Consider the following 56,372-nt stretch of genomic DNA (forward strand, 5'->3'; position numbering starts at 1 on the left):
CAGATGTGTCTGATGCACCCGGTGGCGAGGGGATTTATCCCCGCTGGGCTGCGCAGCAGCCCCCGACACTCGTTCTGATACACCGCGGCGTTAGATTTAGGGGCGCTGCGCACCCCAACGGGGATAAATCCCCTCGCCACGAAAGCGGTCGCCAACACCGCCGGGATCAAACCCTGGAAGCAAACAACGCCTGGTGCTCACGGCACTGCTCGGCGCTGAGCATGAACACACCGTGGCCGCCGCGCTCGAACTCCAGCCAGGCGAAGTCGACTTCCGGGTACAGCGCTTCGACGTGCACTTGGCTGTTGCCCACTTCAACGATCAACAATCCCTTGTCGGTCAGATGATTGGCCGCCTCGGCCAGCATTCGCCGAACCAGGTTCAAGCCGTCATCGCCACAGGCCAGGCCTAGCTCCGGCTCATGCTGATACTCCTTGGGCATGTCGGCGAAATCTTCCGCATCGACGTAGGGCGGGTTCGACACGATCAGGTCGAAACGTTGCCCCGGCAGCCCATCGAAACCATCCCCCTGGACCGTAAATACACGCTCATCGACACCGTGGCGCTCGATGTTCTGATTGGCGACTTCCAGCGCTTCGAATGACAAGTCCGCCAGCACCACCTCGGCTTCGGGGAATTCATAGGCGCAAGCGATCCCGATGCAACCGGAGCCGGTGCACAGGTCAAGGATTCGTGCAGGCTCCTGGCCCAACCAAGGCTCGAAACGTTTTTCAATCAACTCGCCGATGGGCGAACGCGGAATGAGCACGCGCTCGTCGACGATGAAGGACATTCCGCAGAACCAGGCCTCACCCAACAAGTACGCGGTCGGAATGCGTTCCGCGATGCGCCGGCGCAGCAGACGTTGCACATGCACCAACTCCTCGTCTTCGAGGCGGCAATCCAGGTAGCTGTCGGCAATTTCCCATGGCAGGTGCAGCGCGCCCAACACTAACTGGCGTGCCTCGTCCCAGGCGTTGTCGGTGCCATGGCCAAAGAACAGATCCTCCCCATGGAAACGGCTGACGGCCCAACGGATATGGTCGCGCAGGGTGCGAAGGCGGGAAGTGATCACGGCGGCAAACTCCAGAAAAATCGACGGGCGAGTCTATCAGCCAAACACGCAGTCACCCAAACGTGCCTGAAGTCAGGACGAAATATGCGGGACAAACTGTAGGATTCTTCCGTTTTATGCGCGGCCCATTGAACAAAGCGCAGATCTTGACAAGGCTGTAGGCCAGCAATGACGGCCCTTGCGATGGAAGCGATTCACAGAACCGCTCAGCCAGAGGAGAATGTCGCAAAAGCCCCACTCGAAGGAGCCCCAGAATGTCCGTTCCAAAAACGATGTTTCAACTCAGTGGTCGTGGTTATGCGGCGGCCAACCTGAGTCAAGCGACCCTGATCATCATCGACGCCCAGAAAGAATACCTCGCCGGCCCCCTGGCCCTGAGCGGCATGGATGCGGCGGTCGCGAACATCAAGCAACTGCTCGGTGCAGCCCGCGCCGCCGGACGGCCGATCGTGCACGTGCGCCACCTGGGCACCCATGGCGGGCTGTTCGATCCACAGGGTGAACGCGGGGAATTCATTCCAGGCCTTGAACCACAAGGCGACGAAACCGTGATCGAAAAGCTGCTGCCCAGCGCTTTCCACGGCACCGACCTGAAGAAGCGGCTGGAAGAGCTGGGTCCACTGGACCTGATCGTCTGCGGCTTCATGAGCCATTCCAGCGTCAGCACCACCGTGCGCGCCGCCAAGAACCTGGGTTTCCGTTGCACCCTGGTGGAAGATGCCTGCGCCACGCGCGACCTGCCGCACAAGGGCGGCGTCCTCAGCGCCGAACACGTGCACCAGACCGAAATGGCAATCATGGCGGACAACTTCGCCACGCTGGCCATGACCCGCGACTTCGCCTGATCCCGCCCTGGATGGGCGGTCGCTGTGCCGCTCATCCGCAAAAGCCTCTCATTTGCCGCAATAGGCTTGGCTTCAGGAACAACCCGAACATCTTCCGGTCGAAGGGCCGATACCCATTGAGGAAGGTCGGAATGAAGATATCCGATGGTTTTGACGCACGTCGCTTGCGGCCCAAAGGCCCGAGCAACTGGCGATTTCGTATCGGCGCGGGCATCGCGGCGCTGCTGGCAACACTGGGTGTGCTGCTGGCAATGGCCGGTGCCGCCAGCCTGCTTGGTCGTCCGCCCGCACTGGGCGAGTTGAATGCCACCCCGCTGGGTTCGACGGTCATCCTGGCAATCGGTCTGTTGGTACTGCTGCTGGGCGTCTGGCTCTGGCGCCGTTGCCGCCGACGCGCCCGCCAATCCCTGGAGCTGGCCATGGCTCCGCACCTGATGAAAAAGCACGACTGATCCGCCATCCGACGTTTTGTCGCGCCCTATCCTACCGGAGTTGGGTAAACTGGCCGGCCTTCGCGGAGGCTGACATGCAAGACGACGACTTTTCCCTGTTCAAAAGTGCGATCCAGGGCGTAAAACCAATCAAACACGATCGCGCCGAAACGGGCAAACCCAAGGCCGATCGCGCACAGATCGCCAAGCTGCGCCAGGCCGCCACCGTACGCACCGACGCCACCACCGTGGACGGGTTGTCCGATCAGTTCGTCATTGACGTCGGTCCCGAAGACGAATTGATGTGGGCGCGCGACGGCGTCCAGGAAAGCCAGATGCGCAAGCTGAAGGTTGGCCAGATTCCCTTCGAAGGCAGCCTCGACCTGCACGGCATGACCGTCGAAAAGGCCCGCGAGACCCTGTGGGCGTTTCTCGCCGAAGCCACCAAGTTCGAAATCCGCTGCGTGCGCGTCACCCACGGCAAGGCCGTGCGGCTGGACGGCAAGCGGCCGATGATCAAGAGCCACGTCAACACCTGGCTGCGCCAACACCCACAAGTGCTCGGCTTCACCTCCTGCCAGGCGAAGCACGGCGGCGCCGGGGCGGTCTACGTGATGCTCAAGCGCACCATGATGGAAGGCCGCGACGAGTAGCCCCTGATTGCCGAGCTTGCAGCGCCGTGTCCGCCACCGTACCCTTGCCCTTTGCGTAAATCCCCACAGGTAGTTTCATGTCTCTGGAACAGAATTACACCGCGATTCTCGGCCAACTGGGCGAGGACGTTTCCCGCGAGGGCCTGCTCGACACGCCCAAGCGCGCTGCCAAGGCCATGCAGTACCTTTGCCGCGGTTATGAACAGACCCTGGAAGAGGTCACCAACGGTGCCTTGTTCAGCTCCGACAACAGCGAGATGGTGCTGGTCAAGGACATCGAGTTGTACTCTCTGTGCGAGCACCATTTGCTGCCTTTCATCGGCAAGGCCCACGTGGCCTACATCCCGAGCGGCAAGGTGTTGGGCCTGTCGAAGGTCGCGCGCATCGTTGACATGTATGCCCGTCGCCTGCAGATCCAGGAAAACCTCAGCCGCCAGATCGCCGACGCGGTCCAGCAAGTAACCGGCGCCCTGGGCGTGGCGGTGGTGATCGAGGCCAAGCACATGTGCATGATGATGCGCGGCGTGGAAAAGCAGAATTCCTCGATGATCACTTCGGTGATGCTCGGTGAGTTCCGGGAAAATGCGGCAACCCGCATGGAATTCCTCAGCCTGATCAAGTAAAGCGTCTCGCGAAGAAAACCGGCATTGATCGCCGGTTTTTTTTCGCCCGCGAAAAATCAGGTAAGCTGCGCGCCCTCTTCTTTCCGCCGTGAGGCTATAACGTGATCGTCAAAGCGCTTCGAGTTGGCCTGGGCCAGCTCATCATCTTCATCGACTTCATCACCCGCCCCGGCAAGAAAAAGCGTCCGGCCGACGCCCAGGCGCAAGTCGAACAGGCAGCTCGCGGCCTGACGTTGTATCAATTCCATGCCTGCCCGTTCTGCGTGAAGACGCGCCGGACCCTGCGTCGCCTCAACGTACCGGTAGCCCTGCGCGATGCAAAAAATAACCAACAGGATCGCCAGACGCTGCTGGAACAGGGTGGCCGGATCAAGGTGCCGTGCCTGCGCATTGAAGAGAATGGCGAGACCACCTGGATGTATGAGTCCAAGGTGATCATTGATTATCTGGATAAGCGGTTTTCTGCCGTCTGAGGATTTGATGGTGGGCTGAGGGCCTCATCGCGAGCAAGCTCGCTCCCACAGGAGGCCAATGCTGATTATAAATCTGCAATCACGCACGGTTCCCTGTGGGAGCGAGCTTGCTCGCGATGGGATCGGCCCAGCCGCCGGATATTTCAAGCCGCCTTGGCCGCCAAAGCGCCCCGCACCACCCCGGCCAATCGCTTCAGGCCCTCGTCCAGTCGCGCCGGATCGATATGGCTGAAGTTCAAGCGCAAGTGCCCCAGGTGCTTGTCCGGCTCTGGAAAGAACGGCTCACCCGGCATGAACGCCACGTCAACCGCCAACGCCTCGGCAAGCAAAGTCCGGGTGTCCAGCGGTTGCTTGAGCGTCAGCCAGAAAAACAACCCGCCCTGTGGCATGTTCCAATCCGCGATATCGGAAAAATGCCGCTGTAGCGCAGCCTGGAACCGATCGCGCCGATCCCGGTAGAAATCCCGCAGCGCTTGCAGGTGGCTGCGGTACTGCTCGGTGCCAATCCACTGCAGCGCCTGCCATTGGCCGATGCGATTGGTATGCAGGTCCGCCGATTGCTTGAGCCGCAGCAGGTGTGGGAACAAGTCCGGGCTGGCGATCAGATAACCCACCCGCAGGCCCGGCAACAGGGTTTTCGACACAGTGCCGGTGTAGATCCAACTGGCCTTCTTCAAGCGACTGGCAATAGGCGTGGCGCTGCCGCCGTCGAAGGTCAGCTCGCGGTAAGGTTCGTCTTCGATCAGCGTCACGCCGAACTCATCCAGCAGCGCCGCCACCGCATCGCGCTTGGCCTCGCTGTAGCGCACCGCCGAAGGGTTCTGGAACGTTGGAATCAGGTAGATGAAGGCCGGTCGATGCCGCTCCAGCCGGGCCCGCATGTGCTCCAGGTCCGGGCCGTCCGCCTCAAGGGGGACGGTGATGCAGTCGGCGCCGAACAGCTGAAAGATTTGAAGGGCCGCGAGATACGTCGGCGCTTCGAGCATGACTTCGGTGCCGACGTCGATGTGCAGTTTGGCCGCCAGGTCGAGGGTTTGCTGGGAACCGCTGACCACCAGCACCTGGCTCGCCTCGCAAGCCAGGCCCAACGACCGCGCCTGGGCGGCCAATGCTTCGCGCAGGGCCGGCTCGCCCTCGCTCATGCCGTATTGGCCCATGGACAGCGGCATCGCGCCCCACTCCACCTTGGGCAGCATGGCTTCGGCCGGCAGGCCACCGGCGAACGACATCACTTCCGGGCGCTGCGCCGCAGCGAGGATTTCTCGAATCAAAGAACTTTTGAGGCGCGAGACACGTTCGGAAAAAGCCATGGGGGTCACCTGTAGCGAGGCCTTGGAAAAATGAGTCAAACTGTTTGACCGAAATTACCTCGCCGCCCTTGGAAACGTCAATATGCTTGACCTTAAAAACCCGTCCTCCCAACAAATGGCCATGGAAGCATTCTTCTTCGGTTACCAGGCGTTCACCGCCAAGGCCGATGAAATGCTCGAGCGTCGCGGGCTGAGCCGGGTGCACCAGCGCATCGTTTTTTTCATCGCCCGCTACCCCTCCTTGAGCGTGAAGGAACTGCTGGCATTGCTGGGCGTGACCAAGCAGGCATTGAACATGCCCTTGCGGCAATTGATGGAGATGCACCTGGTCAGCAGCGTCGCGTCCGAAACCGACAAGCGTAAGCGGCTGCTGGAATTGACGGCGGAGGGCCAGCGATTCGAACAGGCGCTGCGCCGTGAACAGGTGAAATTGCTGGAACGGGTGTTTGCCGAAGCCGGGGAAGCGGCGGTGGATGGGTGGTTGGCGGTGAACCTGGCACTGGGGAAATCCAGTGATTGAAGGCGTCTGATCAGACGCTATCGCGAGCAAGCTCGCTCCCACAGGGGTTCAGTGGTGAAGACAAATCTTGCATTCATCACAGTCCGCTGTGGGAGCGAGCCTGCTCGCGAAGGCATCCGCATGGCCGATATATCCCCATCTCCATAAATTTCGTCGACAAAACAGAAAACATTATTTGCATTATTTGTATACAAAAGCATAATTCGCTTCGTGCGAGTTCCTGACCATCAGGTCAACTACTACGCCAGCCTTACCTGCCTCAAAGCTTCGCCGTCACCCTCAGGGGGCGTGCGGGGCTGGAAATAACAATAAAACTCTTGAGGAGTACTCGCTGTGGAAAGCCGCAAACCCGAAGCCCAGACCCTGGACCTCTCGCCGCCACTACGCAGTGGCTGGCTGGAGCGCCTCTTCAAACTCAGCTTGCATGGCACCACGGTGAAGACCGAGCTGATCGCCGGTCTGACGACCTTCATCACCATGGCCTACATCATTTTCGTCAACCCCAACATCATGGCCGACGCGGGCATCGATCATGGTGCAGCGTTCGTCGCCACCTGCATCGCCGCCGCCCTGGGTTGCCTGTTGATGGGGCTCTATGCGAACTGGCCGGTGGGCCTGGCACCGGGCATGGGCCTGAACGCCTTCTTCACCTACACCGTGGTCGGCACCATGGGCTACAACTGGGAAACCGCGCTGGGCGCGGTGTTTATATCCGGTGTGCTGTTCATGATCCTGACCTTGTCGCGGGTGCGTGAATGGCTGCTCAACAGCATTCCCGTGAGCCTGCGGTTCGCCATGGGCGCGGGGGTCGGGCTGTTTCTCGGGCTGATCGGCCTGAAGACCGCCGGCATCATCGTCGACAGCCCCGCCACCCTGATCAAGCTCGGCTCGTTGCGTGAGCCCGGTCCGTTGTTGGCCGCGGTGTGCTTCCTGATGATCGCCGTGCTCAGTTATCACCGCGTGTTCGGCGCGATCCTGATCAGCATCATCGCCGTGACGTTGGCCGGCTGGGGCCTGGGATTGGTGCAGTACAACGGCGTCATGTCGACACCGCCAAGCCTGGCCCCGACCTGGATGGCGATGGACGTGGCCGGTGTGTTCAACATCAGCATGATCAGCGTGGTGCTGGCCTTCCTGTTCGTGCACATGTTCGACACCGCCGGCACCCTGATGGGCGTCGCCCAGCGCGCCGGCCTGGTGAAGGCCGATGGCAAGATCGAGAACCTGTCCCGCGCCCTGAAAGCCGACAGCGCCTCCAGCGTATTCGGCGCCATGGTCGGGGTGCCGCCGGTGACGAGCTACGTGGAAAGCGCCGCCGGGGTCGCCGCCGGTGGCCGCACGGGGCTTACCGCCGTGACTGTCGGTGTGCTATTTATTGCCGCCATGTTCTTCGCACCGCTGGCCGGGATGATCCCGGCCTATGCCACGGCCGGCGCCTTGATCTACGTCGCCATGCTGATGATGGGCGGCATGGCCCATATCGAATGGGACGAACCCACCGACAGCATCCCGGCCATCGTCACGGCCATCATGATGCCCCTGACCTTCTCGGTCGCCGATGGCATCGCGCTGGGTTTCATCACCTACGTGGTGCTCAAGGCCGGTACCGGTAAACACAAGGAAATTTCCGTTAGCCTGTGGGTGCTCTGCGCGATCTTCATCGCCAAGTTCATCTTCTTGTAAGCGCTGCCGTATCCACCCGCCTCACCCCTTGGGTGAGGCTTTTGTACATCAGGAGCAAAGCAATGAATCTGGAAACCTGGTTATTGTTCAGTGGCGCCGCCTTGGTGGTGATCCTCATCCCCGGCCCGTTGTCATTGCTGATGATCGGCAATAGCCTGAACTATGGCCTGCGCCGCTCGTATCCGGCGTTCCTGGGTGGCGTGATCGCGTCGATCTGCCTGTTGAGCGCTTCGGCGCTGGGGCTTGGTGCGTTGTTGATGGCGTCGGAGCAATTGTTCAGTGCCCTGAAGATCGTCGGTGCGTTATACCTGTTCTACCTTGCCTGGCAGAGCTGGCAGCAATCGCGCCAGCCTTCCCAGGGCGCCGAGGTACCACAAGCGGCCGCCACTCCGCGCTTTCGCGCCTTGTTCGGCCGGGCGTTCGTCCTGGGTGCCAGCAATCCAAAGGACATCTTGTTCTTCGCCGCGTTCCTGCCGCAATTCTTGAACGCCGGACAGCCATTCCTGCCGCAGTTGCTGGTCATGATTGCGACCTGGACCGTGCTGGACCTGCTATGCAAGCTGGCTTATGGGCTGGGTGCCCATGGCGCTGCCCGGTATCTGCGCACCGGTAAGGGCCAGAGCTGGTTCAACCGGGTCAGCGCCGGTTTGTTTGGTGGCGCGGGGGCCGCATCCTTGTTGAGCCGCTAAAAAAGCAAAAGCTTCGCGAGCAAGCCCGCTCCCACAGGTTTTTGTGAACGACAAAAATCCAGTGTGGGAGCGGGCTTGCTCGTGAAGGCACCCTCCCAGACACCGTATTCTCATGGGCGAAAAAAAGCCCGCAGTGTTGGCGGGCTAAAAACCAAAGAAGCTCTATGCGCAGTCGCTTCCAGGGCAAGGCAGCTGCTTGGGGAATCAACTGCCTCGATAGGTTGAATAGGCGTAGGGCGAAATCAGCAACGGCACGTGGTAATGCTCCTGCTCTTGCGAGATACCGAAGCGCAGCACCACCACATCGAGAAACGCCGGCTCGGCCAGTTGAACGCCACGGGCGCGGTAGTAGTCACCGGCGTGGAACTGGATCTGGTAGACCCCGCTGCGGTAATCATCCCCCTGCAGCAGCGGCGCATCGCAACGGCCGTCGCTGTTGGTCAAAGCACTGGCAACCAACCGCAATTGCGGACCCTCGACACGGTACAGCTCGATCTTGATCGAGCTTCCAGGGCAGCCGTGCGCTGCATCCAAAACGTGAGTAGTCAAACGTCCCATTGATTGTGCGCGCCTCGCTGCAGGACAGTCCGGCCCGGCGCCTCCTGAATCAGTTGAAAGACAGGCCGCACCGTTTCGGAGCACGAAACGCTACGGCGATGAGCGAATTAAGACACTTTAAACGCAAATTGTACACAATAAAAAATACTTATTTTTCCGCCAGGTCACGCGACGGCAGCTCAACGTCGTGTTCAAGCCAAACCAACGGATACGTGACCCTCCAGGCGATAAATTGACCAAATGGGCAGGTTTCTTGCAGTGTAGACATTGTGGGGGACACGGTGAAAAATGCAAAAAATCAGGCTTACAAATCGCGCATAAAGTTGTATACAATCACTCCATCGTCGTGACGCCAGCCTGAGACTCATCGCCAGGGCGCCACCCACATGGTTCGAACAAGAAGGAAAACTGCAGTGAGCGCTGACTACCCACGCGACCTGATCGGTTACGGCAATAACCCTCCGCACCCACACTGGCCGGGCAATGCCCGCATCGCCCTGTCCTTCGTGCTCAATTACGAAGAAGGCGGCGAGCGCAACGTCCTTCATGGCGACAAGGAATCCGAAGCGTTCCTTTCCGAGATGGTCGCGGCGCAACCGCTGCAGGGCGAGCGCAACATGAGCATGGAATCGCTGTACGAGTATGGCAGCCGTGCCGGCGTCTGGCGGGTCCTCAAGTTGTTCAAGGAGTTTGACATTCCGCTGACTATCTTCGCGGTGGCGATGGCCGCCCAGCGCCACCCGGACGTGATCCGCGCCATGGTCGCCGCCGGTCACGAAATCTGCAGCCACGGCTATCGCTGGATCGACTATCAATACATGGATGAGGCCCAGGAGCGCGAGCACATGCTCGAAGCGATCCGCATCCTCACCGAAATCACTGGCGAGCGTCCGCTGGGCTGGTACACCGGCCGTACCGGCCCGAACACCCGGCGCCTGGTGATGGAAGAAGGCGGTTTCCTCTACGACAGCGACACCTACGACGACGACCTGCCCTACTGGGAGCCGAACAACCCCACCGGCAAGCCGCACCTGGTGATCCCCTACACCCTCGACACCAACGACATGCGCTTCACCCAGGTGCAGGGTTTCAACAAGGGCGACGACTTCTTCCAATACCTCAAAGACGCTTTCGACGTGTTGTACGCCGAAGGCGCCGAAGCCCCAAAGATGCTTTCCATCGGCCTCCATTGCCGCTTGATCGGCCGCCCTGCACGCCTGGCCTCCCTCAAGCGTTTCCTCGAATACGCCAAGGGCCATGAACAGGTCTGGTTCAGTCGTCGCGTCGACATCGCCCGTCATTGGCAGCAGACCCATCCGTATCAGGGAGCGTCCAAATGACCGCTTTCCAGACACTCAAGCCTTCCACCTTGAGCCGCGAAGCGTTCGTCCGGGCCTTTGCCGACATCTACGAACATTCGCCATGGGTGGCCGAAAAGGCCTTCGACCTGGGCCAGGATCCCTCCATCGATGAGATCGAGACCCTGCACCAGCGCATGAGCGACATCCTGTTGAGCGCCGATCCTGCCAGCCAACTGGCCCTGATCAACGCTCACCCGGACCTGGCCGGCAAAGCCGCCGTCCAGGGCCAACTGACCGAAGCCAGCACCAACGAACAGGCTGGCGCCGGTATCCACCAATGCACGGCCGAAGAGTTCCAGCGCTTCACCGAGCTGAACGAGGCCTATAAAGCCAAGTTCAAGTTTCCCTTCATCATGGCGGTAAAAGGCAGCAACCGGCACCAGATCCTCGCCGCGTTCGAAACGCGCATCCACCACTCGGCAGACGCCGAATTCAAGTGCGCATTGGCGGAGATCAACAAGATCGCGTTGTTCCGATTACTGACCCTTTAGCGAGCGGCCCCTGACACCAGGTCCTGCAAGCATCCCCAGCCAACTTATCAAAGGCAGACAAGAAGAATGAAAGCTTACGCCGTACCGTTCGAAAAGTTCGTCAACCTGGCCGACGCGCGCCTGGGCACCAAGATCATCTCGGTGACCGATGACTGGTTCGCCGACGCCAACCGCCTGTTCCAGCCGACCCCGGCCGTGTGGAAGGAGGGCGTGTTCGACGACAACGGCAAGTGGATGGACGGCTGGGAGTCGCGCCGCAAGCGCTTCGAAGGCTACGACAGCGCGGTCATCCGCCTGGGCGTACCGGGTTCGATCAAGGGCGTGGACATCGACACTTCATTCTTCACCGGCAACTACCCACCGTCGGCTTCCCTGGAAGCGTGTTTCCTGGCGGACGGCGAGCCGGACGAAAACACCCAGTGGACTGAAGTGCTGTCGGCCGTCGAGCTGCAGGGCAACAGCCACCACTACCACGAGATCAGCAACGACCAGGCCTTCAGCCACCTGCGCTTCAACATTTACCCAGACGGCGGCGTGGCTCGCCTGCGGGTCTATGGCATTCCGTACCGAGACTGGTCGGCCGTGGGCGACAACGAACAGATCGACCTGGCCGCCGCCCTCAATGGCGGACGCGCCCTCGCCTGCTCCGACGAACACTTCGGCCGCATGAGCAACATCCTCAACCCAGGCCGTGGCGTGAACATGGGCGATGGCTGGGAAACCGCCCGTCGTCGCACCCCGGGCAATGACTGGGTGATCGTCGCCCTGGGCCATGCCGGCATCGTTGAAAAAGTCGTCGTCGACACGCTGCACTTCAAAGGCAACTACCCCGACAGTTGCTCGATCCAGGGCGCGTTCGTCAAGGGCGGCACCGACAGCCAGATCGAAACCCAGTCGCTGTTCTGGCGCGAGTTGCTGCCGAGCCAGAAGCTGGAGATGCATGCCGAACATACCTTCGCCGAGCAGATCAAGGCGCTGGGACCGATCACCCATATTCGCCTGAACGTGTTCCCGGACGGTGGCGTGAGTCGCCTGCGAGTGCTCGGCAAGGTATCGAAATAAGGGTGAACCCAAATCGCGAGCAAGCTCGCTCCCACATTTGAAATGCATTCCCCTGTGGGAGCGAGCTTGCTCGCGATGGCGGCAGAATAAACAACACAGAATCCAAGGTAAGAAGACCAGCATGCGCACACTCAAGATCGAACCGTTGACCAAAGAAGCCTTCGCCCCGTTCGGTGACGTGATCGAAACCGACGGCAGCGATCACTTCATGATCAACAACGGTTCGACCATGCGTTTCCATCGCCTGGCGACGGTCGAGACCGCGACGCCGGATGACAAGGCGATCATCAGCATTTTCCGCGCCGACGCGCTGGACATGCCGCTGACCGTGCGCATGCTGGAGCGCCATCCGCTGGGCAGCCAGGCCTTCATTCCGCTGCTCGGCAACCCCTTTCTGATCGTGGTCGCGCCACTTGGCGATGCACCTGTATCAGGTTTGGTCCGCGCCTTCGTCACCAACGGCAGGCAGGGCATCAATTACCATCGCGGCGTCTGGCACCACCCGGTGCTGACGATCGAAAAGCGGGATGACTTCCTGGTGGTTGATCGCAGTGGCACAGGCAATAACTGCGATGAGCATTTTTTCCAAGAGGATGAGTTTCTGATCCTCGCCCCCCACCAATAAGAGAAGGTCCGATCACGCGAAAACAAGCGTGACGGGCGAGAGGTAAAGACTGTGGAAGCACATTTGCTGGAATGGCTGAACCTGAGCATTCGCTGGGTTCACATGATCACTGGCGTTGCCTGGATCGGCGCGTCGTTCTACTTCGTCTGGCTGGAAAACAACCTCAATCGCGTCAACCCCAGGAGCGGCCTGGCCGGCGACCTCTGGGCCATCCACGGTGGCGGCATCTACCACCTGGAAAAATACAAGCTCGCACCACCGTCCATGCCGGACAACCTGCACTGGTTCAAGTGGGAAGCCTATTTCACCTGGATGTCGGGCATCGCGCTGTTGTGCGTGGTGTTCTATTGGAACCCGACCGTCTACCTGCTGGCGCCCGGCAGCAGCCTGAGCGGCCTTGAAGGCGTCGCCCTGGGCATCGGCTCGTTGTTCGTCGGCTGGTTTGTCTATTCATCGCTCTGCGATTCAGCCCTGGGCAAGCGCCCCGCCCTGCTCGGCCTGATCCTTTTCGTGCTGTTGATCGCCGCGGCCTACGGGTTCAGCAAGGTGTTCAGCGGTCGCGGTGCCTACCTGCACGTCGGCGCCGTCATCGGCACGATCATGGTCGGCAACGTGTTCCGCATCATCATGCCGGCCCAGCGCGCGCTCGTAGCAGCCATCGCCGAAAACCGCACGCCCGACCCGGCGCTACCAGCCAAGGGTCTGTTGCGTTCGCGCCACAACAACTATTTCACCCTGCCAGTGCTGTTCATCATGATCAGCAACCATTTCCCGAGCACCTACGGCAGCCAATACAACTGGCTGATCCTGGCCGGGATCGCCGTGGCGGCGGTATTGGTGCGGCACTATTTCAACACGCGCCATGACAGCAACCGGTTCGCCTGGACGCTGCCGGTCGGCGCCCTGGCGATGATCTGCCTGGCGTATGTCACCGGGCCCAAGCCGATGCCCACCGCGCCGGAAGTCGCCAAGGTCCCGGGTGCGATCGAATATCAACCACTGCCCGAGACTGCCGTGGGCGGCGCCAAACCGGCGGCACCGGCGCAGGCACCCGCGCCAGCACAGGCGTCCAATGCCCAGGGGCCGTCATTCGAAAAAGTCCACAGCGTGATCCAGGAACGCTGCTCGGTCTGCCACTCGGCCAAGCCCACCAGCCCCCTGTTCAGCGCGGCGCCGGGCGGAGTGATGTTCGACACCCCGCAGCAGATCCAGCAACAGGCCGCGCGCATCCAGGCCCAGGCCGTGACCAGCCAGATCATGCCACTGGGCAACATCACCCAGATGACCCAGCAAGAACGCGATCTGATCGGCGCTTGGATCAACCAGGGCGCGCAAACCAACTGAGCCACTTTTTTCGACAAATGTCATACCGCTGACAGGCCGACCGGCAACTACCGGTCGCCCGTCAGCGACTGTCTGCGCCTCAACAATAAAAACAAGAGGAAAGCATCAGATGATCCAGCCCCGCCATCACGCCCAGGATTCGCCGCGCATGCGCCGTTGCAGGGCACTTGAGCCCTTCAAGGCAAGTCCGTATCCTGCGCGGCCGTTCGACGCGGGCCGACAACAAAATCCCTTCCGATCCTGACCGGACCGCCAGCTTATTGCGGCGCTGGCGGACCTGAACGCGCCCCTGAACACAACGTTCCGACTGTTCCATTACTGCAGGGCAAGCCATTTCCAGTTTTTGCCGAACTTGGCTCAGCGCTTGCTATCAGCATTCGCCACGCTCAAAAAGCTGACCGAACGGATGTTTTTCATCCATGGAAAAAGGCGCCACACCAGAGCGCTGACCTGAAAAAAGAAACGCGGTACCACTTACCTTTGGGAGCAAACCGAATGAAACGTACGTGCACCAGCCTGATCGTTGCGGGATCTTTGTTGGCCGGGGGGCAGGCCCTGGCAGGCGATCTGCTCCAATGGCAGAACAACAGCCTGAGCTACCTCTATGGCAAGGATTTCCAGATCAATCCACGCATCCAGCAAACCGTGACGTTCGAGCACGCCGATGCGTGGAAATACGGCGACAACTTTTTCTTCCTCGACCGCATCTTCTATAACGGCCAGGACGACAGCCAGTCCGGCCCGAACACGTACTACGGCGAGTTCAGCCCACGCTTGTCGTTCGGCAAGATTTTTGATCAGAAGCTGGAAATGGGCCCGGTCAAGGACGTGCTGCTGGCAATGACCTACGAGTTCGGCGAAGGCGACAACGAGTCGTACCTGATCGGCCCGGGCTTCGACCTGGCGATTCCCGGTTTCGATTATTTCCAGCTGAATTTCTATAACCGCCAGACCCAGGGGGCTCGCGCCGGCGACAACGTCTGGCAGATCACCCCGGTCTGGGCCTATACCGTGCCGGTGGGCTCGTCCGACATTCTCATCGACGGCTTCATCGACTGGGTGGTGGACAACGACGCCAACTCGAAGGGCACCTACCACGCCAACCTGCACATCGTCCCGCAGATCAAATATGACTTGGGCAAGGCCTTGAAGCTGGGCGCCAAGCAGCTGTATGTCGGCGTGGAATACGACTACTGGAAGAACAAATACGCGATTGAAGACAGCGATGGGTTCAAGACCAACCAGAGCAATACCAGCTTCTTGCTGAAGTACCATTTCTAACCCCGGGTTCCAAATCCGCAGCAATACCCTGTGGGAGCGAGCTTGCTCGCGATGGCGGTGGGTCAGCCTGCCCAGATGCTGGATGTGCCGCCGTCATCGCGAGCAAGCTCGCTCCCACATTGGCTTCGTGGAGGCCACAGAATTTAGCGTCCACCGCAAACTCCTTGTGGGAGCGAGCCTGCTCGCGATAGCGGTAACACCTGCGTGCATCACGCCTCAGGACAATCCCAAGAACCGACTCAACGCCTCACGCTGCGCCAGCGCATCCTGACGCCCAAGCTCGATCAATTCACCGCAGTATCCCGCCTCGAACAGCAGATAGCTCAACACGCCGGCACCGCTGGTCTTGGTCGCGCCCGGCCCACGCAAAAACACCCGCAACGCGCGCGGCAGTTCCTGGCGATGACGGGCGGCGATTTCATCGATCGGCTGGCTCGGTGAGATCACCAACACTTCCACCGCAGCCGCACCAAGCGCATGGGCCGGTACATCGTCGGGCAGCAGGTGACTGAACTGGTTAAGACGCTCGAGCAACTCGATGTCGCTTTCCAGGCTGTCGATGAACGTGCTGTTGAGCATGTGGCCGCCGATCTGCGCAAGCGTCGGTTGCAAACCGGTGTAGCTGCGCTCCTGGGGCGTTTGCCCACCCGCACCGCGGGGGTTGCCACTGACACCGATGACCAGCACACGATTGGCCCCCAGGTGCAAGGCTGGGCTGATCGGCGCCGATTGGCGCACCGCGCCGTCGCCGAAGTATTGGGGACCGATCTTGACCGGCGCGAATAACAAGGGGATCGCCGAGCTGGCCAGCAGGTGTTCGACTGACAACTGCGCGGGCACACCGATGCGCCGATGTCGCAACCAGGCATCAATGGTGCCGCGCCCTTGATAGAACGTTACCGCCTGTCCGGACTCGTAGCCGAACGCGGTGACTGCCACCGCCCGCAATTGGTGCTCGGCAATCGCCTGCTCGATACCCGACGCGTGGAATTGCGCCTGGAGCAACTCGCGCAATGGCGAACTGTCGATCAGCGCCACCGGCAACTTGGCCCCCAGGCCCAGCAGGCTGTGGATGATGAAACGCGTCGCCTGGGCAAGCACGCCGCGCCAGTCGCTGCGCATCACCTGATGGCTGCGCACCGCCTGCCAGAAAGCCGTCAGCCGCTCGATGGCGGTCTTGAAATCGGTCGCCCCACTCGCCAGGCTGACCGCGTTGATGGCGCCAGCCGACGTGCCGACGATCACCGGAAACGGGTTTCGCGCCCCGTCCGGCAACAGCTCGGCGATGGCCGCCAATACGCCCACCTGATACGCCGCCCGAGCCCCGCCGCCGGAAAGAATCAATCCTGTCACCGGTTCAGCTGGGGTCATCGCGATGCTCCGTGCTCAGTCAATTGGACTACATACTCAACCGCGTTTTTCGTACAACTTCGGCTCACCCGGTGGACGGGTCTTGAAACGCCGATGGGCCCAGAGATATTGCTCGGGACAGGCGCTCACCGAGCGCTCGACCCATTGATTGATCCGAATGCAGTCGCCTTCATCGGTCTCGCCGGGAAAGTTTTCCAACGGCGCCTGGATCACCAGGCGATAGCCGCTGCCATCGGCCAGCCGTTCCTGGACGAACGGCACGACCAGCGCCTTGCCCAGGCGGGCGAACTTGCTGGTTGCGGTAACCGTTGCGGCCTGAATGCCAAACAATGGCACGAACACGCTCTGCTTGGCACCGTAGTCTTGGTCCGGCGCGTACCAGATCGCCCGACCGGTGCGCAGCAACTTGAGCATGCCACGCACGTCATCACGTTCCACCGCCAGGGAATCGAGGTTGTGCCGCTCGCGTCCACGGCGCTGGATATAGTCGAACAGCGGATTATTGTGCTCGCGGTACATGCCGTCGATGGTGTGCTGCTGGCCGAGCAGCGCCGCGCCGATTTCCAGCGTGGTGAAATGCAGTGCCATGAGGATCACGCCCCTGCCGTCGCGCTGGGCCTGCTTGAGGTGCTCCAGCCCTTCGACATGGGCCAGCTTCGCCAAGCGCGGACGCGACCACCACCAGCTCATGGCCATTTCGAAGAAAGCGATACCGGTGGAGGCAAAGTTTTCCTTGAGCAGACGCTTGCGCTCGGCGGCGGACTTCTCGGGGAAGCACAGCTGCAGATTCCGACTGGCGATGCGCCGCCGGTCGCCGGCCAACCGGTACATCAGCACGCCCAGCGCACGGCCGATCCGCAGCAGCAGCGGATAGGGCAACTGAACGATCAGCCACAATAGCCCCAGGCCGCACCACAGCAGCCAGAAACGCGGATGAAAAAATGCAGCTCGAAAACGCGGGCGATCCATTACAGCTTCCATTAAGACATGGGCCGCGCATTCTACATTGTTCGACCCGGGTTGCGGCTGACGGGCGATCTCGTTATAAGTCTCGGCACTTTTAGTGACAAGTCGTTGTACGCCGACCATGAGCCAAACCGAACCGCTAGACCAAGATCCCGTGTTCCAGCTGAAGGGCAGCATGCTCGCCATTACGGTGCTGGAACTGGCCCGTAACGACCTGGAAGGTCTTGACCGGCAGTTGGCGGCAAAAGTCGCCCAGGCCCCGAATTTTTTCAGCAATGCCCCGCTGGTGCTGGCGTTGGACAAGCTGCCGGCCGGCGAAGGCTCGGTGGATTTGCCAGGCCTGATGCGCGTTTGCCGCCAGCACGGCCTGCGCACCCTGGCGATCCGCGCCAGCCGTATCGAAGACATCGCCGCCGCCATTGCCGTGGATATTCCGGTACTGCCACCCTCGGGCGCCCGTGAACGGGTGCTGGAACTGAGCCCGGCCGAACCGAAAAAACCGGAAAAACCACCCGAGCCCACCATCAAGCCCACCCGGGTCATCACCTCGCCGGTGCGCGGCGGACAGCAGATTTATGCCCAGGGTGGCGATCTGGTCGTCGTATCCTCGGTCAGCCCGGGGGCGGAACTTCTGGCCGATGGCAACATCCATGTATACGGCCCGATGCGCGGCCGTGCGCTGGCCGGTGTCAAGGGCGACACCAAGGCAAGGATCTTCTGTCAGCAGTTGAGCGCTGAACTGGTCTCCATCGCCGGGCAATACAAGGTTTCCGAGGATTTGCGGCGCGACCCGTTATGGGGGGCCGGCGTCCAGGTCAGCCTGTCGGGCGACGTGTTGAACATCATTCGGCTTTAACGGATACTGCCGCATTTTCCAAGCATCTCTAAAACCTAGCGAATACGGCTTATACGACGTAGGAAAAAGGATCAGGCAGCGTTTACCGGAGGTAGACCCCGCCCAATCCCCGATTCCAACCAAGCCTGTCCAATTGCAGCAGTTTCCAGAGATGTTTTTCAGGGGCTGACAAAGTCCTTTTTCCTTAGGGGTGAAACACCTTGGCCAAGATTCTCGTGGTTACATCCGGCAAGGGTGGTGTGGGTAAGACCACCACCAGCGCCGCTATCGGTACCGGCCTCGCCTTGCGCGGCCACAAAACAGTCATCGTCGACTTCGACGTCGGCCTGCGTAACCTCGACCTGATCATGGGTTGCGAGCGCCGCGTGGTCTATGACTTCGTCAACGTGGTCAATGGCGAAGCGAACCTGCAACAGGCCCTGATCAAGGACAAGCGCCTTGAGAACCTCTATGTATTGGCTGCCAGCCAGACCCGCGACAAAGACGCGCTGACCCAGGAAGGCGTGGAAAAGGTCCTGATGCAGCTCAAGGAAGACTTCGAATTCGTGGTCTGCGACTCCCCGGCCGGTATCGAGAAAGGTGCCCACCTGGCCATGTACTTCGCTGACGAAGCGATCGTCGTGACCAACCCGGAAGTCTCCTCGGTCCGTGACTCCGATCGCATGCTGGGCCTCTTGGCGAGCAAATCCCGCCGTGCCGAGCAAGGCGAAGAGCCGATCAAGGAGCACCTGCTGCTGACCCGCTACAACCCGCAACGCGTCAGCGACGGTGAAATGCTTGGCGTCGAAGACGTCAAGGAAATCCTCGCGGTGACCCTGCTGGGCGTGATTCCAGAATCCCAAGCCGTACTCAAGGCCTCGAACTCCGGTGTGCCGGTCATTCTTGACGACCAGAGCGACGCCGGCCAGGCATACAGCGATGCTGTCGATCGCCTGCTGGGCAAAACCGTCGAGCATCGATTCCTCGACGTCACGAAGAAAGGTTTCTTCGAGCGCCTGTTTGGAGGTAGGTAATGAACCTTTTTGACTTCTTTCGTGCCAACAAAAAGCCCAGTACCGCCTCGGTCGCGAAAGAGCGTCTACAGATCATCGTGGCGCACGAACGCGGCCAACGCAGCACGCCCGACTACCTGCCTGCCCTGCAGAAGGAGCTGGTCGAGGTAATCCGCAAGTACGTCAACATCGGTAGCGATGACGTGCACGTGGCGCTGGAAAGCCAGGGCAGTTGCTCGATCCTGGAACTCAACATCACCCTGCCGGATCGCTGATCGACCCGGCTGGAGCCACGGCGGCTCGGCCCCAGCTTTTGTGGGAGCGGGCTTGCTCGCGAAGACGGTGGCACATTCAAGATCAATGTGCCTGAAAAACCGCTTTCGCGAGCAAGCCCGCTCCCACGATAAGGCTGTGGGGGCCGAGCCGCCGTTGGCGTTTGTAACGAGACTGTTTTCAATGCCCCTGTCCAACATCCGCATCATTCACCAGGACGCCGCCGTGCTGGTGGTCGACAAGCCGACCCTGCTGCTCTCCGTGCCCGGCCGGGCCGACGATAACAAGGACTGCCTGATCACTCGCCTGCAGGAAAACGGCTACCCGGAAGCACGAATCGTGCACCGGCTGGACTGGGAAACCTCCGGCATCATCCTGCTGGCCCGCGACCCCGACACCCATCGCGAACTGTCACGGCAGTTTCATGATCGAGAAACCGAAAAAGCCTACACCGCATTGTGCTGGGGCCAACCGGAACTGGACAGCGGCAGCATCGACCTACCCTTGCGCTATGACCCGCCGACAAAGCCCCGCCACGTGGTGGATCACGAACAGGGCAAGCACGCCTTGACGTTCTGGCGCGTGCTGGAACGCTGTGGCGACTGGTGCCGAGTCGAGCTGACACCGATTACTGGACGCTCGCACCAATTGCGCGTGCACATGCTCTCCATCGGTCACCCATTGCTGGGCGACGGGCTCTATGCCCACCCGCAAGCCCTGGCCGCCTGGCCACGCCTGTGCCTGCACGCCAGCATGCTCAGCTTCACCCATCCGCAGAGCGGCGAACGCCTGCGCTTCGAGTGCCCGGCACCGTTCTAAGAAACACCACCGTCATTGTGGCGAGGGAGCTTGCTCCAGCTGGGGTGCGAAGCAGCCCTAAAGGCGCATCTCGGTATGCCTGCTTGATTGCGTTGCCGCTGTTGGGGCTGCTACGCAGCCCAGCGGGAGCAAGCTCCCTCGCCACGGGTTCGACATCCCCAAGTTCCCCATATACATACCCCTAACCCCTCCCCATCATCCACCAATACGGTAAACTCCCGCCCATCGCTGTCTGGAGTTACTTATGCGCGCAGAGTTGAACCAGGGCCTGATCGACTTCCTCAAGGCCTCCCCTACCCCGTTCCACGCCACCGCCAGCCTCGCCCAGCGCCTGGAGGCGGCGGGTTACCAGCGGCTTGACGAGCGCGAGACCTGGGCCACCGAGGCCAACGGTCGTTACTACATCACGCGCAACGATTCCTCGATCATCGCCTTCAAGTTGGGCCGCAACTCACCGCTGCACGACGGCATCCGCCTGGTCGGCGCCCACACCGACAGCCCTTGCCTGCGGGTCAAGCCGCAGCCGGAACTGCAACGCCACGGATTCTGGCAACTGGGCGTGGAAGTCTATGGCGGCGCGTTGCTGGCGCCGTGGTTCGACCGCGACCTGTCCCTGGCCGGCCGCGTGACCTTCCGCCGTGATGGCAAGGTCGAGAGCCAGTTGATCGATTTCAAGGCACCGATCGCCACCATTCCGAACCTGGCCATCCACCTCAATCGTGAAGCCAATCAAGGTTGGGCAATCAACGCTCAGAATGAACTGCCACCGATACTCGCCCAGTTCGCCGGCGACGAGCGCGTCGACTTCCGCGCCGTGCTCACCGATCAACTGGCCCGGGAGCACGGCTTGAATGCCGACGTGGTGCTCGACTACGAGTTGAGTTTCTACGACACCCAAAGTGCCGCCATCGTCGGTTTGCATGGCGACTTCATCGCCGGCGCGCGCCTGGATAACCTGTTGTCGTGCTACGCCGGCCTGCAGGCCCTGTTGACCGCCGACACCGAAGAAACCTGCGTGCTGGTGTGCAACGACCACGAAGAAGTCGGCTCGACCTCGGCCTGCGGTGCCGACGGTCCGATGCTCGAACAGACCCTGCGCCGCCTGTTGCCCGAGGGTGAAGAGTTCGTGCGCGCCATCCAGAAATCCTTGCTGGTCTCGGCGGACAATGCCCACGGGGTTCACCCCAACTACGCCGACAAACACGACGCCAACCACGGTCCCAAGCTCAACGCCGGGCCGGTGATCAAGGTCAACAGCAACCAGCGCTACGCCACCAACAGCGAAACCGCCGGATTCTTCCGCCACCTGTGCATGGCCGAGGAAGTACCGGTGCAAAGCTTCGTCGTGCGCAGCGACATGGGCTGCGGCTCGACCATCGGCCCGATCACCGCCAGCCAGCTGGGCGTGCGCACGGTGGACATCGGCCTGCCGACCTTCGCCATGCATTCGATCCGCGAACTGTGCGGTAGCCATGACTTGGCGCACCTGGTGAAAGTGCTGAGCGCGTTCTACGCTTCTCGCGAGTTGCCCTAACCGCTGAACCTGTTCATGCAGCCTCCTGTGGCGAGGGGATTCATCCCCGCTCGGTTGCGCAGCGACCGTAGAATTTAGGGCCGCTGCGCGACCCAGCGGGGATAAATCCCCTCGCCACAACAGTGCCCGTCTCAAATTCTGGGGAGGCTGTGACATACATCAGCCCACCCCAGCCAAACCCCAACTAGACTGACCTTATCCCCCCCGACAAGGCTGTCGCCATGATCTCCATGTCCTCGTTCAACGCCATGCTGGTGCCCATCATCGCCGGCATGATCCTGCTGGCCATCGGCTTCAATTTCCGCGACAAGAACGTCGGGGTGTTCGCCATGTGGATCGGCATGTTGCTGATCCTCGCGACGGTGTTGTTCAGGATCCTGGCGAAACTCAACGAGTCCTCCTGAACACGCCTCAGGCGGGTTGCTCCGGCACGTCCACGCCCACGTGAATCGCGTCGTGCCGCCAGAATTCCAGGTCGCAATCGATCAGCCGTTGATGCTGGTCATAGTTGACCCGCGCAATCCGAAGCCCGGGGCTGCCGACCGATACTTTCAGTGCCGCTGCCGCTTCCGGCTGTAGCGACGTAGGCACGATCTCGAATTTCACCCGGCCATAATGCAGGTCGTAATGGCGGGCATACAGCTCGGTCATCGACTGGTTGAGGTCAAAGTCGAGGATGCCCGGGAAATACGCCGGATTCAGGTAGTGCTCGACGTACAGCACCAATCGCTCATCGATGCGCCGGGTGCGACAGATCTGGATGACGCTGGACAGCGCCGGCAATTGCAGCCAGGCACAGACCGCCGCCGAAGCGGGTTGCAGGCGGGCCGAGATCACCTGGGTCGAAGGCACTCGGCCCTGGGCAGCGACCATCGCGTGGAAATGGCTACGCTGCATCAGGTTGTAGGCCAGCCTTGGTGGCGAGACAAACCAGCCCCTGCGCTCTTCCCGATAAATCTGTCCCTGGGCTTCAAGCTGCAACAAAGCCTCACGCACGGTGATCCGGGTGGTCCCGAACAACTCGCTCAACTTGCGCTCGGCCGGCAACTTGCTGCCCGGCGCCAGCAAGCCGTGGTCAAGCTGCTCCTGCAGGACCTGCCCGATGGTTGTCACCGCTTTGGTTGTTTCAACGCGCATCAACGTTACCTATCTGGACTAGACCAGCACTGTTTCGGGGCAGGATTCGATGCTGCATCGATCCACGTCTCATGCCTGCAAGCCTAGGCACTGCGCATGACTGATAGATGACACAACCGCCGAACGGTCAACACATGCGCTTGCAAATAAACGGCCAAGGCCTTGCAGATCAGGCGGTTACTCATGGTCTACGCTTATCCCACAGCGACCCTCCGTGAGCCCGATGATTGCTGGCGAACGTCCCACCGACATCAAAATGTCATGGGACCCGCCTACATTGGCTCAGGTATTGCTGACCTAGACCAACACAACCGCAATCGCAGCGTTGAAAACGCCCATAGGAGCTTCGGATGAAACAGCTTTTCCTGGCATCACTGTTAGGCTCGACCATTGCCATGTGCACCGCCGCCATGGCCGCTGATACCGATCTGAAAACGTTGGAAGCCGCTGCGAAAGCGGAAGGCGCCGTGAACAGCGTCGGCATGCCCGATGACTGGGCAAACTGGAAAGGCACCTGGGAAGACCTGGCCAAGAACTACGGTTTGAAGCACATCGACACCGACATGAGCTCGGCCCAGGAAATCGCCAAGTTCGCCGCTGAAAAAGACAACGCCAGCGCCGACATCGGCGACGTCGGCGCCGCTTTCGGCCCGATCGCGGTCAAGCAAGGCGTGGTCCAGCCTTACAAACCGAGCACTTGGGAACAAGTGCCGGATTGGGCCAAGGACAAGGATGGCAACTGGGCCCTGGCCTACACCGGCACCATCGCATTCATCGTCAACAAGAAACTGCTGCACGGTTCCGAAGTGCCGACCAAATGGGCCGACCTGAAATCGGGTAAATATAAAGTCTCGATTGGTGACGTGAGCACCGCGGCCCAGGCTGCCAACGGCGTACTGGCCGCAGCCCTGGCCAACGGCGGCAACGAGAAGAACATCGAGCCAGCGCTGTTGATGTTCGCTGACATCGCCAAGCAAGGGCGCCTGTCCATGGCCAACCCGACCATCGCGACCATGGAAAAAGGTGAAGTCGAGGTCGGCGTGGTCTGGGACTTCAACGGCCTGAGCTACAAGGCCAAGATGGCCAACCCGGATGACTACGTGGTACTGATCCCATCCGACGGCTCGGTGATCTCCGGCTACACCACCATCATCAACAAATACGCCAAGCACCCGAACGCCGCCAAGCTGACCCGCGAATACATCTTCAGCGACGCTGGCCAGATCAACCTCGCCAAGGGCAACGCCCGCCCGATCCGCGCCGAGCACCTGAAGCTGCCGGAAGAGGTCAAGGCCAAGCTGCTGCCGAACGAGCAGTACAAGGGCGTGACCCCGATCAAGGATGCGGATGCGTGGGAGAAGACCTCCAAGGCACTGCCGCAGAAGTGGAACGAAGAAGTCATCGTCGAGATGAAGTGAGGCGCTAGCTCCCGCTCCCGGATCACCGCTGATCTATTGTGGGAGCGAGCTTGCTCGCGATGAGGGAGTATCAGTCGACATGAGTATTGGCTGACACACCGCAATCGCGAGCAAGCTCGCTCCCACATTGGGCGCTTGGTGAACCGGTTTTTTTGGTTCTTGTCCGGAGTCCCGGTCCCCATGAAGCACAACGTCATCCTGGTGGTGCTCGACGGCCTCAATTACGAGGTTGCCCGGCACGCCATGGGACATTTGCAGGCTTATGTCGGCGCAGGACGCGCGGCGCTCTACAAACTGGAATGTGAACTGCCCGCCCTGTCCCGCCCGCTCTACGAATGCATCCTTACCGGCGTCGTGCCCATCGACAGCGGGATCGTGCACAATAATGTCTCGCGCCTCTCGAACCAGCGCAGCATTTTCCATTACGCCACCGAGGCCGGCCTGGGTACGGCAGCCGCTGCCTATCATTGGGTCAGTGAGCTCTACAACGTTTCACCCTTCGTCGCCGGTCGTGATCGTCACACCGAAAACCCCGACCTGCCGATTCAGTACGGGCATTTCTACTGGAATGACCACTACCCCGATTCCCATCTGTTCGCCGACGCCGAGCACCTGCGCCAGCGCTACTCGCCGAACTTCCTGCTGGTGCATCCGATGAACATCGATGACGCCGGGCACAAACATGGCCTCGATACGCCGCAATACCGCAACAGCGCCCGCTCGGCCGATATCAACCTGGCGGTCTACCTGCAAGCCTGGCTCGACGCCGGTTATCAGGTGCTGGTGACGTCTGACCATGGCATGAACAACGACCGCTCCCACAACGGCCTACTGGCGGAAGAACGGGAAGTGCCGCTGTTTGTCCTCGGGAACGGCTTCAGCCTGGACGCCAACGCTGCCCCTCGGCAGACCGAGTTGTGCGGCACGATTTGCCAATTGCTCGGCATCGCCCACGACAAACCCTATTGCCAGGAGTTGCTCAAGTGAACGCCATGACGCGCGGCAAATGGCTGGCAGCGTTGTGCCTGGTGCCCTTCGCGATTTTCTTTATCGTGTTCCAGATCGCCCCGCTGCTGTGGGTGCTGGTCAACAGCCTGGAATCGGAAGAGTTCGGCTGGGGCCTCGCCAACTTCAGCAAGATCTTCAGTTCGAAGTTTTACCGGCAGGCGATCCAGCACAGCCTGGAAATCAGCTTCTGGTCCAGTGTGTTCGGCATCATCATCGCCGTGCTCGGTAGCTATTCCCTGCGCCGGGTCGATTCGCGGCTGCGCAACTTCGTCAACGCCTTCGCGAACATGACCAGCAACTTCGCTGGCGTGCCCCTGGCCTTCGCCTTCATCATCCTGCTGGGGTTCAACGGCAGCATCACGATCATGCTCAAGCAGGCGGGGATCATCGAGGATTTCAACCTGTATTCGAAAACCGGGCTGATCATTCTCTACACCTATTTCCAGATTCCCCTGGGGGTGCTGCTGCTCTACCCGGCCTTTGACGCGCTGCGTGAAGACTGGCGCGAGTCCGCCTCCCTGCTCGGCGCCAACGGCTGGCAGTTCTGGCGACACATCGGCTTGCCGGTGCTGACCCCGGCGCTGCTAGGCACGTTCGTAATCCTGCTGGCCAACGCCCTCGGCGCCTACGCGACGGTTTATGCGCTGACCACCGGCAACTTCAACGTGTTGCCGATACGCATCGCGGCCATGGTCTCCGGCGACATTTCCCTCGACCCGAACATGGCCAGCGCCCTGGCCGTGGTGCTCGTGGCGTTGATGACCCTGGTGACCGTCGTCCATCAGTTGCTGCTCAAGAGGAGCTACCATGTCTCGCGCTGAATCGGGCCCTGCCGGGCTCTATCATCGGGCAGTGGTTTACCTGCTATTCGCCATTTTGCTGCTGCCCCTGGCCGGCACGCTGATCTACTCCATCGCCAGCAGTTGGTCGGCCACCGTGCTGCCCAGCGGCTTCACCTTCAAATGGTATGTGCAGTTGTGGAGCGATCCGCGTTTTCTCCATGCTTTCGGCCAATCCCTGATTGTCTGTGTGGGGGCGCTGGTGCTGTCGGTGGTGCTGATCCTGCCGCTGCTGTTCGTGGTGCATTACCACTTTCCAAAGCTCGATGCGCTGATGAACATTCTCATCCTGCTGCCCTTCGCGGTGCCGCCAGTGGTGTCGTCAGTGGGACTGTTGCAACTTTATGGTTCCGGGCCGCTGGCGATGGTCGGCACGCCGTGGATCCTGATCGGCTGTTACTTCACCGTTGCCCTGCCGTTCATGTACCGGGCGATCACCAACAATCTGCAAGCCATCAACCTGCGCGACCTGATGGACGCCGCGCAACTGCTCGGCGCCAGCACCTTCCAGGCCGCGTTGCTGGTGGTGCTGCCAAACCTGCGCAAGGGCCTGATGGTGGCGCTGCTGCTGTCCTTCTCGTTCCTGTTTGGCGAGTTCGTGTTTGCCAACATCCTCGTCGGCACCCGCTATGAAACGTTGCAGGTGTACCTGAACAACATGCGCAACAGCAGCGGTCACTTCACCAGTGCGCTGGTGATTTCCTACTTTTTCTTCGTATTGGTCCTGACCTGGGCGGCCAACATCTTGAACAAGGACAAAAGCCAATGAGCTACGTCAGCGTCCAACACCTGCAAAAAAGCTACGCCGGCACGCCGGTGTTCAGCGACATCAACTGTGAGATCCACAAGGGCGAATTCGTCACCCTTCTCGGCCCTTCCGGCTGCGGCAAGTCCACGCTGTTGCGCTGCATTGCCGGCCTGACGGCGGTGGATGACGGCAAGATCCTGCTGGACGGCCAGGACATCGTCCCCTTGAGCCCGCAAAAACGCGGGATCGGCATGGTCTTCCAGAGCTACGCCCTGTTCCCCAACATGACCGTGGAGCAGAACGTCGCCTTTGGCCTGCGCATGCAAAAGGTCGACGCCTCGGACAGCCGCCAGCGGGTGCTGGAGATCCTGCGCCTGGTGGAGCTGCACGACTTTGCCGCGCGCTACCCCCATCAACTTTCTGGAGGCCAATGCCAGCGCGTGGCCTTGGCCCGTTCCCTGGTGACACGGCCCCGCCTGTTGTTGCTGGACGAGCCGCTGTCCGCCCTCGATGCACGGATTCGCAAGCACCTGCGCGAGCAGATCCGACAGATCCAGCGCGAATTGGGCCTGACCACGATCTTTGTCACACACGATCAGGAAGAAGCCCTGACCATGTCTGACCGGATTTTCCTGATGAACCAGGGAAAGATCGTACAGAGCGGCGATGCCGAGACCCTCTACACGGCACCAGTCGATGTGTTTGCCGCCGGTTTCATTGGCAACTACAACCTGCTGGACGCCGACAGCGCCACCAAACTGCTGCAACGCCCGGTGAACGGTCGCATCGCGATTCGCCCGGAAGCCATCGAACTGAGTCGCAACGGCGAACCCGATGCGCTGATCCGCAGCCACAGCCTGCTGGGCAACGTGATCCGCTACCGGGTCGAGGCCCGTGGCGTGGAACTGGTGGTGGATGTGCTCAATCGCTCGGCCGCCGACCTGCATCCTGACGGTGCCCGGTTGGCACTTTCCATCGATCCGTCGGCCCTGTGTGAGGTAGCCTGACGGCCTTGTTGATTTTGAGAAGGAAAACGCGCTGATGGCCCTGGCAATTTTTGATCTGGACGAAACCCTGATCCACGGCGACTGCGCCACCCTCTGGAGCGAACAGATGGGACGCCTGGGCTGGGTCGATCCGGAGTCGTTCATGCGGCGCAACAACGAGCTGATGGACGCCTACAGCCATGGCAAGCTGCGCATGGAAGAGTACATGGACTTCAGCCTGGAGCCGATGATCGGCCGCACTCCGGAGGAGATCGAGCATCTGGTTGCACCGTGGGTGGAGGATTTCATCGAGCCGATCATCTTCAGCGACGCCACCAAGGCCATCGCCGAACACCGCAAGGCCGGCGACCGGATCCTGGTGATCTCGGCGTCGGGCACGCACCTGGTCAAGCCGATTGCCGAACGCCTGGGCATCGATGAGATCCTGGCGATCGAGCTTGAAGTTGCCCACGGGGTGTACAGCGGCAAGACCGTGGGCACCCTGACCTACCGCGAAGGCAAGATCACCCGGTTGCTGGATTGGCTGGATGCCGAAGAGGAGAACCTTGAAGGCGCGAGCTTCTACTCCGATTCGCGCAACGACTTGCCGTTGCTGCTGCGGGTGGATTACCCGCATGTGGTGAACCCGGACCAGGTTTTGAAGGCCCATGCTGAATTGGCTGGGTGGCCAATCCACAGCTGGAAATAACCCCCGGACGAGAAAAACACTCCGGTCCCCGTGGCGAGGGAGCTTGCTCCCGCTCGGCTGCGAAGCAGTCGTAAAACCGGCTGACGCGGTCTACCTGGATAGTTGCGCCGTCCCGATTGGGGCGGCTGCGCCACCCAGCGGGAGCAAGCTCCCTCGCCACGGGGGCGATCCAAGCCTGCGAATACAAGACCTGTGCGAGCTTGCTCGCCCACAGGTTCAACCCAGCAGCAGCCAAAAACTCCAGCCGATCAACAACACACCACAGATACGACTGAGCCAGAGCCCCTGGGGCAGGTTTTTCTCCAGCAGGATAAAGGCCCCGATCACTGCCACCCAGAACAGGTTCATCACGCCGACTACGAACAGCAGCCCCATCAGCGCCCAACAGCAGCCCAGGCAATAAGCGCCATGGGCCAGGCCCATGCGCCAGCCGCCGAGCACGTCGGGGCGCCAGTAGCTGAGAAGAAAATGCAACGGCCCGCGACAATGTTCGAGGCAGGCCGCCTTGCTGGGCAGCCACTGATAGACACCCGCGACCAGCAGGAGGCCAGCGCCCAACGCAGTACTGCTGCTGCGCATCGCCGGACTGAGCAAGGCCAGTTGTTCGAGAGCCCATTGCAGCGCCGTGGCGCCCAAGGCGAAGCCGACCCAGACCAGGCCATAGGCGCTGCAGAACAGCAGCAAGGCCAAGTGTCGCTTCGGTGACGGCATGCACTTGCGCAGCATCTGCTGATAGATCAGCAACATGGGCAATGCGCTGGGCAGCATCATGCCCAGCATCATCACCCCCCACATGGCAAACATCAGCAGCGCATCGGCCAGGCTCCAAGGCATGACCATACCGGCCATTGCCGCATCAGCCATGCCACCCGGCGCGCTCATGTCGCGGGCCATGCGCAGCAGCATGAGCCAGGCCAGGGCGGTCAGCGCGAGCAGGCAGAACACCAATAACCACTGCTCGCCAGTCAGTCGCCTGCCCTGGGTCACTGCCTGAGGTGCTTCCATCGCTACGGCTCTATGCCGTGGCCAGTGAAGTGCACGTGGGCGAGGTGGCTATGGCTGCCCTGGGATTGCAGCTTGAGGGCTGAATGCGTCTGGTAGCTGCCGCTGGCGACTTCGGCCTCATGGAACTCGAAGCCCTCGGGCAGGGACAGGCGGACGCGATGAGGCGAGCCGTCGATCGGGCTGCGGATCGGCTCGCCGCTGGCCTGCAGCACGCCTGGAATGTCCAGGTGCGCCAGGCGCTGGTCGACATCGATGGACAGGGTGATGGGCACGAATTGTGGTTCGAACGCCTCACTCATGGTGCTGCTGAACACCTGGAACACGTTGGCCCCGGGGTCGCTCTCCAGGCCAGAGAGGATAGTCAGCAGGGCTTGGCGTTGCGCCTCGTCGGCGCGTTCATCGATGAACACCTGGCAACTGCCTTTGCCCTCATGGATAGCGCCCGGCCAAGCGAAGGTGGCGGCCCAGCACAAGCCGTCCAACGTGACTTGCTCGAAATACCCGCGTTCCACCCGCATCGACGCCACTGCCTGGCAGTGGCCATGGGTCGGTGGCGCATTGAATTGGCACGGGCAGCCCCAATTGCAGTTGCAGGCTATGAACTCGACGCCCTGCATGCGCCATTCGGCGATGGCCATGATCACTCTCTTCACCTGGCGGTGAAATAAAAGCTGCGGTTACCCCATCCCCTCATTGATTAACGCTAGCAGGGCGCGCGCATCGGATACGGGCTGCCGACCAAAGGTCAGCGTGCCGGAGTCGCCCTTGCCTCCTGTGTGGGAGCTTGCTCGCGATGGCGGTCGAGCATTCAACAGCCTTGTTGACTGTCACGCCGCTATCGCGAGCAAGCTCGCTCCCACAGGATCTGCATCAGCTCAAGCTTTCATCGACCACCAGCACCAACTTCCCGGACACCGTGTTCGTCGCCAGTTCCGCAAACGCCGCTTCGGCATCGGTGACCGCAAACGTCCGGGCCAACTGAGGGCTCAAGCGTTTATCAGCGAACAACGGCCATACCTGCTGCCCCAGTTCGCTGATCAGATCGGCCTTGAATTGATCGTTGCGACTGCGCAGGGTCGAGCCGAGCAATTGGATGCGCTTGCCCAGCACCTGGGCCAAGTCGAGTTCGGTCGTGCGGCCGCCCATGAGGCCGATCAATACCCAGCGGCCGTCAACTGACAAAAGTTTCACGTTGAGGCTGGCGTAGTTCGCGCCGACCGGATCGAGGATCACATCGAACGGCGCGAAGTCGTTCAGGCTGTTGATATCGTCGGTGCGCACCACGCCGCCCTGGGCCCCCAACGCCTCGCAATAGGCCAGCCGATCCGCCGAACCGACGCTCACCCAGCATGGGTTGCCAAACGCCTTGCAGAGCTGGATTGCCGCCGAGCCGACGCCACTGGCACCGGCGTGCAGCAGCACTTTTTCACCCGGCCGCAACCCGGCAAGCTGGAACAGGTTCAGCCACGCGGTGCCGTAGACCTCAGGCAGCGCGGCCGCTTCAGCCATCGACAGGCCTTCAGGTACCGGCAGCACGTGGCGGCCGTCGACCACCACTTCTTCGGCCATCCCACCGCCCGCCAACAGGGCGCAGACGCGGTCGCCGACCTGCCAGGAAGAGCCAGGCCCGACTTCGCTGATCACCCCGGAACACTCGAGCCCCAGCACCTGGCTGGCGCCCGGAGGCGGTGGATAATGCCCGGCTTTCTGCAATAAATCGGCCCGGTTCAGGCCGGCGGCCGCCACACGGATGCGAACTTGCCCCGCATCGCAGGCCGGACTCGGCTCATCTGCCCATACCACTTGACCTTCAACGCCTTGCAATGCTTTCACGGTGCCTCCATAGTGAGTCTCGACTGGGCCCGCTGCTTCAACGCCGGGCTTTCTTGCATTATGCGCCCGGGCCACATGGAACCGGCGACTTCAAAGACGGCCTAATATGCGTTATCAATTGTCCCTGCGTCGAATCAGCATGAAGCACTTGTTCCCCAGTACTGCACTTGCCCTTTTCATTGGCCTCGGCGTTTCGACGCTTTCGAGCAATACGTTTGCGGCCAACAGCTGGGACAAGCTTCAGCCCGATCGCGACGAGGTGATCGCCAGCCTCAACGTCGTCGAGCTGCTCAAGCGCCATCACTACAGCAAGCCGCCGCTCGATGACGCACGCTCGGTCATCATCTATGACAGCTACCTGAAGCTGCTTGATCCGTCGCGCAGTTATTTCCTGGCCAGCGACATTGCCGAATTCGACAAGTGGAAGACCCAGTTCGACGACTTCCTCAAGAGCGGCGACCTGAACGCCGGCTTCGTCATCTACAAGCGCTACCTGGATCGCGTCAAGGCGCGCCTGGACTACGCCCTGGCGGAGTTGAACAAGGGCGTCGACAAGATCGATTTCAATGCCAAGGAAACCTTGCTGGTCGACCGCAAGGATGCGCCTTGGCTCAAAAGCACGGCCGAACTCGACGACCTCTGGCGCAAACGCGTCAAGGACGAAGTGCTGCGCATGAAGATCGCCGGCAAGGATTCCAAGCAGATCCAGGAAACCCTGACCAAGCGCTACAAGAACCAATTGGCGCGCCTGGACCAGACCCGCGCCGAGGACGTCTTCCAGGCCTACATCAACACCTTCGCGATGTCCTACGACCCGCACACCAATTATCTGTCGCCGGATAACGCGGAAAATTTCGACATCAACATGAGCCTGTCCCTCGAAGGGATTGGCGCGGTACTGCAGAGCGACAACGACCAGGTCAAGATCGTGCGCCTGGTGCCAGCTGGCCCGGCAGACAAGACCAAGCAGGTCGGCCCGGCAGACAAGATCATCGGTGTCGCCCAGGGCAGCAAGGAAATGGTCGACGTGGTCGGCTGGCGCCTGGACGAAGTGGTCAAGCTGATCCGTGGCCCGAAAGGCTCGGTGGTTCGCCTGGAAGTCATTCCGGCCAGCAATGCGCCGAACGACCAGACCAGTAAAGTCGTGTCCATCACCCGTGAAGCGGTGAAGCTGGAAGAACAGGCCGCGAAAAAGTCGGTCCTCAACCTCAAGCAGGACGGCAAGGACTACAAGCTCGGCATCATCGAGATCCCGGCGTTCTACCTCGACTTCAAGGCCTTCCGCGCCGGGGATCCGGACTACAAGAGCACCACCCGCGACGTGAAGAAACTGCTGACCGAATTGCAGAAGGAAAAAGTCGACGGCGTCGTGATCGACCTGCGCAACAACGGCGGCGGCTCCTTGCAGGAAGCCACCGAGCTGACCAGCCTGTTCATCGACAAAGGCCCGACCGTGCTGGTGCGTAACGCCGATGGCCGGGTGGATGTGCTGGAAGATGAAAATCCGGGCGCGTTCTACAAAGGGCCGATGGCCTTGCTGGTCAATCGCCTGTCGGCCTCGGCCTCGGAGATTTTTGCCGGCGCCATGCAGGACTATCACCGCGCGCTGATCATCGGCGGCCAGACCTTCGGCAAAGGCACCGTGCAAACCATCCAGCCGCTGAACCACGGCGAACTGAAGCTGACCCTGGCGAAGTTCTACCGGGTCTCCGGCCAGAGCACCCAGCACCAGGGCGTGCTGCCTGACATCGATTACCCGTCGATCATCGACACCAAGGAAATCGGTGAAAGCGCCCTGCCCGAGGCCATGCCGTGGGACACCATCCGACCTGCGATCAAGCCAGCCGTGGACCCGTTCAAGCCGTACCTGGCCCAGCTGAAATCCGAGCATGACGCCCGCACGGCCCAGGACGCGGAGTTTGTGTTCATTCGCGACAAGCTGGCCTTGGCGCAAAAGCTGATGACCGAGAAAACCGTCAGCCTCAACGAAGCCGATCGCCGGGCGCAGCATGCCGACATCGAGGCCAAGCAACTGGCGATGGAAAACCTGCGTCGCAAGGCCAAGGGCGAAGAGCCGCTCAAAGAGCTGAAGAAAGAAGACGAAGACCTCATCACCGAACCGGAAAAGACCAAGCCGGAGGACGATGCCTACCTGAGCGAAACCGGGCGGATCCTGTTGGATTACCTGAAACTCAACACGGCGGTCGCCAAGCACTGAGATGATGGCCATTTAATGGTGACGCTCGTCGGAGTGTCATCAAACTGACATCAGTCTGTCGTGAAATACAGGACCGGGCGCACCCCAGCAGGGGTTGCGCCCAGTCCTTTTTTTATCGCCAGAGATCGCCATGACCACGATAGAACAGCTGAGTGCCTTGAGCTCAATCCTGACTCAAAGCGGTTTGCACAGTCTGTTCCAGCCGATCATCTGCCTTTCCGAGCGACGTATCGTTGGCTACGAAGCCCTGACACGCGGCCCGTCCAACAGCCCGCTGCACTCCCCTATCGCATTACTGTCCGTGGCCCGCCAGGCCGGACGGCTCACCGAATTGGAACTGGCCTGCCGACGCAGCGCCTGCCAACGCTTCAATGAGCAAAAGCTGCCGGGCAAATTGTTCCTCAACGTGTCGCCCGAATCCTTGCTCGAAGCGGCGCACCAGACCGGTCGTACCTTGCAGCTCTTGCAAGATTTCGGCATTTCGCCCAGCCAGGTCGTCATCGAGCTGACCGAACAAACCCCGATCGATGATTTCCAGCTCCTGCAAACCGCCTTGCATCACTATCGGGCCATGGGTTTTTCGATTGCCTTGGATGACCTCGGCGCCGGTTATTCGAGCTTGCGGCTCTGGTCGGAACTGCGGCCGGATTATGTGAAGATCGACCGCCACTTCATCGACGGCATTCACCAGGACGCGCTCAAGCGCGAGTTCGTCGGTTCGATCCTGAAGATTGCCCAGGCCTCACGGGCCCAGGTGATCGCCGAAGGGATCGAACTGCCGGAAGAACTGGCCGTGTTGATCGAGATGGGCGTCGATCTGGTCCAGGGCTACCTGCTCGCCCGGCCCCAGGAATACCCATCCCACGACGCCAAGGCGCTGATGCCTCGCTCAGACAGCGGCACGACGCCACTGGGCGACGAAGTCAACGACCTTGGCGCATTGCTCAACGAACAACCGGCAGTGACCCACAACACACCGACGGCGGCAGTCCTGGACGCGTTCCGCCGCCAGGCCAACCTCAACTCCCTGGCGGTACTGGATGACCGTGGCCAACCGTGCGGCATCGTCCATCGCCATTCACTCTCGGACGCCCTGCTCAAACCCTTCGCCACCGACCTGTTCGCGCGCAAACCCATCAGCCGCCTGATGAGCGACGACTTCCTCGCGGTGGAACTCAACCAGTCGCTGCAGCAAGTCAGCCGGCTCATTACCAGCCGCGCCCGGCAACGCATCGAAGAAGATTTCATCATCACCCTCAACGGCAACTACATGGGATTGGGCCGGGTCATCGACGTGCTCAAACTCATCACGGAGCTGAAAATCCAGCAAGCCCGCTACGCCAACCCCCTGACCTTGCTGCCCGGTAACGTGCCGATCCAGCAATGCCTGACCCGCCTGTTGCAGCAACGGCAGGAATCGGTGATCTGCTACGTCGACATCGACAGCTTCAAACCTTTCAACGACATCTATGGCTATGGCCGCGGCGACGAAGTCCTACTCTGCCTGGCGCAATGCCTGAACGAACGCATCGACCCCAGCCGCGACTTCGTCGGCCACATCGGCGGCGACGACTTCCTGCTGGTCCTCGGCCCGGATGACTGGCGCAAACGCCTGACCCAACTCCTCAACGACTTCCAAACCCACTGCCGCCGCTTCTACCGCCCCGAACATCTCGAGGCTGGATGTTTTACCGCGCTGAACCGCCAGGGAGTGCGGCAGGAATTTGCGTTGCTGTCGCTGTCGATTGGGGTGGTGCACCTGCGTTCCGAGGCCTGCGGAGAGCTGGATGCCAGCCAGTTGGCGGAGATGGCTTCACAGGCGAAGCATCATGCCAAGGAGATTGTGGGCGGGAGTGTGTACTTGATTAATGGTGCGATCGAGCAGGCACCGGTCCTGGAGTTGGGGCTGTCGGTGTGAAAGTGGGTTGCCTTCACCCCAACGGAATGGCAGCTACAAATCCTGTGGCGAGGGAGCTTGCTCCCGCTGGGCTGCGTAGCAGCCCCGTTGGCCGAGTAGCCTGTGTCAGGCTTTTAGCTGATCCGTTGTGGGAGCGAGCCTGCTCGCGAAAGCGGTTTAGCAGGCAGCATCAACTCAAATCATCTGACCCTATTGCCAAGTCCTACTTTTTTAGTTTATTTAGCGCGTTCGTTAGTACTTCTTCCAGCTCCGCCCAGTTCTTTGCGTATTCACAGTGTATTGGAGTATCCCAGTTAGATTCTGATATCAGAACGACTCTAAAGTGGCCATCCTTACAAAATTCCGGGTACCAACCGATATCTAAAATTTGATCCAAGGGGAAGCTGACTTGAAACAGGTCCTCTTTCAGGTCATCTATAAGCAGCGTTGGCTCCGCTGTTTGGTTTAAATGCGAAATATCATCAAATGTTATTTTTCCGCCAAGCTCGTTTATTTTCTGAGTGTTCATCAATTACTTCTTCTTGGTGAATTTTTTAAACGATTCTTCGGATATCGGGTGCCCGTGTATTGTGCGGGCGCTCAATTCAACTCTCATATATCGAGTTTCTTTGCCGTCGTTTGCTCCGACCGTTCGTCCCAGATCCATAATTTTCCATGGCTTCCCATTATTAACACTTTGTCCGTTTGCAAAAACATAACGCTCCAGTGCTTCAATATCAGTACCCGGTAAATATCTGGCAGCACCACCGTTGGCAGTAGATTTTACAACGGCGGGCCAAGGCGCTTTTGGAGAAACATGCTTATTACCGTGATTTGTCCATTCGACATCTGGAAGCTTGGGTGTACCTTTGTTGACACTCGTTTTGTGTCCAGGAGCTTGATCGCCCTGTTCAGGAGCGCATTTACCTTTTCCTGGACAATCCTCCAACCCCAACGGATCCACCCAGCCCGTCGGGTTCAGGGTGTACCGGTACCCATTGAGCCCGCCCTTGAGCTTGCTCGGATCCAGCGTCAGATACCGCCCCGTCTCCGGATTGTAGTACCGGTGCCGGTTGTAATGCAGGCCGCTTTCCCGGTCGTGGTATTGGCCCTGGAAGCGCAGCGGTTGTTCCAGGCGCTTGCCGTTGCCGTGCCGCAGTTCGGTGAGTTTGCCGTAGCCGTTGTAGCGCGCGGCCCAGACGATTTCGCCTTGGTGGCTGGTCAGTTCCTGAGGCGTGCCGAGGTGGTCGTTGTGGTAGTGGAACGGCGTGGCGTTGTCCGGGCCTTCGCCTTCGAGCAGGGCGAGGGGGCGGAAGGTGCCGGGCTCGTAGACGTAGCTTTGATAGTGGCTATCGCTGCTTTCGGCGATGACTTGATCGCCTTGCCAGATGAATTCCGTGATCTGGCCGGCCACGGTCTTTTCGATGCGTCTGCCGAAGGCGTCGTAGCGGTAGGACGTTTCGTTGCCGTCCGGGCTGGTGACGCCGATGAGGCGGTGTTGGCTGTCGTAGCGGTATTGGATGACGAGGCACTGGGTTTTGCCGCGGCGTTCGCGGATGAGGTTGCCGTAGGCGTCGTAGTCGTAATGGCGGTCACCCTCCATGAGCAGGCGGTTGCCCTTGAGGGTGGTCGGGCCGGGGCGGTCTTGTAGCAAGAGGTTGCCGGCTGGGTCGTGGGCGAAGCGTTCGGAGCCTTGGCTGTGGGCATGGTCGATGCGGACCAGGCGATCTTGCGCGTCGTACTGGTAGCTGCGGCGGTTTCGATTGTCAGAAAGGGCGGCGAGGTTGCCGTTGGCGCTGTAGGAGTAATCGCGCCAGAACAATTGGTGCTGCTCGGTCTGCCACACGGTTTGGGCCTTGAGGCGACCTTGCTCGTCGTAGCGATAGTCGCTGAGCAGCAGGCCTTGCTGGCGTTGGGTTTCGCGGCCGCCCTTGAAACGGTGTTCGGTCAGGCAGGTGCCGTTGAGGTCGATGGCGATCAGCGCGCCGCCGCGGGCGTGGCGATAGTCGAGGGTGCTGCGGTCGGGCAGTCGGCAGTGGATCAAACGACCGACGCTGTCATAGCGATAGCGCAGGGTGGCCCAGCCCTGGTGTTCGGCGACCAGGCGGTCCTGATGGTCATATTCATAAGCCAGCGGCCAATGGCCGTCGTCGACGCTGACCAAGCGTCCAAGGGCGTCGTAGCGGTAATCGACCGCCTCGCCATCTGGCAAGGTTTTTCGCACCAGGCGGCCAGCCCTGTCACGCTGGTAGTGAGTGATGCGCTGACTGCCATCGGCGCCAAACTCGGTCTTTTCCAGCAGGTGGCCGTTGAGGTCGTAGGCATAACCGGTGCGCTGGCCATCGAAGCCGGTTTCCTGTCGGATCAGTCCGTTGGACGTGTAGTCCAGCCGGTAGTGTTCGCCGGATTCGTTCTCGATGTCCGTCAGCAACAGCCGCGCCGAGTCGTAGCGATATTTCAGTTCGCTGCCGTCGGGGTTGAGGCGACGGCTGATCAGGTGCAAATCGTCGGCGTATTCATAGCGGGTGGTGCGGCCCAGCTCGTCCTGCTCGGCGATGACCTTGCCGTAGGCGTTGTAGCGCCAGGCGCGTGTCGCGCCGCCGGGCAAGGTGGTTTGCAGCAAGCGGCCCACGGGGTCCCATTGGTAATGGGTGATGGCGCCGTGTTCGTCCTGGCGGGTCAGCAAATGCCCTTGGGCGTCGTAGGAAAAACACCGCTGGCTACCGTCGGGCAGGGTTTCTTCCGTCAACTGGCCCAGGCGGTTGCGCACAAAATAATGGGCGCTGGCGTCCGGGTAGCTGATGGTTTTCAGTTGCCCTTGGCCGTCGTAGTGATACCAGGTGCTTTGGCCGTCCGGGTCGATGGCCTCGATGACATCGCCGTGGTCGTTGCGGCGGTAGGTCCACACGGCTTTGCCGCGCTGCCGGGTGTGCAGGAAACCGTTGCGGTATTCGTAGGACGTGGGCTCGTCTTCAGGCGGAATCAGCGCCACCAGCCGTCCGACTTCGTCATAACGGTATTCGGTGACGGCGCCGAGCGGGTCTTGCTCGGCGATCAGCCGGCCCTGTTCGTCATAGGCCTTGAGGTGCTCGCCGCCGGCGGGATCGACCTGGCGCACCAGTCGCGCGCGATCGTCGTGGACGTAGACTTCCTGGCTGCCATCAAGGTTGTGAACGGTGACGCTGCCGTCCTCGCCCCAGGTGTAGCGGCTGTCCATCTGCGCGAACGACGCCCAGTGCCGCACGCAGCGCGCCGCCGGACCGGAGCCCTGCCACTCCCAGTAAAAACTCGCGCCGCCGGCCAGTTGCCGCTGGAGGATGACGTGCTGGTCGTCGTAGTCGTAGCGCTCGCTTTCGCCAGCCGCGTTGGTCGCTTCGATGAGTCGGAAACGGCCGTCGTAGCGGTAGGAAACCAGTGTTTGTTCAGTGCGCCAGCTTTCGTCGCGGGTCGGCGCCGGGTGAAAACTCTGGTAGTCGATGGCGACCAGGTGGCGGTGTTCGTAGCGTAAACGCAGGCAGCGTCCGGCGCCGTTGTCCAGCCGGCTGATGTCACCGTAGATGTTGCGCTGGATCGTCAGGCGGTTGTCGTACCGATCGCTCAGGGCGATCAGACAACCGTCGCGAAAGTGTAGGAAAGGGGCGTCTTCGCCGGGCTGGGCGATGATCAGTTCGTCCGGCTCATTGCTCAGGTAGATCGCCGCGCGGGCCAGGCTGTTGTGGATGGCCGGGCGTTGCAGGCTGGGCCGGGGAAAGGTGGTGCGACGGTTTTCCTGGTCGAGCCAGATGACCTGCTCGCCTTCGATCAGCAGGCGATGGGCCAGGGCATGGCTCCAACCGCGGCCGAGGCCGATGTCGAGCTCGGCGGCGCTGGTGCGGTAGAGGCGGGTGAAGGTAAACGGCAAGCGTCCGTCGAGGATGCCGTCTTCCAGGGTCAGCAGTTCTTCGCCGGTGACCATCGACACCGGGCAGCCGTGGGTGCGGGTCTGGGCGGCGCTGTCGGCCGGGTCGCCGTTGGGGTTTGTCGATTGGGTGGGGACGTCGTCGTGGTGTTCCTGCTTTTTCAGCGTGGTGTTGCGCTGCGCGTCCCAGCGCAACTGCATCCGTCCCTTCTTTACACCAGCGGCGATGCCTCGCGCCGCCACGGTTTTATAACGGTCGACGTAGCCCATGAAGCCGTTCACCAGCGCGAAAATGCCGCTGATAAAACGCTTCACCGCGTCCAGCAGCCGTGCGCCGTACCGGAACAAGCGCATCGTCAAATAGGCAATGCCCGCCCCCACACCGACAAAGGTCAGCACCACGCCGATCAGCAGATCGATCGCCAATTGCACGACCATCGAAGCGACTGCCGCCGCTGTCCCGCCCGCCAACTCACTGGGTGGCAGCATCTCCAGCCAGAGCATTGCAGTTCGCACCAGCAAGCACAGGGCCGCTTCGTCACTGACCAACAACTGGAGCTTGGCCATGACCTGTGGTGCCGACTCGGCAAGCTTGATCAAGTCGTCCGCACTGCTGCCCAACCGGTCGCCAAATTGGCTGGGATCCTTGAGGATGTCCGACAGCAAACCGATGCTGTCCCACACGCCTTCGATCGCCGCCCAACCACCCGCGAGCAAGCCATTGCCCACCGCTGCCGCCGAAGTCGCCAACGACTGCTGGGCCCACTGCGGCTTGAACCCCTGCCACTCGCCGCGCAGCCAGTCCGTCAGATCGGAGCTCAAGCCGTCGTAGGAAGAAAACAGATCGTCAATTTGCTTGGGGGATACGTCGCCCTGGACGTAAACCCGATAGGACCGCCCCGCCTCGCCCTTGAAAGTCCCGATACCCTGGGCGTCAAGCGTGACTGGAGTGACTTCGCCCGTGTCCACCGACACCACATCGACCACGATGTCGCCCAGCGGGATGTCATACACAGACTCGAGCTTGCTCTCGATCGTCATGCTCCCGCCTTGCGGGCACTGGGCGACGGAAGAGAGAAAATCCTTGTCTTGGATACTGACAGCGGTGATGCCGTCGCCGAAACGGATCAGCCGCTCCATGCCCATCAGTGAAGGCAGGTCGGCTGCTTGGCTGGCCCGGTCCGCAGCCCGGCTGTACCAACTTTCGAGCTGCTCGCGGTAAAGAGGGAGGGTGTCCTTGAAGTCGTCGAGTGCCTCCTCGATTCGGCGCACCTGATCCATCAGGACGGGGCTCGGCCATGAGGCAGCAGGAAAAAACGGTCGGGCATGGAGGAGCATCTCGCGAGAAATCGGGAAGCGCGAGACTTTGCCGGGGACGGCAGGAAAAATAAGTCAGATAAGGAGACGCAGCTCGTAGGATCGTTCTTTAATTGGCCCTACAGGACCGGCCCCCAAGACGGGGGAACAACACTGGCCAGACAGCCTGTGGATAACGCTACGGATTCTGGTCGTCGAGCCCCTTGAGCTTGATGTCGGCCAATGGGTGCCCAGCCTTTGCCGCCAGGGTCCACCAACGCGCCGCTTCGGCCGGGTCGGGCGCTTTGGTGGAAGTCCCAGCGAGGCTGATGACACCCACTTGGTAGGCGGCCTTGCCATCACCGGCCAGTGCAGCCAATCGCAGCAGACGAACGCCCTCTTCCCTGGCGCCCAGGCCTTGGCCGCGAAAGGTCAGGATATGGCCATAAAAGCTTTGAGCACTGACGTCGCCCAGGTTCGCCATGCGTGCGAACTGGCCCTCCAGCCAGGCCCACCCGCGTGGCTGCCGAACGAACCATGACCAATGAAACAACCGGCGCGCGAGCCAATAACCGGCCCGGGCCTTGATACGCCAGAGCATTCAGGCCTCCGCCGATTCGGGGTACTCGTATTCGAACACGCGGACCACTTCCGAAGCATGCCAGGACGCGGCGGCCACACCGTCGGAGGGGCCGGAAAAACGTCCAAGACGTTCAACGCACTCGAAGAAGCCCGTACGTGGCAGTCGGCTGGCACCCTGGCTGATGACCAGCGAACTGCGCAGCGGTTGCTCGGCCCGCGCATCCAGCGCCGCCAGATGTTCAAGCGCCGCGGTCAACGTCTGCATGGCCGGGCTGGGAAGTTGCAAGCGCTCCAGCAAGGCGCGATATGTCAATAAATGGCGCTGGCGACGCGCCTGGTCCAACTCACCCAACAACCCGTCCCAATGTTGCCGACTGATCCGTACACTCACGATTCATCCCTCCAACCCGGCACCGTCAGTTCCCAGGCCAGACTGCGCTTGATCGCGGCGTCGGGCTGACGCTCACCGCTTTCGATCATGGCCAGATAAGACGGGCTGATGCCTACCGTGCGGGCCAGCGCCTCGATGGCGATGCCCTTCCCTTCGCGCAGACTGCGCAGTTGATCCAGGCCGGGGAGATCCTGGCCGGGTGCCGCCGCATGCGAGACGCTTGCCTCACGCGACGGAGCTTGATTGATGCCGGCTGCCTTCAATAACGACTGGTACTGATCCCACGGTAAAACCGCGTACTCGGGCTCTCCGTCGCGTGTGATTATTTGAATATCCATGAACACCCCGTAGGACAACAACACTTTGCGAGTCAGCTTTTTTCCTAGGAAGTGTAATCCTAAATAGCAGCCAAGGTCGCGGGGCGATGAAGTTCTGAAGGGAAACGGACTGAATCAGGTCTTTTTTGGACCTTGGAGCTGCAGCTGTTCCGGGGTGTCGGGGAGTCTTTCGACCAGCGCGAGTTTCTCGGGGGATTGCCGGTCACGCCAGGCACGGAACGCACTCAGCTCGTCGTCGAGGGTTTTCATGATCCACGCCAGCACGGCGATATCGTCAAACATGCCAAACATGGGCAGCAAGTCTGGAATCGCATCCAGGGGACTGAGGAAGTACATGAGCCCCGCCACCACCGAGAGCAACGACTTGGCGCTCACCGCCCGGTATTCGCCACGCCAGTAGGCCAGGCACAGCGCCTGCAACAAGCGCAGGTCGTCCTTGAGCTTGCCCAGTCGACCGCCTTCCCGGGCACCCTTGCTGGCAACGGCAAACAGCAACGTCGGCAATCTGCCGCGGGCCAGCAGCCGTCCCGCCAAGGGCAGGAATCGCGTGAAATTCCACGGCGCCTTCATTTTTTCTCCCGCTGAAATGTTATCCACACAAATTGTGGATAACCTTGTGAACAGAGCTGCGTTTCACCGCTGAAGCCCCCGTTTTATAAGGGCCCGGCTTAGATCGGGCGTTTTTTACTCACATAAAAAAACCCAATATTTCATTGACTTGATGGGTCGACTGCGTCTAGCACAGGGCCCGTATTGCCTATGACTGTGGCCTGCAGCGGGGGTTCGGTTTTTTTGATCGTTTACCGAAAGCCGAATGCAACAACGCCCCGCATAAGCGAGGCGTTGTCTTTATAGCAGACGCGATTACTTGGCTGCGTCTTCTTTTGCCGGATCCTTGATCGCCAACAGTTCAAGGTCAAACACCAGGACCGAGTTGGCAGGAATGGCCGGGCTCGGGCTCTGGGCGCCGTATGCCAGATCACTCGGGATGTACAGCTTGTATTTCTCGCCGACGTGCATCAGTTGCAGACCTTCGACCCAACCCGGGATCACGCCGCTAACCGGCAGGTCAATCGGGCTGCCACGCTCAACGGAGCTGTCAAACACGGTGCCGTTGGTCAGCTTGCCGGTGTAGTGAACGGTCACTACGTCGGTTGGCTTGGGCTGTGCGCCGTCGGCTTTCTTGACCACTTCGTACTGCAAGCCGGAAGCGGTGGTGGTCACGCCGGCCTTCTTGCCGTTTTCCTCGAGGAATTTCTTGCCGGCAGCTGCCGACTCTTCGCTCATCTTGGCCATGCGCTCTTCGGCACGCTTTTGCAGTGCGGCAAAGGCCTCGACCAATTCTTCGTCTTTCAGCTTCTGTTCTTTCTTGCCGACGGCATCTTCGATGCCCTGGGCAACCGCTTTGGAGTCCAGGTCATCCATACCTTCCTGAGCCAGGCTCTTGCCCATGTTCAGGCCAATACCGTAGGAAGCTTTCTGCGCCGGGGTTTTCAGCTCTACGCTGGTCTGCGAGTCGCAACCCGCGAGTACCAGGCCAACCAGGGCTACCGCCGCCGCCAACCGATGCTGTTTCATGCTATTTCCTTGTTCATGCGCCTAAAGGGCAATCGAGTAAAGCCGCGAGCTTATCAGGCGGCCACGACCAATGGCTACCGGCATGTGAGCCGCAAACCGATGATAAGTTCAGGTCGGCAAACGCTTTTTAATCCCAGGAAGATGAAGCATCTGTCATCGATTTCGTACAGAGACGGATTGCCGCCCCCCTGCAGCCCAAGGGTAATGGCCACTTGCCGGCCAGGCGGCACTGAGGCATAAGGACATATCAAAAAAACAAGGACGTTACCGTGCGCCTCCTCTCTCGCCTCCTCTTGCTGATCCTCGCATTGCTCATCGTGATCGTGGCCGTCGTGCTTTATTACGTCGCCAACCCACGCCTGCCGGCCTACACGCCTGTCGAACAGGTGCACTACCTTGACCAATGGAGCGCCAGCGAGCGCCAGACTTACTATTTCACGCCCCAGGGCACCCAGGTCAAAGGCCTGCGTTACGACTGGTTCACCGCGCTTGAACTGCCGTTTTCGCAGCAGCGCTTCGCGTCGCCGGAGTACCTGGCGCGCTTCGGTTTCCTGGTCGATCCGGCGCAAAAAGCCACGCCGGACAATCCCGGCAACTTGCCGGTAGGCTTCACACGACACCAGAACGCGGGCAGCAGCGAGCAATATCTGGACATCACTTGCGCCGCCTGCCACACCGGCGAACTGCACTTCAAGGGCCAGGCGATACGGATCGATGGCGGTTCCGCCCAACACGTCCTGCCGTCGACCGTTCCGACATTACGCGGGGGCAGTTTCGGACAGGCCATGGTCGCCAGTCTCGCCTCGACCTACTACAACCCATGGAAATTCGAACGTTTCGCCCGCCAAGTGCTGGGCAAGGACTATGACGCCCGCCACGAAGCGTTGCGCAAGGCATTCAAGGTTTCCCTGGACACTTTCCTGCGCACGGCCTGGAATGACACGCACCGCGGCCTCTACCCCACCCAGGAAGGCCCGGGCCGTACCGACGCCTTTGGCCGTATCGCCAATGCCAGTTTCGGCGATGCCATTTCGGCGGAAAACTACCGGGTCGCCAACGCACCGGTGGATTACCCTCAGTTGTGGGAAATCTGGACCTTCGACTGGGTACAGTGGAACGGTTCGGCCCAGCAACCGATGGCCCGTAACGTCGGCGAGGCGTTGGGGGTCGGTGCCACCTTGAATTTCTTCGATGCCCAGGGCAAACCGTTGCAAGGTGAAGCACGCTACCCCTCCAGCGTACGCGTGCGGGACCTGAACAAGATCGAAGAAACCTTGCAGTTGCTCAAGCCTCCCGCATGGCCTGAAGCGCTGCTGGGCTCAATCGACAAGCCCTTGGCCGCCAAGGGCCGGGCACTTTTCGCCGAGAACTGCGCCGGTTGCCACGTTCCTAAAGTCGTACAAGGACCTGACAGGCCAGTCCAGCAACTGCACATGCTGCCGGTGCAAGTGATCGGCACCGATCCCGGCACGGCTAACAATATCGCCGACCATCGCTTCAACCTGACCAGCCTGCAGTGGGACCCGGCCGAGCTGGCCAAACTCGACGTGCAACTGCACCCCACCCCGACGGAACCGTTGGATCTGAGCCAGGTATCGGTCGCCAAGGGCCTGGCCTACGTCACTGCATTCGTCGAAAACCGCGCCTATCGCGATGCCGGCGTCACCCCCGTCGAGCGCCCGGCCCTGGATGGTTTCGGGCTGCCCATCGGCGTTCGTGAATTGCGCGCCTACAAAGCGCGACCACTGGCGGGCGTCTGGGCCACGCCACCCTTCCTGCATAACGGCTCGGTTCCGACGATCTATCAATTGCTGTCGCCGCAGGATGAACGGGCGACCACTTTCTATAAAGGCACCTTCGAATACGATCCGCGACATCTGGGCTATCGCACCGAAGCCTTTGCCAACGGCTTCCTCTTCGACACCAAGATCACCGGCAACCACAACAGCGGTCATGAATTCCGCGCTGGCGAACGAGGCAACGGCGTCATCGGGCGCTTGCTGCAACCGCAAGAACGCTGGGCCTTGCTGGAATATCTGAAGGTGCTTGGCGGGCCGCTGGAGTCGCAACTGTAATGATGAACCTCATAAGTAAAAGGATGTTGGCATGTTGATCACGCTCTGGCTGCGCCTCGGCGCCTTTTTGGGCAAGACGCTCCTGTGGCTGCTGGGTTTCGGACTCCTCGGCTGGGCCTTGGCCACAGCCTGGTTTGCCTGGCAGCACAGCGGGCCGGTCCCGGACCAGGAACAGATACCGCCCGGCGAAAGCGCCATGACCCAGGACATCATCCAGACCGCGATCCGCATCGTTGACCAGCACCGCGAAGGCACGCGATACCTGCGCGACGCCCATGCCAAGGCCCACGGTTGCGTCATGGCCGAAGTCCAGGTGCCCAGTGACTTGCCTGCGCCGTTGCGCCAGGGTGTATTCGCCGAACCGGGCAAGACCTGGCAAGCGACGATCCGTCTGTCCAACGGCAATGCCTATCCACAATTCGACAGCCTGCGCGATGCCCGAGGGATGGCCATCAAGTTGTTGGACGTGCCTGGCAGGCAATTGCTGGCCGATCGGCAATCCAAGGGGGAGCAGGATTTCGTGATGTTCAATCATCCGAATTTCTTTGTCAGCGATGTCGCCGAGTACCGTCAGAATGTGGCCGCTCAGGCTGACGGAAAGAAGGCAATGGCGTTCTTTCCGAGCCTCGACCCACGCACCTGGCAGATCCGACATTTATTCATCGCCCTGGCGACACTTTCGCCACCGCCGGCCAGCCCGACCCAGACCACTTACTTCTCGGTATCGCCTTACAAATTCGGCGAGGCCAATGCCAAGTTTCGCGTCGCACCGGACCCGGACAGCTGTCCGGGCTACACCTTGCCGCCGCAGAACCAGGATCTGCCGAATTTCTTGCGTAGCGCGCTGAATCAGCAGTTATCCACCGATCGCGTGCCGGCCTGTTTTGTCTTGCAGATCCAGCGCCAGGATCCGAACAAGTACATGCCGATCGAAGACACCAGTATCGAATGGAAAGAAAGCGATGCACCGTTCGAGACGGTGGCGCGGATCAAGGTACCGGCCCAGGACTTCGATACGCCCAAGCTGAACCTGGCGTGTGATAACCAGTCGTTCAACCCGTGGTTCGGTATCGAGGCCCATCGTCCGATTGGCGGTATCAACCGTTTGCGCAAGGCGGTTTATGAGGCGGTCAGCGATTACCGTCATAGCCGCAATGCCGAGCAGTAGGACAGAGGCAAAAAGACAGGCAACAAAAAGCCCGCTCAAATGAGCGGGCTTTTTGTTGGCAACCTGGCGTTCAGTATTCCAAGTGCCGAATATGGCGCAGCGGACGGGACTCGAACCCGCGACCCCCGGCGTGACAGGCCGGTATTCTAACCGACTGAACTACCGCTGCGCGTAACATTGAAAGTTTGGTGGGTGATGACGGGATCGAACCGCCGACATTCTGCTTGTAAGGCAGACGCTCTCCCAGCTGAGCTAATCACCCTTCACTTTCGATGCGGGGCGCATTCTCTCACAGTTTTTCGTAACGTGCTGATTTAATTAACAAATCCAGCAAAAAACATGAGCGACGCACACCGCAGGAACTGCAAACAGCAAAAAGCCCGCGTTAGCGGGCTTTCCGTGGTGACCTGGCGTTCAGTGTTCCAGGTAACCGAATATGGCGCAGCGGACGGGACTCGAACCCGCGACCCCCGGCGTGACAGGCCGGTATTCTAACCGACTGAACTACCGCTGCGCGTAACACTGGAAGCGAATGGTGGGTGATGACGGGATCGAACCGCCGACATTCTGCTTGTAAGGCAGACGCTCTCCCGGCTGAGCTAATCACCCTTCACTTTCGGTGTGGCGCGCATTCTACGGAGCAGCCCCTGAGCTGGCAAGCACTTTTTAAATTAATTTTTTCAGGCCTTCCAAAGGCTTAGCGAAGGGTTGGCCTATGGCGCCGCGAAGAGAATAATGCCCCCCTTTGTATAAAGGAGAGACTCACCCCATGTGGTTCAAGAACCTGCTTATCTATCGCCTGACCCAAGATCTGCCTGTTGATGCCGAGGCGTTGGAAACTGCACTGGCGAGCAAACTGGCGCGCCCCTGTGCAAGCCAGGAGTTGACCACTTACGGTTTCGTCGCGCCGTTTGGCAAAGGCGAAGATGCACCCTTGGTGCACGTCAGCCAGGATTTCCTGTTGATCGCCGCGCGCAAGGAAGAACGCATCCTGCCTGGCAGCGTCGTGCGCGACGCGGTCAAGGAAAAGGTCGAGGAAATCGAAGCCGAGCAAATGCGCAAGGTCTATAAAAAGGAACGGGACCAGATCAAGGATGAAATCATCCAGGCCTTCCTGCCTCGCGCGTTTATCCGTCGCTCGTCCACTTTTGCCGCCATCGCGCCAAAACAGGGCCTGATCCTGGTCAACTCCGCCAGCCCGAAACGCGCCGAAGACTTGCTCTCCACGCTGCGCGAAGTCATCGGCACGCTGCCCGTGCGTCCGCTCACCGTGAAGACCGCACCGACCGCGATCATGACCGACTGGGTCAAGACGCAGAAAGCTGCTGACGATTTCTACGTGCTGGACGAATGTGAACTGCGCGACACCCATGAAGACGGCGGGATCGTGCGTTGCAAGCGTCAGGACCTGACCAGCGACGAAATTCAGCTGCACCTGAACACCGGCAAGGTGGTGACCCAACTGTCGCTGGCGTGGCAGGACAAGTTGTCGTTCGTGCTCGACGACAAGATGGTGGTCAAGCGCCTGAAATTCGAAGACCTGCTGCAAGACCAGGCGGAGCAGGATGGCGGCGACGAGGCTCTTGGCCAGTTGGACGCCAGCTTCACCTTGATGATGCTGACGTTTGGCGAGTTCCTGCCGGCGCTGGTGGAAGCGCTGGGCGGGGAAGAGATTCCGCAGGGGATCTAAACCCTGTTGGTCTCTATGTGGGAGCGGGCTTGCTCGCGAAGGCTGACTGATATTCAACGATGATGTTGAATGTCCCTTAGCGTTAGCGTGCAAGCCCGCGCCCACATTGGGTTTGTGGTGTTCTTAATAATAAGGATCAGGTCATGCGTGCACTGGCTGCATTGAGCCGCTTTGTCGGCAATACGTTCGCTTACTGGGTGTTGTTCTTTGCGGTGCTGGCATTCCTGCAACCGCAGTGGTTCGTCGACCTGAAGGTCGCCATCGTGCCCCTGCTGGGGCTGGTGATGTTCGGCATGGGCCTGGCACTCAAACTTGAAGACTTTGCCGAAGTGGCGCGTCGTCCGGGACGCGTGGCCCTGGGCGTGATTGCCCAGTTCGTGATCATGCCGGGTACGGCGTGGTTGCTTTGCCAAGTATTCAGCCTGCCGCCGGAAATTGCCGTCGGGGTGATCCTGGTGGGCTGTTGCCCGAGCGGCACCTCGTCCAATGTCATGACCTGGCTCGCACGCGGTGACCTGGCCCTGGCCGTGGCGATTTCCGCCATCACCACCCTGCTCGCCCCTTTGCTGACCCCGGCACTGATCTGGCTGCTGGCTTCGGCTTGGCTGCCGGTGTCGTTCTCCGCGTTGTTCTGGTCGATCCTGCAGATTGTGTTGTTGCCCATCGCTCTGGGCATCATTGCCCAGCGACTGTTGGGCGCGCGGGTTCGTCACGCTGTTGAAGTGCTGCCTCTGGTCTCGGTGGTCAGCATCGTGATTATCGTCGCCGCAGTGGTCGCGGCCAGCCAGGCGAAGATCGCCGAGTCCGGCTTGCTGATCATGGCCATTGTCGTCCTGCACAACAGCTTCGGCTACTTGCTGGGGTATTTCACCGGTCGGCTGTTCGGATTGCCGCTGGCCCAGCGCAAGACCCTGTCCCTGGAAGTCGGCATGCAGAACTCCGGCTTGGGCGCGGCGCTGGCCAGCGCGCACTTTTCGCCGTTGGCGGCGGTGCCCAGTGCGCTGTTCAGCGTCTGGCACAATATTTCCGGGGCACTGCTCTCGACCTGGTTCCGCCGCATGAGCGAAAAACAGGACCGTGAGCAATTGGCCCGGCAGGCGGCGGACTGAGCGAGCGACTTGATCAAACGGTCAGCATTGGGCATCCTTCTGCCCAATGCGGGGACGACCCCGCTGCTCCATTGGAGTTTTTCTTGTCCGGGGACGACCCCATCCATCGATGAGGTGTGTGATGTCCTGGATCATTCTTTTTTTTGCCGGCCTGTTCGAAGTCGGCTGGGCTGTCGGCCTGAAGTACACCGACGGCTTCAGCCGCCCGCTCCCCACTGCGCTGACCATTGCCGCCATGGCGATCAGCCTCGGCCTGCTTGGCCTTGCAATGAAGGAATTGCCGCTGGGTACGGCCTATGCGATCTGGACCGGGGTCGGAGCCGTGGGCACGGTGATCGCCGGGATCATTCTGTTTGGTGAGTCAATGGCGCTGGTTCGGTTGGCCAGCGTCGCGTTGATCGTTGCCGGGCTGATCGGGCTCAAGGTCAGCGCTTAGATCCGTTTCTGTGGGAGCGAGCTTGCTCGCGATTACAGTCAGCCTGCTGGCGTCGATGTCACAGGCAGACCGCTATCGCGAGCAAGCTCGCTCCCACAGGGTTTCGGCTTATCTCACAGCCCCGCGCAACTCCCCCACCAGCGCTTGCAACTTCGCAGGCTCAGCCGCCTCGACCGCCACCGCCGTTCCCGCCACCAGCGTCACCCGCGACCAGAACCGGCGGAACATCCCCTTGCTCGGATCGCGACTGAAGAAACTCCCCCACAACCCTTGCAGCGCCAGCGGGATCACCGGCACCGGGGTCTCCTGGAGGATGCGCGTCAAGCCACTTTTGAACTCATTGATCTCACCGTCGGCGGTCAACTTTCCTTCAGGGAAGATGCACACCAGCTCACCGTCTTTCAGATACTGGGCGATGCGGCTGAAGGCTTTTTCATAGATATGGATGTCTTCCTGGCGCCCGGCAATCGGAATCGTCCCGGCGGTGCGAAAGATAAAGTTCAGCACCGGCAGGTTGTAGATCTTGTAGTACATGACAAAGCGAATCGGCCGACGCACCGCGCCGCCAATCAACAAGGCATCGACAAACGACACGTGATTGCACACAAGCAGCGCGGCGCCTTCGTCAGGAATCGCGTCCAGGTTGCGATGCTCCACGCGGTACATGGAGTGGCTGAGCAGCCAGATCATGAAACGCATGCTGAACTCGGGGACGATCTTGAAGATGTAGGCGTTGACGCCAATGTTCAGCAGCGACACCACCAGGAACAACTGCGGAATCGACAGCTTGGCCAGGCTCAGCAGGACGATGGAGACAATCGCCGAGACCACCATGAACAAGGCATTGAGAATGTTGTTGGCGGCGATGACCCGCGCCCGCTCGTTTTCGACGGTACGCGACTGGATCAGTGCATACAGGGGCACGATGTAGAAACCACCGAAGATGCCCAGGCCGAGAATATCGATCAGCACCAGCCAGGCGTGGCCGAACCCGAGAATCTGCAGCCAGCCGTGGCCGTCGACGCTGTCGGGGATCCCACCGGAATGCCACCACAGCAGCAGGCCGAACACGGTCAGCCCGAACGAGCCGAACGGCACCAGGCCGATCTCGACTTTGCGCCCCGACAGCTTTTCGCAGAGCATCGAGCCCAAGGCGATCCCCACCGAGAACACCGTAAGGATCAGGGTCACGACGGTTTCATCGCCGTGCATCCATTCCTTGGCATAGGCGGGAATCTGCGTCAGGTAGATCGCCCCGACAAACCAGAACCATGAGTTGCCAACGATGGAACGGGATACCGCCGGCGTCTGCCCCAGGCCCAACTTCAGCGTGGCCCAGGACTGGCTGAAAATGTTCCAGTTCAAGCGCATCTGCGGCGAAGCGGCCGCTGCCCGTGGGATGCTGCGACTGGCCAGGTAGCCGGCCGCGGCAATGCCGACAATCGCCACTGACACGACTGGCGCGTAGTGCGCCGACGACATCATGATTCCTGCGCCGATGGTGCCGGCGAGGATCGCCAGGAACGTCCCCATCTCCACCAGGCCATTGCCGCCAACCAATTCATCCTCGCGCAGGGCCTGCGGCAGAATCGAATACTTCACCGGCCCGAACAGCGCCGAGTGGGTGCCCATGGCAAACAGCGCCACCAGCATCAGCCACAGGTGATCGAACAGGAACCCCAACGCACCGACCGCCATGATCGCGATCTCGCCCAGCTTGATCAGGCGAATCAACGCATCCTTGGCGAACTTTTCTCCAAACTGGCCCGCCAAGGCGGAGAACAGGAAGAACGGCAAGATGAACAAGAGCGCGCAGAGGTTGACCCAGATCGAGCGGTCACCCTCGATGGTCAGTTTGTAGAGGATGGCGAGAATCAGCGACTGCTTGAAAATGTTGTCGTTGAACGCGCCAAGGGACTGCGTAATGAAGAACGGCAGGAAGCGCCGCGTGCGAAGCAAATTGAACTGCGAAGGGTGACTCATCTTCCATGTTCCTGAGTGGCGTGGACGCTTATTGGAATGACGCTTTTTCGATCCAGGCCACACATTACCTGTCTTTGCCGATTATTTCGCCAACCCCGATATACACGGCGACACAAACAACTCACCGTGCCAGGCGCCGACCAGCGTGCGCCAGCCAACGATCAGCCACATCACCACCAGCAGCGCCACCAGCCCACAGCCGAACACACTGAAAAACGCCAGGCCCAGCAGGCTCGCCAGCTTCAGGGTCGTCAGCGCGTACACGCCCAAGGGAAAGGTGAAGCCCCACCAACCAAGGTTGAACGGGATGCCTTCACGTAAATAGCGCGCGGTGATCAACAGCGCCATCAACATCCACCACAGACCGAAGCCCCACAGGGTGATCCCGGCGACCAGTCCCAGCCCTGAAGCAACCTCGCCCATGCCCTGCAGACCATTGGCGGCGAAAATCATGGGCGCATCGCCGCCCAACAACAACATGCCCAGGGCGCCGGTACCGATCGGGCCAAGGGCCAGCCAGCTCGAAGCAGCCATGTTCTCGTGGGGCAGTTTATGCAGGGCCATGCGCAACAGCAGTATCGTCAGAATGCTGAATGCCACCGGTAGGGAAAATGCCCAGAGTATGTAGCTGGTGACCAATATCACCAGTTGCGAATGGGCGTCCCCAAGGTGCGGTGCCAATAACCCACCGCTGGCCGCGGCGACTTCGGCGGCCACCACGGGCAACAGCCACACGGCCGTCATCTGGTCGATGCGGTGTTCCTGGCGGGTAAACATCAGGTACGGAATCAACACGCCACAGGCCAATGACATCGCCACGTCGATCCACCACAACACCTCGACCAGCGACAGCACGCCCTCCCCCCAGCGCGGTACGCCGAACAGCAGGAAACCGTTGATGATGGTTGCCAGCCCCATCGGAATCGTACCGAAAAACATCGACACGGTTGAATGTCCGAAAATCCGCCGGGCCTCATCAAAGAAGAGCACCCAGCGAGCGGTGTAGAGCCCGGCAAACACAATGAACAGCAAAATATTGAGCAACCACAGCCCTTCAGCCACCCGGTGCAAGCCCGGGGTCGCCCCGGGCAACTGCGCCAAGGCCAGCGCCAGCACACCGGTGCCCATAGTGGCGGCGAACCAATTCGGGGTGAATTGCCGAACGACTTCCAGCGGACTCGGCAGATGGCTCAGGGGGCGCAGGCGATATCTCGCAGCACGGCACGTCATGGTCACTTCTCTCCTCGGATAAGGTGACGCCATGCTAGAACCTGAAAGAATATCTATATAACGGGTAATTTCTCTATATCTAATCTGTTTTGCAGATATACGATCAAGAACGAAGCCCATCAGCCAACGGTTTCGCGGGTTGGCGCAGCAAGCCTGCCAGCGCGCCGACGGCCATTAAGATCAGCACTGCACCAAAACCATTGGTGGTCGGAATCAGACCGTAGAGACGCGTCAGGTTCCCAGCCAGCAGCGACGGCAAGCTGAACGCCAAGTAGCTGAGCACATAGAACGCCGACATCAACCCCGCCCGTTCGTGGGGCAAGGCCAGCGGCATGATGCTACGCAGGGCACCGAGGAATCCCGAGCCGAAACCGCTGCCGGTAATCAGCGTGCCAATGAAAAACAAGGGCAGGCTGGCCGTGTGCACGGCGATCAGCACCAGGGCCAGGCCAAGTACCAGCAGGCTTGCGCCAAGCCGCAGCATCATGTCCGCCGCGCGGTTACGCAGGGCATAGATCGACAACGCCCCCGTGAGCGTCAACACGGCCACCAGCGCACCGCCGATCAGGTTCGACGTCGAGCCGGTCGCGGCCCGAACCAAAGACGGCGCCAGGGACAGATAGAATCCACCCACCGCCCAGGCCGCCAAGTCCAAGGGCAATATCAGCCACAACGCGCGCCGCGCCTGGACCGGCACATGTAAGGTCGGGCGCAGCGATCGCCAGGCCCCGGGTTGTGGGCTGACGCTTTCCGCCAGGCGCCAGAGGTAAATGGCTTGGAGAACGAACAACGCCAGCAGAATCCAATAGGTCAGTTGCAACGGCAGCGGCGCGAATTCTGCCAACAAGCCACACCCCATCGCGCCACATGCCATGCCCAGCAGAGGCGCCACGCTGGTGATCAGCGGGCCCTGCTGGCGATCGAAATCCAGCAACGCTGCGCCCAAGACACTGGTGGCCATGCCCGTGGCGAAGCCCTGGATCAACCGCGCGCCGATCAACCAGGCGACACTCTCGGCATTGATAAACAGCAGCATCGCCAGCATGTTGAGCAGCAACGCGACGAAAATCACCGGTCTGCGGCCGAGGTAATCAGACAACGAGCCGACGACCAACAGGGCCGCCAACAGACTGAACGCGTACACGCCGAAGATCAGTGTCAGGATCGCCGGGGAGAACTGCATGTGCTCCTGGTAGAGGTGGTACAACGGCGTCGGCGCGCTGGACGCCGCCAGAAAACCGAGCAAGGTGATCGCCAGAAATATCAGGCTGACGCGGGTCGAAGCTGGACGAGACATGGGCACGCTCCACAAGGACATTCATAAAAGCTAATTTTTTGCTTTTGCCGAGTGTGCTACCGGTGTGTGCTTAAAGCAAATTCTTTGTGTTAAGGTCCGACACATGGCTATCAAAGAAGGTTTACGCCCCGGCGGCAGAAGCGCCCGGGTCCAAGAGTCGATTCATTCGGCGGTGCGCGCCCTGCTCCAGGAGCAGGATCGCGCCACCCTGACCGTGCCGCAGATCGCTGCGCGCGCGGGCGTCACGCCGTCCACCATTTACCGGCGCTGGGGCGATCTGCCGGCGCTGCTGGCCGACGTCGCCATCGAGCGCATGCGCCCCGACGGCGAACCGGCCAACACCGGCAGCCTGCGCGGCGACTTGCGCGCCTGGGCCGAGCAATACTTGGACGAAATGACTTCCGAGCCCGGCCGCAACATGATGCGCGACATCCAGGCCTGCGCCACGCCGGGGTATTGCGTGGGCATTATCAGCGGCCAACTGCAGATCATCCTGGACCGTTATCCCGATGAGCCGAATCCCGGGATCGAGCGGTTGGTGAACGTGATCGTCGCGCCGACGGTGTTTCGCATCCTCTTCGCCACGGCGCCGCTGGAGGTCGAGGAGTTGTATCGGTTGGTGGATATGGCGTTGGATCAGTGAAAATGCCATCGCGAGCAAGCTCGCTCCCACATTGGATTTCGGTGTGCCACAAATCTTGTATTCGATAAATAGCCATTGTGGGAGCGGGCTTGCTCGCGAAAGCGGCCCGAAAGAACACTAAATAATTCCCCACCCGCGACACCCCGCCGCGCCTCGACCTTGGTCGACACTGACGAACCCGAGCGGGCATGCGAGACTGTCTTGCCGGGCTCAAGCCCGGGCGTATTTGTCTGGGAGTTTCCATGTCGCTGTCCAGCGGGCTGATCGCCGTTGTCGCCCTGGCCTATATGGCCATCATGTTCGCCATCGCCTTCTACGGCGACCGACGCAGCACGCCGCTGCCGCCGCGCGTGCGGGCGTGGGTCTATAGCCTGTCGCTGGCAGTGTATTGCACCAGTTGGACGTTCTTTGGCGCAGTGGGCCAGGCCGCCGAACAACTCTGGGCCTTCCTGCCGATCTACCTCGGGCCGATCCTGTTGATGGTGTTGGCGCCGTGGGTCCTGCAGAAGATGGTGATGATCAGCAAGCAGGAGAACATCACCTCCATCGCCGACTTCATCGCCGCCCGCTATGGCAAGTCCCAATCCCTGGCGGTGGTGGTGGCCCTGATCTGCCTGGTCGGCGTGCTGCCCTACATTGCCTTGCAGCTCAAGGGGATCGTGCTCGGGGTGAACCTGTTGATCGGCGCCGGAGCCGACGCCATGGGCACCCGGGCGCAGGATACGGCGTTGATCGTCTCGCTGATCCTGGCACTGTTCACGATTGTCTTCGGCACCCGCAACCTCGACGCCACCGAGCACCACCGCGGCATGGTGCTGGCGATTGCCTTTGAATCCCTGGTCAAGCTGTTCGCCTTCCTGGCGGTCGGCGCGTTCGTCACGTTCGGCCTTTATGACGGCTTCGACGATCTCTTCAACCAGGCGATGCTGGCGCCGCGACTGGAACAGTACTGGAAAGAAACCATCAACTGGCCGTCCATGGTGGTGCAGACCGGGGTGGCGATGATGGCGATCATTTGCCTGCCG

Annotated in this window: 54 protein-coding genes and 4 tRNA genes (1 of these 58 running past the window's edge); 35 read left to right on the forward strand and 23 right to left on the reverse strand. The window is 60.7% G+C overall.

Annotation, left to right across the window (positions count from 1 at the left end; translation table 11 throughout):
* Positions 1 to 166: 166 nt before the first annotated feature.
* The gene (gene prmB, locus JMN22_RS22760) at positions 167 to 1,075 is read right to left on the reverse strand and encodes a 50S ribosomal protein L3 N(5)-glutamine methyltransferase (protein WP_198798319.1); all 909 of its coding nucleotides are present in this window, start codon (positions 1,073 to 1,075) and stop codon (positions 167 to 169) included.
* A 254-nt stretch (positions 1,076 to 1,329) separates the two neighbouring features.
* Between prmB and JMN22_RS22765 the strand changes: the two genes are divergently transcribed.
* From JMN22_RS22765 to JMN22_RS22785, 5 genes are all read left to right on the forward strand, one after another.
* Positions 1,330 to 1,920: a cysteine hydrolase family protein gene (locus tag JMN22_RS22765; protein ID WP_030142333.1), complete on the forward strand. Its 591-nt coding sequence runs from the start codon at positions 1,330 to 1,332 to the stop codon at positions 1,918 to 1,920.
* 131 nt (positions 1,921 to 2,051) lie between these two features.
* Positions 2,052 to 2,372: a hypothetical protein gene (locus JMN22_RS22770; protein ID WP_198798320.1), complete on the forward strand. Its 321-nt coding sequence runs from the start codon at positions 2,052 to 2,054 to the stop codon at positions 2,370 to 2,372.
* A gap of 74 nt (positions 2,373 to 2,446) precedes the next feature.
* Positions 2,447 to 3,004: a Smr/MutS family protein gene (locus JMN22_RS22775; RefSeq protein ID WP_025214971.1), complete on the forward strand. Its 558-nt coding sequence runs from the start codon at positions 2,447 to 2,449 to the stop codon at positions 3,002 to 3,004.
* Positions 3,005 to 3,081: 77 nt separating this feature from the next.
* Positions 3,082 to 3,627 (forward strand): GTP cyclohydrolase I FolE, encoded by a 546-nt coding sequence (gene folE, locus JMN22_RS22780; RefSeq protein ID WP_030142335.1) that lies wholly within the window; start codon positions 3,082 to 3,084, stop codon positions 3,625 to 3,627.
* Between the two features lie 101 nt (positions 3,628 to 3,728).
* Complete coding sequence (locus JMN22_RS22785) at positions 3,729 to 4,100, forward strand: glutathione S-transferase N-terminal domain-containing protein (protein WP_030142336.1); 372 nt, start codon at positions 3,729 to 3,731, stop codon at positions 4,098 to 4,100.
* Between the two features lie 143 nt (positions 4,101 to 4,243).
* On the opposite strand, the gene JMN22_RS22790 is transcribed toward JMN22_RS22785, so the two are convergent.
* On the reverse strand, positions 4,244 to 5,410 hold the full coding sequence (locus JMN22_RS22790) for an aminotransferase-like domain-containing protein (protein WP_030142337.1): 1,167 nt from the start codon (positions 5,408 to 5,410) through the stop codon (positions 4,244 to 4,246).
* A gap of 82 nt (positions 5,411 to 5,492) precedes the next feature.
* On the opposite strand from JMN22_RS22790, the gene JMN22_RS22795 reads away from it, so the two are divergent.
* From JMN22_RS22795 to JMN22_RS22805, 3 genes are all read left to right on the forward strand, one after another.
* Positions 5,493 to 5,930 carry a MarR family winged helix-turn-helix transcriptional regulator gene (locus JMN22_RS22795; RefSeq protein ID WP_030142338.1) on the forward strand — a complete coding sequence of 146 codons (438 nt, stop codon included), beginning with the start codon at positions 5,493 to 5,495 and terminating at the stop codon, positions 5,928 to 5,930.
* A 333-nt stretch (positions 5,931 to 6,263) separates the two neighbouring features.
* Entirely contained in the window at positions 6,264 to 7,613 is a 1,350-nt protein-coding gene (locus tag JMN22_RS22800) for an NCS2 family permease (protein WP_030142339.1), read from the forward strand.
* 62 nt (positions 7,614 to 7,675) lie between these two features.
* On the forward strand, positions 7,676 to 8,302 hold the full coding sequence (locus tag JMN22_RS22805) for a LysE family translocator (protein WP_030142340.1): 627 nt from the start codon (positions 7,676 to 7,678) through the stop codon (positions 8,300 to 8,302).
* Between the two features lie 204 nt (positions 8,303 to 8,506).
* Here the strand turns inward: JMN22_RS22805 and uraH are convergent, their stop codons facing one another.
* Positions 8,507 to 8,860, reverse strand: coding sequence for a hydroxyisourate hydrolase (uraH, locus tag JMN22_RS22810; RefSeq protein ID WP_198798321.1), 354 nt, complete (start codon positions 8,858 to 8,860; stop codon positions 8,507 to 8,509).
* A 413-nt stretch (positions 8,861 to 9,273) separates the two neighbouring features.
* Here uraH and puuE point away from each other — a divergent pair, with 413 nt between their 5' ends.
* The 6 genes from puuE to JMN22_RS22840 all read left to right on the forward strand — a co-directional run bounded on the left by puuE (position 9,274) and on the right by JMN22_RS22840 (position 15,024).
* On the forward strand, positions 9,274 to 10,200 hold the full coding sequence (gene puuE / locus JMN22_RS22815; RefSeq protein WP_030142342.1) for an allantoinase PuuE: 927 nt from the start codon (positions 9,274 to 9,276) through the stop codon (positions 10,198 to 10,200).
* Complete coding sequence (gene uraD / locus JMN22_RS22820; protein WP_198798322.1) at positions 10,197 to 10,712, forward strand: 2-oxo-4-hydroxy-4-carboxy-5-ureidoimidazoline decarboxylase; 516 nt, start codon at positions 10,197 to 10,199, stop codon at positions 10,710 to 10,712. The genes puuE and uraD overlap by 4 nt, the downstream gene beginning before the upstream one ends.
* Positions 10,713 to 10,778: 66 nt before the next feature.
* Positions 10,779 to 11,774, forward strand: coding sequence for an allantoicase (alc, locus tag JMN22_RS22825; RefSeq protein WP_198798323.1), 996 nt, complete (start codon positions 10,779 to 10,781; stop codon positions 11,772 to 11,774).
* Between the two features lie 121 nt (positions 11,775 to 11,895).
* Complete coding sequence (locus JMN22_RS22830; RefSeq protein WP_030142345.1) at positions 11,896 to 12,399, forward strand: ureidoglycolate lyase; 504 nt, start codon at positions 11,896 to 11,898, stop codon at positions 12,397 to 12,399.
* Positions 12,400 to 12,450: 51 nt separating this feature from the next.
* Positions 12,451 to 13,743, forward strand: a complete 1,293-nt coding sequence (locus JMN22_RS22835) for a urate hydroxylase PuuD (protein WP_198798324.1) — start codon at positions 12,451 to 12,453, stop codon at positions 13,741 to 13,743.
* 495 nt (positions 13,744 to 14,238) lie between these two features.
* On the forward strand, positions 14,239 to 15,024 hold the full coding sequence (locus tag JMN22_RS22840) for an outer membrane protein OmpK (protein ID WP_198798325.1): 786 nt from the start codon (positions 14,239 to 14,241) through the stop codon (positions 15,022 to 15,024).
* Positions 15,025 to 15,240: 216 nt separating this feature from the next.
* On the opposite strand, the gene JMN22_RS22845 is transcribed toward JMN22_RS22840, so the two are convergent.
* Positions 15,241 to 16,395 (reverse strand): patatin-like phospholipase family protein, encoded by a 1,155-nt coding sequence (locus JMN22_RS22845; RefSeq protein WP_198798326.1) that lies wholly within the window; start codon positions 16,393 to 16,395, stop codon positions 15,241 to 15,243.
* A 36-nt stretch (positions 16,396 to 16,431) separates the two neighbouring features.
* Positions 16,432 to 17,364: a lipid A biosynthesis lauroyl acyltransferase gene (locus JMN22_RS22850; protein ID WP_198798327.1), complete on the reverse strand. Its 933-nt coding sequence runs from the start codon at positions 17,362 to 17,364 to the stop codon at positions 16,432 to 16,434.
* Positions 17,365 to 17,482: 118 nt separating this feature from the next.
* Between JMN22_RS22850 and minC the strand changes: the two genes are divergently transcribed.
* From minC to JMN22_RS22880, 6 genes are all read left to right on the forward strand, one after another.
* Positions 17,483 to 18,217 (forward strand): septum site-determining protein MinC, encoded by a 735-nt coding sequence (gene minC, locus JMN22_RS22855; RefSeq protein WP_030142350.1) that lies wholly within the window; start codon positions 17,483 to 17,485, stop codon positions 18,215 to 18,217.
* Between the two features lie 200 nt (positions 18,218 to 18,417).
* Positions 18,418 to 19,230: a septum site-determining protein MinD gene (gene minD / locus JMN22_RS22860; RefSeq protein ID WP_025214989.1), complete on the forward strand. Its 813-nt coding sequence runs from the start codon at positions 18,418 to 18,420 to the stop codon at positions 19,228 to 19,230.
* Positions 19,230 to 19,484, forward strand: coding sequence for a cell division topological specificity factor MinE (gene minE / locus JMN22_RS22865; protein WP_003179111.1), 255 nt, complete (start codon positions 19,230 to 19,232; stop codon positions 19,482 to 19,484). Before minD ends, minE begins: the two co-directional genes overlap by 1 nt.
* A 181-nt stretch (positions 19,485 to 19,665) precedes the next feature.
* Positions 19,666 to 20,301 (forward strand): RluA family pseudouridine synthase, encoded by a 636-nt coding sequence (locus tag JMN22_RS22870; RefSeq protein WP_018612476.1) that lies wholly within the window; start codon positions 19,666 to 19,668, stop codon positions 20,299 to 20,301.
* 244 nt (positions 20,302 to 20,545) lie between these two features.
* Positions 20,546 to 21,835: a M18 family aminopeptidase gene (locus JMN22_RS22875; protein ID WP_030142351.1), complete on the forward strand. Its 1,290-nt coding sequence runs from the start codon at positions 20,546 to 20,548 to the stop codon at positions 21,833 to 21,835.
* A gap of 221 nt (positions 21,836 to 22,056) precedes the next feature.
* Positions 22,057 to 22,239, forward strand: coding sequence for a hypothetical protein (locus JMN22_RS22880; RefSeq protein WP_030142352.1), 183 nt, complete (start codon positions 22,057 to 22,059; stop codon positions 22,237 to 22,239).
* Positions 22,240 to 22,246: 7 nt separating this feature from the next.
* On the opposite strand, the gene JMN22_RS22885 is transcribed toward JMN22_RS22880, so the two are convergent.
* Positions 22,247 to 22,972, reverse strand: coding sequence for a UTRA domain-containing protein (locus JMN22_RS22885; protein ID WP_030142353.1), 726 nt, complete (start codon positions 22,970 to 22,972; stop codon positions 22,247 to 22,249).
* A 350-nt stretch (positions 22,973 to 23,322) separates the two neighbouring features.
* Between JMN22_RS22885 and JMN22_RS22890 the strand changes: the two genes are divergently transcribed.
* The 6 genes from JMN22_RS22890 to JMN22_RS22915 all read left to right on the forward strand — a co-directional run bounded on the left by JMN22_RS22890 (position 23,323) and on the right by JMN22_RS22915 (position 28,680).
* Positions 23,323 to 24,390, forward strand: coding sequence for an ABC transporter substrate-binding protein (locus JMN22_RS22890; RefSeq protein ID WP_198798091.1), 1,068 nt, complete (start codon positions 23,323 to 23,325; stop codon positions 24,388 to 24,390).
* 180 nt (positions 24,391 to 24,570) lie between these two features.
* Positions 24,571 to 25,377: an alkaline phosphatase family protein gene (locus JMN22_RS22895; RefSeq protein WP_198798092.1), complete on the forward strand. Its 807-nt coding sequence runs from the start codon at positions 24,571 to 24,573 to the stop codon at positions 25,375 to 25,377.
* A gap of 5 nt (positions 25,378 to 25,382) precedes the next feature.
* Complete coding sequence (locus JMN22_RS22900; protein WP_198798112.1) at positions 25,383 to 26,219, forward strand: ABC transporter permease; 837 nt, start codon at positions 25,383 to 25,385, stop codon at positions 26,217 to 26,219.
* On the forward strand, positions 26,206 to 27,006 hold the full coding sequence (locus tag JMN22_RS22905) for an ABC transporter permease (RefSeq protein ID WP_030142357.1): 801 nt from the start codon (positions 26,206 to 26,208) through the stop codon (positions 27,004 to 27,006). Before JMN22_RS22900 ends, JMN22_RS22905 begins: the two co-directional genes overlap by 14 nt.
* Positions 27,003 to 27,992 (forward strand): ABC transporter ATP-binding protein, encoded by a 990-nt coding sequence (locus JMN22_RS22910; protein WP_030142358.1) that lies wholly within the window; start codon positions 27,003 to 27,005, stop codon positions 27,990 to 27,992. Before JMN22_RS22905 ends, JMN22_RS22910 begins: the two co-directional genes overlap by 4 nt.
* A 34-nt stretch (positions 27,993 to 28,026) precedes the next feature.
* Positions 28,027 to 28,680, forward strand: coding sequence for an HAD family hydrolase (locus JMN22_RS22915; RefSeq protein WP_198798093.1), 654 nt, complete (start codon positions 28,027 to 28,029; stop codon positions 28,678 to 28,680).
* A 216-nt stretch (positions 28,681 to 28,896) separates the two neighbouring features.
* On the opposite strand, the gene JMN22_RS22920 is transcribed toward JMN22_RS22915, so the two are convergent.
* The 3 genes from JMN22_RS22920 to JMN22_RS22930 all read right to left on the reverse strand — a co-directional run bounded on the left by JMN22_RS22920 (position 28,897) and on the right by JMN22_RS22930 (position 31,518).
* The gene (locus JMN22_RS22920; RefSeq protein WP_030142360.1) at positions 28,897 to 29,685 is read right to left on the reverse strand and encodes a DUF2182 domain-containing protein; all 789 of its coding nucleotides are present in this window, start codon (positions 29,683 to 29,685) and stop codon (positions 28,897 to 28,899) included.
* Between the two features lie 2 nt (positions 29,686 to 29,687).
* Positions 29,688 to 30,323 carry a DUF1326 domain-containing protein gene (locus JMN22_RS22925; protein ID WP_030142361.1) on the reverse strand — a complete coding sequence of 212 codons (636 nt, stop codon included), beginning with the start codon at positions 30,321 to 30,323 and terminating at the stop codon, positions 29,688 to 29,690.
* Positions 30,324 to 30,555: 232 nt separating this feature from the next.
* A complete protein-coding gene (locus JMN22_RS22930) occupies positions 30,556 to 31,518 on the reverse strand; it encodes a zinc-binding dehydrogenase (protein ID WP_030142362.1) in 963 nt (320 codons plus the stop codon).
* 139 nt (positions 31,519 to 31,657) lie between these two features.
* On the opposite strand from JMN22_RS22930, the gene JMN22_RS22935 reads away from it, so the two are divergent.
* Complete coding sequence (locus JMN22_RS22935) at positions 31,658 to 33,736, forward strand: carboxy terminal-processing peptidase (protein WP_187293361.1); 2,079 nt, start codon at positions 31,658 to 31,660, stop codon at positions 33,734 to 33,736.
* Between the two features lie 130 nt (positions 33,737 to 33,866).
* Positions 33,867 to 35,654, forward strand: a complete 1,788-nt coding sequence (locus JMN22_RS22940) for a bifunctional diguanylate cyclase/phosphodiesterase (RefSeq protein WP_030142364.1) — start codon at positions 33,867 to 33,869, stop codon at positions 35,652 to 35,654.
* A 202-nt stretch (positions 35,655 to 35,856) separates the two neighbouring features.
* Here the strand turns inward: JMN22_RS22940 and JMN22_RS22945 are convergent, their stop codons facing one another.
* The 7 genes from JMN22_RS22945 to JMN22_RS22975 all read right to left on the reverse strand — a co-directional run bounded on the left by JMN22_RS22945 (position 35,857) and on the right by JMN22_RS22975 (position 43,716).
* Positions 35,857 to 36,162: a hypothetical protein gene (locus tag JMN22_RS22945; protein ID WP_198798094.1), complete on the reverse strand. Its 306-nt coding sequence runs from the start codon at positions 36,160 to 36,162 to the stop codon at positions 35,857 to 35,859.
* 3 nt (positions 36,163 to 36,165) lie between these two features.
* Positions 36,166 to 40,812, reverse strand: a complete 4,647-nt coding sequence (locus tag JMN22_RS22950; RefSeq protein ID WP_198798095.1) for an RHS repeat-associated core domain-containing protein — start codon at positions 40,810 to 40,812, stop codon at positions 36,166 to 36,168.
* Between the two features lie 214 nt (positions 40,813 to 41,026).
* Positions 41,027 to 41,428, reverse strand: coding sequence for an SEL1-like repeat protein (locus JMN22_RS22955; protein WP_198798096.1), 402 nt, complete (start codon positions 41,426 to 41,428; stop codon positions 41,027 to 41,029).
* Entirely contained in the window at positions 41,429 to 41,800 is a 372-nt protein-coding gene (locus JMN22_RS22960; protein ID WP_003179080.1) for a hypothetical protein, read from the reverse strand.
* Positions 41,797 to 42,138 carry a helix-turn-helix domain-containing protein gene (locus JMN22_RS22965; RefSeq protein ID WP_030142014.1) on the reverse strand — a complete coding sequence of 114 codons (342 nt, stop codon included), beginning with the start codon at positions 42,136 to 42,138 and terminating at the stop codon, positions 41,797 to 41,799. The genes JMN22_RS22960 and JMN22_RS22965 overlap by 4 nt, the downstream gene beginning before the upstream one ends.
* Before the next feature lie 114 nt (positions 42,139 to 42,252).
* Positions 42,253 to 42,708 (reverse strand): YkvA family protein, encoded by a 456-nt coding sequence (locus JMN22_RS22970; protein ID WP_030142015.1) that lies wholly within the window; start codon positions 42,706 to 42,708, stop codon positions 42,253 to 42,255.
* A 294-nt stretch (positions 42,709 to 43,002) separates the two neighbouring features.
* Entirely contained in the window at positions 43,003 to 43,716 is a 714-nt protein-coding gene (locus tag JMN22_RS22975; protein ID WP_030142016.1) for an FKBP-type peptidyl-prolyl cis-trans isomerase, read from the reverse strand.
* Between the two features lie 269 nt (positions 43,717 to 43,985).
* Between JMN22_RS22975 and JMN22_RS22980 the strand changes: the two genes are divergently transcribed.
* Positions 43,986 to 45,791 carry a di-heme-cytochrome C peroxidase gene (locus tag JMN22_RS22980; protein WP_198798097.1) on the forward strand — a complete coding sequence of 602 codons (1,806 nt, stop codon included), beginning with the start codon at positions 43,986 to 43,988 and terminating at the stop codon, positions 45,789 to 45,791.
* A gap of 31 nt (positions 45,792 to 45,822) precedes the next feature.
* Positions 45,823 to 46,959 (forward strand): catalase family protein, encoded by a 1,137-nt coding sequence (locus JMN22_RS22985; RefSeq protein ID WP_198798098.1) that lies wholly within the window; start codon positions 45,823 to 45,825, stop codon positions 46,957 to 46,959.
* 92 nt (positions 46,960 to 47,051) lie between these two features.
* Here the strand turns inward: JMN22_RS22985 and JMN22_RS22990 are convergent.
* The 4 genes from JMN22_RS22990 to JMN22_RS23005 form a co-directional block, all read right to left on the reverse strand.
* A tRNA-Asp gene (locus tag JMN22_RS22990) sits at positions 47,052 to 47,128 on the reverse strand.
* Positions 47,129 to 47,145: 17 nt separating this feature from the next.
* Positions 47,146 to 47,221: transfer RNA gene (locus tag JMN22_RS22995), tRNA-Val, on the reverse strand.
* 175 nt (positions 47,222 to 47,396) lie between these two features.
* A tRNA-Asp gene (locus JMN22_RS23000) sits at positions 47,397 to 47,473 on the reverse strand.
* Positions 47,474 to 47,492: 19 nt separating this feature from the next.
* Positions 47,493 to 47,568, reverse strand: a tRNA-Val gene (locus JMN22_RS23005).
* A 160-nt stretch (positions 47,569 to 47,728) separates the two neighbouring features.
* Between JMN22_RS23005 and rdgC the strand changes: the two genes are divergently transcribed.
* The 3 genes from rdgC to sugE all read left to right on the forward strand — a co-directional run bounded on the left by rdgC (position 47,729) and on the right by sugE (position 50,194).
* Entirely contained in the window at positions 47,729 to 48,649 is a 921-nt protein-coding gene (gene rdgC, locus JMN22_RS23010; RefSeq protein WP_030142368.1) for a recombination-associated protein RdgC, read from the forward strand.
* A 143-nt stretch (positions 48,650 to 48,792) separates the two neighbouring features.
* Positions 48,793 to 49,758 carry a bile acid:sodium symporter family protein gene (locus tag JMN22_RS23015; RefSeq protein WP_198798099.1) on the forward strand — a complete coding sequence of 322 codons (966 nt, stop codon included), beginning with the start codon at positions 48,793 to 48,795 and terminating at the stop codon, positions 49,756 to 49,758.
* A 121-nt stretch (positions 49,759 to 49,879) separates the two neighbouring features.
* Complete coding sequence (gene sugE / locus JMN22_RS23020) at positions 49,880 to 50,194, forward strand: quaternary ammonium compound efflux SMR transporter SugE (protein WP_003204587.1); 315 nt, start codon at positions 49,880 to 49,882, stop codon at positions 50,192 to 50,194.
* Positions 50,195 to 50,302: 108 nt separating this feature from the next.
* Here sugE and JMN22_RS23025 read toward each other — a convergent pair whose 3' ends face one another.
* From JMN22_RS23025 to JMN22_RS23035, 3 genes are all read right to left on the reverse strand, one after another.
* Positions 50,303 to 52,177, reverse strand: coding sequence for an MFS transporter (locus JMN22_RS23025; RefSeq protein WP_030142370.1), 1,875 nt, complete (start codon positions 52,175 to 52,177; stop codon positions 50,303 to 50,305).
* Between the two features lie 81 nt (positions 52,178 to 52,258).
* Complete coding sequence (locus JMN22_RS23030) at positions 52,259 to 53,407, reverse strand: TDT family transporter (protein WP_198798100.1); 1,149 nt, start codon at positions 53,405 to 53,407, stop codon at positions 52,259 to 52,261.
* 103 nt (positions 53,408 to 53,510) lie between these two features.
* A complete protein-coding gene (locus JMN22_RS23035) occupies positions 53,511 to 54,704 on the reverse strand; it encodes an MFS transporter (protein WP_198798101.1) in 1,194 nt (397 codons plus the stop codon).
* 103 nt (positions 54,705 to 54,807) lie between these two features.
* Here JMN22_RS23035 and JMN22_RS23040 point away from each other — a divergent pair, with 103 nt between their 5' ends.
* Positions 54,808 to 55,347, forward strand: a complete 540-nt coding sequence (locus JMN22_RS23040) for a TetR/AcrR family transcriptional regulator (RefSeq protein WP_030142373.1) — start codon at positions 54,808 to 54,810, stop codon at positions 55,345 to 55,347.
* A 242-nt stretch (positions 55,348 to 55,589) separates the two neighbouring features.
* Positions 55,590 to 56,372, forward strand: the start of a protein-coding gene (locus tag JMN22_RS23045; protein WP_198798102.1) for a hybrid sensor histidine kinase/response regulator. It continues 2,688 nt past the right edge of the window; the window shows 783 of its 3,471 coding nt (coding positions 1–783); the start codon lies at positions 55,590 to 55,592; the stop codon falls past the right edge of the window.

Source organism: Pseudomonas sp. HB05, from assembly GCF_016756915.1.
Classification (GTDB): Bacteria; Pseudomonadota; Gammaproteobacteria; order Pseudomonadales; family Pseudomonadaceae; genus Aquipseudomonas; species Aquipseudomonas alvandae.

What these genes read in the sequence shown, in the direction of transcription:
- JMN22_RS22945 (WP_198798094.1), bottom strand. Translation starts at nt 36,162, where the DNA reads ATGAACACTCAGAAAATAAACGAGCTTGGCGGAAAAATAACATTTGAT.
- JMN22_RS22975 (WP_030142016.1), bottom strand. Translation starts at nt 43,716, where the DNA reads ATGAAACAGCATCGGTTGGCGGCGGCGGTAGCCCTGGTTGGCCTGGTA.
- JMN22_RS22880 (WP_030142352.1), top strand. Translation starts at nt 22,057, where the DNA reads ATGATCTCCATGTCCTCGTTCAACGCCATGCTGGTGCCCATCATCGCC.
- JMN22_RS22905 (WP_030142357.1), top strand. Translation starts at nt 26,206, where the DNA reads ATGTCTCGCGCTGAATCGGGCCCTGCCGGGCTCTATCATCGGGCAGTG.
- JMN22_RS22985 (WP_198798098.1), top strand. Translation starts at nt 45,823, where the DNA reads ATGTTGATCACGCTCTGGCTGCGCCTCGGCGCCTTTTTGGGCAAGACG.
- minE (WP_003179111.1), top strand. Translation starts at nt 19,230, where the DNA reads ATGAACCTTTTTGACTTCTTTCGTGCCAACAAAAAGCCCAGTACCGCC.
- JMN22_RS22765 (WP_030142333.1), top strand. Translation starts at nt 1,330, where the DNA reads ATGTCCGTTCCAAAAACGATGTTTCAACTCAGTGGTCGTGGTTATGCG.
- JMN22_RS22805 (WP_030142340.1), top strand. Translation starts at nt 7,676, where the DNA reads ATGAATCTGGAAACCTGGTTATTGTTCAGTGGCGCCGCCTTGGTGGTG.
- JMN22_RS22920 (WP_030142360.1), bottom strand. Translation starts at nt 29,685, where the DNA reads ATGGAAGCACCTCAGGCAGTGACCCAGGGCAGGCGACTGACTGGCGAG.
- alc (WP_198798323.1), top strand. Translation starts at nt 10,779, where the DNA reads ATGAAAGCTTACGCCGTACCGTTCGAAAAGTTCGTCAACCTGGCCGAC.
- JMN22_RS22830 (WP_030142345.1), top strand. Translation starts at nt 11,896, where the DNA reads ATGCGCACACTCAAGATCGAACCGTTGACCAAAGAAGCCTTCGCCCCG.
- JMN22_RS22770 (WP_198798320.1), top strand. Translation starts at nt 2,052, where the DNA reads ATGAAGATATCCGATGGTTTTGACGCACGTCGCTTGCGGCCCAAAGGC.
- JMN22_RS22925 (WP_030142361.1), bottom strand. Translation starts at nt 30,323, where the DNA reads ATGGCCATCGCCGAATGGCGCATGCAGGGCGTCGAGTTCATAGCCTGC.
- JMN22_RS22955 (WP_198798096.1), bottom strand. Translation starts at nt 41,428, where the DNA reads ATGCTCTGGCGTATCAAGGCCCGGGCCGGTTATTGGCTCGCGCGCCGG.
- JMN22_RS22900 (WP_198798112.1), top strand. Translation starts at nt 25,383, where the DNA reads ATGACGCGCGGCAAATGGCTGGCAGCGTTGTGCCTGGTGCCCTTCGCG.
- minC (WP_030142350.1), top strand. Translation starts at nt 17,483, where the DNA reads ATGAGCCAAACCGAACCGCTAGACCAAGATCCCGTGTTCCAGCTGAAG.
- folE (WP_030142335.1), top strand. Translation starts at nt 3,082, where the DNA reads ATGTCTCTGGAACAGAATTACACCGCGATTCTCGGCCAACTGGGCGAG.
- JMN22_RS22885 (WP_030142353.1), bottom strand. Translation starts at nt 22,972, where the DNA reads ATGCGCGTTGAAACAACCAAAGCGGTGACAACCATCGGGCAGGTCCTG.
- JMN22_RS22795 (WP_030142338.1), top strand. Translation starts at nt 5,493, where the DNA reads ATGCTTGACCTTAAAAACCCGTCCTCCCAACAAATGGCCATGGAAGCA.
- JMN22_RS22790 (WP_030142337.1), bottom strand. Translation starts at nt 5,410, where the DNA reads ATGGCTTTTTCCGAACGTGTCTCGCGCCTCAAAAGTTCTTTGATTCGA.
- uraH (WP_198798321.1), bottom strand. Translation starts at nt 8,860, where the DNA reads ATGGGACGTTTGACTACTCACGTTTTGGATGCAGCGCACGGCTGCCCT.
- JMN22_RS22895 (WP_198798092.1), top strand. Translation starts at nt 24,571, where the DNA reads ATGAAGCACAACGTCATCCTGGTGGTGCTCGACGGCCTCAATTACGAG.
- uraD (WP_198798322.1), top strand. Translation starts at nt 10,197, where the DNA reads ATGACCGCTTTCCAGACACTCAAGCCTTCCACCTTGAGCCGCGAAGCG.
- JMN22_RS22910 (WP_030142358.1), top strand. Translation starts at nt 27,003, where the DNA reads ATGAGCTACGTCAGCGTCCAACACCTGCAAAAAAGCTACGCCGGCACG.
- JMN22_RS22775 (WP_025214971.1), top strand. Translation starts at nt 2,447, where the DNA reads ATGCAAGACGACGACTTTTCCCTGTTCAAAAGTGCGATCCAGGGCGTA.
- JMN22_RS23030 (WP_198798100.1), bottom strand. Translation starts at nt 53,407, where the DNA reads ATGACGTGCCGTGCTGCGAGATATCGCCTGCGCCCCCTGAGCCATCTG.
- rdgC (WP_030142368.1), top strand. Translation starts at nt 47,729, where the DNA reads ATGTGGTTCAAGAACCTGCTTATCTATCGCCTGACCCAAGATCTGCCT.
- JMN22_RS22845 (WP_198798326.1), bottom strand. Translation starts at nt 16,395, where the DNA reads ATGACCCCAGCTGAACCGGTGACAGGATTGATTCTTTCCGGCGGCGGG.
- JMN22_RS22890 (WP_198798091.1), top strand. Translation starts at nt 23,323, where the DNA reads ATGAAACAGCTTTTCCTGGCATCACTGTTAGGCTCGACCATTGCCATG.
- sugE (WP_003204587.1), top strand. Translation starts at nt 49,880, where the DNA reads ATGTCCTGGATCATTCTTTTTTTTGCCGGCCTGTTCGAAGTCGGCTGG.
- JMN22_RS22970 (WP_030142015.1), bottom strand. Translation starts at nt 42,708, where the DNA reads ATGAAGGCGCCGTGGAATTTCACGCGATTCCTGCCCTTGGCGGGACGG.
- JMN22_RS23015 (WP_198798099.1), top strand. Translation starts at nt 48,793, where the DNA reads ATGCGTGCACTGGCTGCATTGAGCCGCTTTGTCGGCAATACGTTCGCT.
- JMN22_RS22965 (WP_030142014.1), bottom strand. Translation starts at nt 42,138, where the DNA reads ATGGATATTCAAATAATCACACGCGACGGAGAGCCCGAGTACGCGGTT.
- JMN22_RS22850 (WP_198798327.1), bottom strand. Translation starts at nt 17,364, where the DNA reads ATGGATCGCCCGCGTTTTCGAGCTGCATTTTTTCATCCGCGTTTCTGG.
- JMN22_RS23025 (WP_030142370.1), bottom strand. Translation starts at nt 52,177, where the DNA reads ATGAGTCACCCTTCGCAGTTCAATTTGCTTCGCACGCGGCGCTTCCTG.
- JMN22_RS22935 (WP_187293361.1), top strand. Translation starts at nt 31,658, where the DNA reads ATGAAGCACTTGTTCCCCAGTACTGCACTTGCCCTTTTCATTGGCCTC.
- JMN22_RS22840 (WP_198798325.1), top strand. Translation starts at nt 14,239, where the DNA reads ATGAAACGTACGTGCACCAGCCTGATCGTTGCGGGATCTTTGTTGGCC.
- JMN22_RS22870 (WP_018612476.1), top strand. Translation starts at nt 19,666, where the DNA reads ATGCCCCTGTCCAACATCCGCATCATTCACCAGGACGCCGCCGTGCTG.
- JMN22_RS23040 (WP_030142373.1), top strand. Translation starts at nt 54,808, where the DNA reads ATGGCTATCAAAGAAGGTTTACGCCCCGGCGGCAGAAGCGCCCGGGTC.
- JMN22_RS23035 (WP_198798101.1), bottom strand. Translation starts at nt 54,704, where the DNA reads ATGTCTCGTCCAGCTTCGACCCGCGTCAGCCTGATATTTCTGGCGATC.
- JMN22_RS22940 (WP_030142364.1), top strand. Translation starts at nt 33,867, where the DNA reads ATGACCACGATAGAACAGCTGAGTGCCTTGAGCTCAATCCTGACTCAA.
- JMN22_RS22875 (WP_030142351.1), top strand. Translation starts at nt 20,546, where the DNA reads ATGCGCGCAGAGTTGAACCAGGGCCTGATCGACTTCCTCAAGGCCTCC.
- JMN22_RS22915 (WP_198798093.1), top strand. Translation starts at nt 28,027, where the DNA reads ATGGCCCTGGCAATTTTTGATCTGGACGAAACCCTGATCCACGGCGAC.
- JMN22_RS22950 (WP_198798095.1), bottom strand. Translation starts at nt 40,812, where the DNA reads ATGGATCAGGTGCGCCGAATCGAGGAGGCACTCGACGACTTCAAGGAC.